We start from the raw sequence: 42,489 nt of genomic DNA, 5'->3' as shown, positions 1-42,489 counted from the left end.
GCGGCCCGGAACGGCTCGGACCCGTACGCCCGGACCAGCCGCTCGTGCACCCGCCCCGTCCAGCGCAGGATCCCGGGCCGGTAGATCCGGGTCTCCCGCTGCTGGTACGGGTTCGCGTGGTGCGCGTCGTCGACGGTGACGGTCAGCGCCTCCGCGGTGGCCGTGGCCAGGAACCGCCGCAGCGCCGGAGGATCGGCCGTCACCCGGTGATCCGCGTCCGCGGCGAGGACCCATTGCGCCCGTACGCCCGCCGCGGCCGCGTTCCGGGCGGCGGAGAAGTCGTCCGACCACTCGCCCCGCGTCACGTGGACGCCGTAGCGCGCGGCGATCGCGGGTGTGCCGTCGGCCGACCCCGTGTCGTGCACGTGGATCTCGTCGGCGATCCCCTTCAGGAACTCCAGGCACGCGGGCAGCATCCGGGCCTCGTCCCGGACGATCACCACGGCGGCCAGCAGCGGTCGTTCCACGTCTAGATCTTCGGCGCGGCCCCGGAAAGCCTGAGGCGGGTCACGCCTCCCGCAGCCGGATCCACGCAGCGGCATCCGGCGGCAGCCAGCCGTCGCTGGTCAGCGGGTCGCTCGCCAGCAGCACCTCGCCGGCCGGCAGCGGCACCGCCCGCGTCCCCATGGCGATCACCAGCGCGAACCAGCCCGCGCGCACGGCCAGCAGCGCCTCGTCGGCTCCGACGGTCCAGGCGACGTCGTCATCGGGGGAGAAGGGCAACGCCGCCCGCAGCGCCAGCGCCCGCCGAGTCAGGACCAGCGCGGGCGGATCCGACTCCACGGCATGCTCGCCCCATCCGGGCGGAAAGGGGAGCCACGGCGGCGCGAGCGAGAACCCGTACGGCGGATCGGGGGTCCAGGGCAACGGCACCCGGCATCCGTCCCGGCTCATCCCGGATCGCACCCAGGCGGGATCCTGGCGGGCGCCGGGCGGGACGTCCACCTCCGGCAGGCCGAGCTCCTGGCCCTGATACAGGTACGCCGCCCCGGGCAGCCCGAGGATCGCGAGGATCGCCGCCCGGGCGCGCGCCGGGGAGCCGTACCGGGTGGGGGTCCGCACGACGTCGTGGTTCTCCACCACCCACGTCACGCCGCCCGGCGTCCCGGCGAGCAGCTCGGTCCCCGTCGCCGCCCACGCCCGCGCGTCCCAGGGCGCCACGACCAGCCCGAAGGCGAACACCTGGTGCAGCAGCTCCGGCCCGGTGTACCCGGCCGCGCGCGCCGGCGGCAGGTTGACCTCGCCGACGAGGACGCGCGGCGGATCGTACGAGTCCGCGATCCGCCGCCAGCGCCGGTGGATGTCATGCACCTCGGGCCGGTCCGAGGCGAGCGTGTTGGCGCGCAGGCGCATCGGCTCCATCGCGTCCGGGTCCGGCAGGTCGGGCAGCCCCGGCGCCTTCACCATCCCGTACGCCACGTCGATGCGCAGCCCGTCGACGCCCCGGTCGAACCAGAACCGCAGCACGTCGTCGAAGAGCTCGTGCGTGCGCGGGTCGTCCCAGTTCCAGTCCGGCTGCGCGGAGTCGTACAGGTGCAGGTACCACTGGCCGTCCGGCACCCGGGTCCAGGCCGGCCCGCCGAAGACGCTGGGCCAGTTGTTCGGCGGCTGCGCACCGCCGGGGCCGCGGCCGTCGGCGAAGTGGAACCGCTCCCGGCCGGCACCGGCCAGGGCGGCCCGGAACAGCGGGTGCGCCACCGAGCAGTGGTTCGGCACCACGTCGATGAGCACCCGCAGGCCCAGCCCGTGCGCCCGGGTCAGCAGCGCGTCGAAGGCGTCCAGGTCCCCGAAGAGCGGATCCACGCCGGTGTAGTCGGCGACGTCGTACCCGTGATCGGCCTGCGGCGAGGGCTGGAACGGCGTCAGCCAGATCGCGTCCGCGCCCAGCCCGGCGACGTGATCGAGGCGGGCGGTGATCCCGGCCAGGTCGCCGACCCCGTCAGCGTCGGAGTCGGCGAACGACCGCGGATAGATCTGGTAGACGACGGCATCCCGCCACCACGCGTCGCGCATGGTGGCAGGAGACCACAATCGTCAGGACTTCGCAGGAGTCGCCGCGGCCGAAGCGGCGGCAGCAGCGGCGGCGTTGGACGCAGCGGCAGCGGCGTTGGATGCGGCGGCGGTCACGGTGGACGCGGCGGCGGTCACCGCGGCGGCCACCGGCTCGGCGCGCTTCCAGCGCTGGGCCTTCGGGGCGGCCGGGTCGATCTTCTTGCGCGCCGGGCGCTCGGTCGCCGGGCCGCGGTCGGGCAGCGCCAGGCGGAAGACCTTGGCCCACGCGGAGCCGACCTGCTTGGGCAGCGGGCCGGTCACATACTTGAGGTCGTACTTCTCGAAGAGCGCGCGGATCTTCGGGGCGATCTCGGCGTACCGGTTGCTCGGCAGGTCCGGGAAGAGGTGGTGCTCGATCTGGTGGGACAGGTTGCCGGTCATGATGTGCATGGCCTTGCTGCCGCTGATGTTGGCCGAGCCGAGCATCTGGCGCAGGTACCACTCGCCGCGGGTCTCGCCCTCGATGGACGTACGCTCGAAGGTCTCGACGCCCTGCGGGAAGTGGCCGCACATGATGACCGAGTGGGTCCACAGGTTGCGGATCAGGTTGGCCGTCGCGTTGGCCGCGATCGTGTGCAGGAAGGACGGCCCGGACAACGCGGGGTGGATGACGTAGTCCTTGAGCATCTGCTTGCCGATCTTGTTCCGGGTCTTCCGGAGGGCGGCGCGGAACTTCGGGTCCTGACGGCGCTTCTTGGTCTTGAGGTTGCGGCCCAGCTCGAGGTCGTAGGCCGCGATGCCGTACTCGAAGAAGCAGGCGTTGATGAAGTTGTAGAGCGGCTGGCCGAGCAGGGCCGGGCTCCACGGCTGGTTCTCGTCGACGCGCATGATGCCGTAGCCGAGGTCGTTGTCCTTGCCGACCACGTTCGTGTACGTGTGGTGCAGCTCGTTGTGCGAGTGCTTCCATTGCTCGGCGGGCGACGCGTTGTCCCACTCCCACTTCGTCGAGTGGATCTTCGGGTCGCGCATCCAGTCCCACTGGCCGTGCATGACGTTGTGGCCGATCTCCATGTTCTCGAGGATCTTGGCGATCGACAGGCCGGCCGTGCCCAGGATCCACGCCGGCGGGAAGAGCGAGAAGAGCAGCACCGCGCGGCTGCCCAGCTCCAGCCCGCGCTGCGTGCGGATGACCTTCCGGATGTACGCGGCGTCGCGCTCCCCGCGGCTCTCGATCACCTCGTCGCGGATGGCGTCGAGCTCGCGGCCGATCTGCTCGATGTCCTCGGGCGTGAGGTGGGCGATCGGGTTGGTTTCCTTGCGCTGCATGGTGGTCATAAGCAGTCCTAGAGCTCGATGCGGCAGGGGCCGGCGGCGGCGTTGATGCAGGTCTGGATGGGGATGTCGTCCCCGGGCTCGGCGACGGTCACGGTCCCGTCGCGCAGGTCGCGTACGGCACCCTCGCGCAGGGGCAGCACGCACTTGAAGCAGATGCCCATCCGGCAGCCGGAGGGCATGAGCACCCCGGCGGCCTCCCCGGCGTCGAGGATGGGCTCGGCGCCGGAGGCGGGGACCGTCTTCCCCGTACGGGCGAAGGTGACCTCGCCCCCGGCGGACGCGTCACCGACCACCACGGGCCGGAACCGCTCGGTACGCAGGCGGGCGGCGGCACCGGCCTGCGCCCAGTGGGCCTCGAGGTCGTCGAGGAGCTCGTTGGGGCCGCACGCCCACGCCTGGCGCTCCAGCAGGTCGGGGACGAGGTCGTCGAGGTCGGCGGGCTTGATCCGGCCCTGCTCGGCGGTGTGCCGCTCGATCAGCCGGATCCGGCCCTCGGCGGCCAGCTTGCGCAGGTCGTTGCCGAAGACCACATCCCCGGGGGTACGCGCGGAGTGCACCACGACCACGTCGCGCAGCCGGTCCAGGTGGCCGCGCAGCATGCCCATGACCGGCGTGACCCCGCTGCCGGCCGTCACGAACAAGGCCTTGTCCGGGGTTTGTTCGCCGAGGGTGAAGTCGCCGGCCGGCAGGTCGAGGTGCACGATCGTGCCCGGCTTCGTGTAGCGCACCAGGTGCGTGCTGACCGCGCCGCCGGGCACCTCGTTGACGGTCACGGAGAACCGGCCGTCGCGCAGCCCGGGGACGCTCGTCACGGAGTAGGAGCGCCACAGCCGGACACCGTTGACGTCCACGCCCAGCCGCACGTACTGGCCGGGGGTGTGCGGCCGCCAGCCCACGCCGGGGCGCAGCAGCAGCGAGGCGCTCCGGGCCGTCTCCGGCCGGACCGATTCGATCTTGGCGCGCAGGACCGTGCGGTTGCGCAGCGGAGCGACTGCGTCGAGATAGTCGGTGGGAACCACCGGCGTCGTGATGAGTTCCACGACCCGCCAGGCCCCGTTGCGAAGCGCGTGCGTGACTGCCATCACTCAAGGGTGCTGTGTGCGGGGAGCAAAGTCCTGACCGACAGAAGGGAATTGTCGGCCGGGTTATTGTTCGCAGGTGACAAGTTTGAGCTTCCGATTGTCGGACAAGGTGGTCGCCCCGCTCGCGCACGCGCTGCCCGACGTCGCCCAGCTGGCCATCGAGGCGATCACCTCGGAGGTGCCGGCCTACCGCGAGGCGTTCGCCGGGGAGATGGGCGGCAAGATCGAGAAGGCGGTCCGGGCGGCGCTCGGCACGTTCCTCAAGCTGGTCGCCCGGGCGGAGGGCCCCGACCCGGGCTCGCCGCTCGCGCCGGCGCTCGAGGCCGCGTACGCGCTGGGCAGGGGAGAGGCACGCCAGGGCCGCAGCCTCGACGCGCTGCTGGCGGCGTACCGGGTCGGGGCCCGGGTCGCCTGGCGCGAGCTCGCCGCGATCAGCGTGCGCAGCGGCCAGCCCGCGTCCACCATCGCCCACTTCGCCGAGCTGGTCTTCGCCTACATCGACGAGCTCTCCGCCGCCAGCGTCACCGGCCACGCCGACGAGCTGGCCCTCTCCGGCCGCGAGCGCCGGCGCCGCCTCGAGCGCCTCGCCCAGGTCCTGCTGGCCGGCGAGCCCCCGCAGGTCGTCGCGGCCGCCGCCGAGCAGGCCGACTGGCAGCCCCCGCAGACGCTGACGGCCGTCCTGCTGCCCGCCAGCGCCAGCCGCTCGATCGTCGACCTCCTCGACGCCCGGACCCTCCACGTCCCCGGCGACGACCGGACGACGGTCCTGCTCGTGCCGGACGCCTCCCGCGCCCCGCTCCTGGGCCTGCTCGCCGCCGAACGCGCCGTCGTCGGCCCGGCCCGCCCGTGGCTGCAGGTCCGCGACTCGCTCGACCGGGCCACCCGGGTCGCCCGCATCGCCGGCTCGTCCGCGTCGGGCTCGTCCGCGTCGGGCTCCTCCGCCGCCGGCTCCTCCGCCGCCGGCTCGTCCGCCGCCGGCTCGTCCGCCGCCGGCTCGCCCGCCTCCGGTCACTCCGCCGGCGTCCTCGACGCCGAGGACCACCTGGTCGAGCTGGTCGTCGGCGCCGACGCCCGCGGCCTCGCCGACCTGCGCGAGAAGGCCCTGGCCCCGCTGTCCGGCGAGACGGACGCCGCCGCGGCCAAGCTGATCGAGACGCTGCGCAGCTGGCTCCTGCACCAGGGCCGCCGCGAGGACGTCGCCGCCGACCTCTTCGTCCACCCCCAGACGGTCCGCTACCGCATGACCCGCCTCCGCGACATCTACGGCGACCGGCTCAGGGATCCGGCCTGGATCCTGCTGCTCACGGTCGCCCTGGCCGTCCCCGACCCCCAGGGATGACGTCTCAGCCGGCCTCCTGCGCCCGCTTCCACCCCTCGGGGTCGGCGTCGTGCCGCTCGGCCTCGGCGAGCCACTGCTCGTACCCCGTGCCGTCGCCGTGGTAGAGCACCTGCAGGCCGAGCCACGTGATCGGGTCGCGCACCGCGCCGGGCGTCTCCTCGATCCACGGCTGCACCCGCTCGAACGTCTCGTCGAAACCGGCCCGCCCGTCCCGCAGCGCCCGCCACCACGCGTCGACCTTGGCCCGCTCCGGCCCTGGGATCATCCGCTGCGCGGTCCCGTCCATGGGGTAGAACATCGTCAGCCCGTGCTCCACGGCCAGCTCGGCAACCCGATCCAGCGCCGCCTCGACATTCGGCGCCGAGCCGACGCTCATCCAGACATGATCGATCCCGGCGCCGAGCGGAGCCTTCCACGGCTGGTCACCGGCCGCCGAGTCGTCCGGGAAGTCCGCCTGGAGCCCCTCGTAGAAGCCGGCGATCCGCGGGTCGATCTCGCCCTCCACGTGCACGAGGGCGTTGCACCGCTCGACCATCGCCGCGACCTCGGCCGGGTCGGCCCAGTCGTCGATCGCCAGCACATAGACGTCGAATCCCATCGCCACTCTCCTCTGTGCACGGTGCGCCCATCCCACCACGGGGGTACGACAACGGCCGGTGACCCGGCCCGGCGGGAGGGGCAAGATCGACGGGCGTAGCCTTCCGGCATGGATCATCGTCCGCTGGGGCGCACCGGCGTCCGGGTCAGTCCGCTGTGCCTCGGCACCATGATGTTCGGCGCGTGGGGCAACCCCGATCACGACGAGTCGATCCGGATCATGCACGCGGCGCTCGACGCGGGGATCAACTTCGTGGACACCGCGGATCTCTACTCGCACGGGGAGTCCGAGGAGATCGTCGGCAAGGCGCTCGCCGGGCGGCGGGACGACGTCGTGCTGGCCACCAAGTTCCATCACCCGGCGGGCGACGACGTCAACATGCGGGGCAACTCGCGGCGGTGGATCATGCGGGCGGTCGAGGACAGCCTGCGGCGGCTCGGGACCGACCATCTCGATCTCTACCAGGTGCACCGGCCCGACCCGGAGACCGACATCGACGAGACGCTGGGCGCGCTGACCGATCTCGTACGCCAGGGAAAGATCCGCTACTTCGGCACCTCGACCTTCCCGGCGCACCAGATCGTCCAGGCGCAGTGGACGGCCGAGCGGCGCCGGCGGGAGCGGTTCGTCACCGAGCAGCCGCCGTACTCCATCCTGGCGCGCGGCATCGAGGCCGACGTGCTGCCGGTCGCCCAGGAGTACGGGCTGGGCGTCATGACGTGGAGCCCGCTCAACGGCGGCTGGCTGAGCGGCAAGTTCCGCAAGGGCGCCGACCCCGGCAGCAACCGGGCGAAGGGCAGCTGGCTGCCGGAGAAGTACGACATCGGCGACCCCCGGAACGCCGCCAAGCTCGAGGCCGCCGACGCACTCGGCAAGCTGGCCGACGAGGCGGGGCTGTCGCTCGTCCACCTGGCGATCGGGTTCGTCCTCGCCCACCCGGGCGTGACCGCGCCGATCATCGGGCCGCGCACGATGGCCCAGCTGGAGAGCCAGCTCGGCGCGGCGGACGTGCGCCTGAGCGGCGACGTGCTCGACCGGATCGACGAGATCGTGCCGCCGGGCAGGAACCTGTCCGGCGACGACGCCGACTACGTCCCGCCGGCCCTCGCCGACGCGCGGCTGCGGCGGCGCTAAGCCAGGCCCGCGCGGTGGGCCACCACCGCGAGCTGCGTCCGGTCGCGCGCCTGCAATTTCACGAGCAGGCGCCCGACGTACGTGCGGGCGGTGGCCGGGCTCAGGAACAGCGGCAGCTCCGCCTCGAGCACGAAACCCCGCGGCCCCCGGCGCGTGCGCACCCGGCCGCCGAGCTCCGCGGCCCGCTCGGCGAGTCCCGCCAGGCCGTGTCCGGATGCGCCCGCCGCCGTACGGGATCCGTCGTCGGCCACGGTGATCCGCAGCCGCCCACCCTCCTCGGTCACCGACACCTCCACGCGGCTCGCCTCTGCGTGCCGGACGACGTTGGTGACCCCCTCCTGCACGACCCGGTACGCGACCTCGTCGACCGCAGCGGGCAGCTCGGGAAGGACAACCGTGACATCCACGTCGAAGCCGGCCGCCCGCGCGGTGTCCAGCACGGTGTCCAGGTCCGCCAGGGAAACCGGACGCTCCCTCCGCAGCAGGCCCACCGTCGACCGCAACTCCCGAAGCGCCTCCGAAGCCGCCCGTTGCACCTCCCGCAAGGCCGGCCCGGCGTCGTCCGCCTCCCGCGCCACCTCGGCGTGCAGGGAGATCACGGCGAGCGCGTGGCCCAGGGAGTCGTGCAGGTCACGGGCCACGGCAAGGCGTTCCTCGCGTACCCGGGACTCGGTCTCCCGCCGGGCCAGCTCCCGCTGCTGGTCCCGCTGCACCCGGCGGGACCGCACCGCGTCGCCCAGCGCGATCGCGACCACCATGAGGATCAGGTTGGTGGTCAGGTCATATCCCAGGACGAAGCCCGGATCGTCGCCCTCCCGCAGCCGGAACACCAGCGACACCGCGAGCACCCCGGCACTCGTCACGGCGGCGGTCCCGGCCCGGCCCGCGTCGGCGGCCGACCAGAGCGCGGCGGCGAGTGGCACGGCGATACCCACGGCGGGCTGCTCCGCGGCGTAGTACCCGAACAGGCTCAGCGCGGACACCACGAGCACGGCCCGGGGATACGACCGGCGGGCGAGCAGCAGGGCACCCAGTGCGACAGCCCAGGCGTACGCGATCGGGGTGCCGCCCTGGGTGGCGATGACCGTGCCGAGGACTCCCGTCACGACGACGGCGAGCAGGGCATCCATACCCGTGAGCGTACGGCCGGGGAATGTCGTCACGGGTCGACAGCCGGTGTCGTTCGTGGGCGGACGTCCCGCCCCGCAGACGTTCCTATGGTCGGGACATGCGCATCTGGCGGCAGCTGACCGTGTGGCTGCACATTCTCACGTCCGTCGGCTGGATGGCCCAGGCCCTGGCGCTATGCGTCATGCTGGCGACCGGCCTGGCCTCCGGCGACCCGGTCACCCGGCAGGCGTCGACGACCATGGCCCTGGCCACGGACGGGCGGCTGCTCGGGCCGATGGCGGACGCGTCGGCGTACACGGGAATCATGCTGGCGGCAGGGACGGCCTGGGGCTTCTTCCGCTTCTGGTGGGTGGCCGCGAAGCTGGGCATCACCGTGGTGCAGCTCTTCGCCGGCATCTTCCTGCTCTCGCCGCAGCTCCAGGCCTCCGCCGTCGCTGGCCCGCGCCCGCTGCAGGTGGTCGCCACCGCCCTGATGGCCTCGGCGATCGCCTTCCAGGCCTGGCTGTCGGTGGCCAAGCCGTGGGGGCCGCTGCGCCGCGGTCCGCGCCTGCCCACCGCGCCGGCCTGGGTGTTCATGAGCGCGGTGCTCGGTGGCCTGGCCGACCTCGTGCTCGCCCTGATCCTGGGCCACCCGATGCCGCTGCTCTCGATCGTCCTGCTGATCGTCGTGCTAAGCAAACCCCGCCGCGCTGAGAAGCCCATAACCCACGGCCCCCACGGGTACGAGGCACAGCGCGGCCGCCGCCCGTAGCCGCCACGTGGGAGCGACCGCCAGCGTCAGCAGGACGGCGAGCACGAGCCTGACCACGACCACGCCGGCGTCGTCCCGGTCCCGCAGGGCGAGCAGCACCGCCTCGGCCACCAGCACGCCGCCCGGCAGGCTGAGCGCCACGAGCCGGATCCACCCGTCCCGCCGGGCCAGCGCGCCCGCGATCCCGAACACGGCCCCGCCCACGAGGCCGAAACCCATCCACAGCAGCGCGTATCCGGACCACATGTTCGACCAGTCGTCGTGCTGGATGAGCGCCGCCGCCAGGTAGTAGCTCGGCACCGCGACGATCAGCAGCACCATGGCGGCGGCAGCGGAGGTCGGCAGGCCCCACCGGGCGAGGTAGGCCAGCAGGAAGGCGGCCACCGCCCAGATCGCCATGCTGTTGCCGAGGTCCCCGAGCGGCCACGGCACGTACTTGATCCAGACGAAGTCCAGGAACCCGAGCAGAAACCCGGCGCCGGCCGCCCGCACGATCTTCATGCCGACGATCGTAGGGACGCCGGTCCGCGGGCAAATCGGACCGGCGGCGGAACCCGGTCGCGTGGCCTGCGACTTTCGGCCTATTGTCGCGAGCGTGGAGATCAGCGGGGACTTCGAGGCGCATCTGACCGTGCACTCGCACAAGGCCGGGCAGCTGGCCGCGTTCGCGGAGGAGCACGGGCTCGCGTGGGTGCACATCCGCCTCGACCGGGGCAGCTGGTCGTCGCAGCCGATGCTCACCCTCACCGGCAGCGGCACCCTCGACGAGATGCGCGCCCTGGTGGCCGGCTGGGCCGGACGCCTGAACGCGGCGGGCCTGGAAACGCTCCGGACGAAGATCGAGGCCACGCCCTGGGCGACCGGCGTCCCCGCCACCGACGAGCAGGCCGCCGCCGCGCCGGACCGCTACTTCGAGCACCACGTGAAGCTCCTCCTGCCGGAGGGCGCGACGAGCCTCGCGGCCGTCGGCGAGGTGGCCGACCGCCACCACGCCCGGATGTCCCGCAACGCCCGGTCCCGCCCGCGGCCGGGCACGCAGACCCGCTTCGTCAACCAGCGCTGCTACGACGCGGGCCGCGCCACCGCCACCGAGCACCTGGACCGCCTCGTCGCCGACCTGCGCGCCGGCGGCCACGAGATCCTGTCGGTCGAGCAGGAGTACGTCGTCGAGGACAGCCGGATCATCCTCGACGCGTCCTGGCTGTCCCGCGACACCTTCGCGAGCGACCGGCCCGTCGAGGAGTGGGACACGCGGCGCACCGAGGTGCCGACGCTCCGCCGGGGCTTCCCGCCCACCTACCGGCCGTTGCCCAGGACCGCGCAGGTCAGCCAGCGCGGCGTCTTCGACCCGGCGCTGCGCAACTACGCGGCCGGATACACCACGGCCGAGCCGGTCTTCGCCGACCCGGCCGCCGCCCGGCGCTGGACTGCCGCCCGTACCGAGGCGCTGCACCACGCCCTCGCGGCGATCGCGCGCAGCCCCTGGGCCGACCACCTCGTGCTGCGCGGCAGCCTCACCCTCGCGGCCTGGCTGGGCGAGGCCGCCCGCGCCCCGAAGGACCTCGACTTCGTGGTCGTGGCCCCGTCGCCGCCGAGCGACCTGCTCGACGGGGTCGTCGCGGCGCTCACCGACCTGCCCGGGGCGGGTCTGCGGCCGGACGAGGCGGTGCGGACGGCGATCTGGACCTACGAGCGCGCGGACGGGCAACGCCTGGTCATTCCGGTCGCCGTCGAGGGCGGCTCGGACACGGCCGTGCAGATCGATTTCGTCTTCGGCGAGAAGCTGCCCGCCCCGCCGCGTCCCCTGATCCTGCCGGGCGCCGACCGCCCGGTGCCGGCCGCGACCGCCCCGCAGTCCCTGGCCTGGAAGCTGCGCTGGCTGGCCGACGACCAGTTCCCCCAGGGCAAGGACCTCTACGACGCGGTCCTGCTCGCCGAGCACGTCCTCACGGACCCGGAGCTGACTGCCGAGTTCCGCAGCCCCGAGCTGGCGGCGGACGCCCGCGCCCTCGACCCGGTGGCCCTGCTCGACGACCTCACCGAACTGGACATCGACTGGCCCAACTTCCAGGAGGACTACCACACAGTCGAGGGCACCTGCGACCAATGGACCCGCCGCCTCGCCGTCGCCCTGGAAACCCTGCACCGCGGCTGACCCGCCCGCTCACCCCATCATGATCAGGTGCGGCTCCAGCCCACTGCGGGCCGGCATGCCCGGTGGCAGCGCCGGGCGGACCCGCCGCCGGACCGCTTCGGCCGCGCTCTCGTCGTACGTCTCGTAGCTCGGCGTGGCCTGCAGCCAGTGCCGGCCCGACGCCAGCCGCTCGCCGATCTCGGGCACGCCCACGGTGACCCAGCCGTAGCCGCGCAGGGTGGCGGGCTGGGCGACCCCGGCGACCGGGTCGCGGTAGAGCAGCCGCTCGAACAGCGTCTCCCAGCCCAGCCGGTGCGCCGGTGTGATCTCGGCATATCCCACCGGGAACCGCTCGGCGAAGTCCCGCAGCAGGTCCCGGGCGCGCGCGGCGCCGAGCCGGGGGCCGCCGAGCCGCAAGGACCAGCCGCCGTTCCGGTGCCGGACGGCGTGGGCCAGCAGCTCCGCGGTGTATCCCATGTCGGAGACGACGCTGTACTCGTTGACGCGGCCCAGCCACAGGCGCGGCTCCGGCGTGTCCTCGGCCAGCCTTGCGAGGAACCGCGGCCACACCTCGGCGGTGAGCCGGACGCCGACGCGCTCGTCAGGCGAGAGGCGCAGCGTGCCGACCGGGTCGCCCGGCTTCTCGCCGCCGCCGAACTCGCCCAGCGGCAGAGCCGCGGTGAACCAGTGGCGCAAGGCCGCATCGATGTCGGTCGTGCCCGGCGGGAACGAGGCCAGCACCCGCACCGCGTCGTCACCGGCCGGCCGGCCGTTCGGCTCTCCGTCCGCCTGCCGGTGCATCTCGCACGCGTCCTCGCCGCGCTGGTTCCACCGGTCGGCCTCCGGGTACACCCAGCTGTCCGCGAGCCAGCAGGTCCGGCAGGCGAGCACCTCCAGCAGCTCGACGCCCCGATGCTCCGGGGCCGAGCGCACCCGGACGAGCCCGTCGCGCCCGAGCGGGTAGGACCGCACCGGCACCTCGTCGAACGGCGGCCCGGCCTCGGCGCGTACCCCGTTCGCCCGCAGCCGGCCGAGCAGGTGCGCCAGGTTGGCCCGCGCCTGGGCCACGTCCGCCGTCCGTGCGAACTCCCACACCCACACGGTCTCGCCGTCCGGCGCCACGCACCGCAGATCGACCCCGTGCGGATGACGCTCGGCGGCGGCGTTCACGTCGTACCCGTGCCGGCGGATGAGCTCGCCCAGCCGTGCCCGGTACGCCATCAGCTTGAGCCCGGATCCCCGCGGGCACCGCCCGTCCGCGCACTGCTCGCAGGGCTCGTCCGCCAGCCCGGCGCGCGTCTTGTCCTCGGTGGAGAACCCGGGCCACGCCGCCGCCCGGTCCCCGTGCTCATGATCGCCCGTCACAAGCCCGGCAGCCTACGGCGCGGCCGCGTCGGGCCGGCGTGCAGCCCGGAAAGGCCCGCCCGGGCGTGCCGTTGTCGCGAGCGGCGAACTCGGCAACGCCCGGGCCGGCCTGAAGAAGCCGGGGTGGTGGCGCACCACCACCCCGGGGATCACGCCTTCGTGAGCCAGAAGGTCAGGCCGATGGACTCCTCCGTGAACGGGGTGCCCCAGTCGGGCTCGCCGGCCGCGTAGTCGGTGGCGAGCACCTCGTCGGAGACCAGGTCGCGGTGCTCCTCCAGGGCGGCGGCCGTTTCCTCGGAGGTGGCCGCGTAGCGCAGGACGATGCGGTCGGAGACCTCCAGGCCGCTGGTCTTGCGGGCCTCCTGGATGAGGCGGATGGCGTCGCGGGCCAGGCCGGCTCGCTTGAGCTCCGCGGTCAGGTGGAGGTCCAGGGCCAGGGTGGCGCCCTGCTCGGAGGCCACCGCCCAGCCCTCGCGCGGGGTCTCGGTGATGATGACCTCGTCCGGGGACAGGGACACCGGCGCGCCGTCGAGTTCGACCGTGGCCGTGCCGGCGGCCAGGGCCTCCTTCAGGGCGGCGGCGTCGGCGGCGGCGATGGCCTTGGCGACGTCCTGGACCTGCTTGCCGAAGCGCTTGCCGAGCGGGCGGAAGTTGGCCTTGGCCGTGGTGTCCACGAGCGAGCCGCCCGCCGAGGCCACGTTGAGGACCAGGCCGACGTTGAGCTCGGACGCGATCTCGGCCAGCAGGTCGGGGTGCAGCGCGTCGAAGCCGGGGCCGGACGCCAGGGCGCGCGACAGCGGCTGGCGGGTCTTGACGCCCGACTCGGCGCGGGCCGTGCGGCCCAGCTCGACCAGGCGCCGGACGAGCACCATCTGCTCGCTCAGGGCCGGATCGATCAGCGCCGGGTCGGCGGCCGGGTAGGCGGCCAGGTGCACCGACACCGCGGCGGCGCCGTCGACCGGGGTGACCATGTCCTGCCACACCCGCTCGGTGATGAACGGGGTGATCGGCGCGAGGAGCAGCGTGACCGTGCGGAGCGCCTCGTGCAGGGTGGCGAGGGCGGCCGGGTCGCCTCGCCAGAAGCGGCGGCGGCTGCGGCGCACGTACCAGTTGGACAGGTCGTCGACGAAGGCCGCCAGCAGCTTGCCGGCCTCCTGGGTGTCGAAGCCGGCCATGGCCTCGTCGACCCTGCGGACCAGCAGGTTGAGCTCGGACAGCACCCAGCGGTCGAGCACCGGGCGGTCGCCCGGCGCCGGGTCCGCGTCCGACGGCGACCATGCCGCGGTACGCCCGTAGAGCGCCTGGAAGGCCGCCGTGTTCCAGTAGGTGAGCAGCGTCTTGCGTACCACCTCCTGCAGGGTGTTGTGCCCCACCCGGCGCTGCGCCCAGGGTGACCCGGACGCGGCCATGAACCAGCGCACCGCGTCGGCGCCGTGCCGCTCCAGCAGCGGGATCGGCTCGAGGATGTTGCCCAGGTGCTTGGACATCTTGCGGCCGTCCTCGGCCATGATGTGCCCCAGGCAGACCACGTTCTCGTACGGCGACTTGTCGAACACCAGCGTGCCGATCGCCATCAGCGTGTAGAACCAGCCGCGCGTCTGGTCGATCGCCTCGGAGATGAACTGGGCCGGGAAGCTGCGCTCGAACAGCTCCTTGTTCTTGTACGGGTAGCCGAACTGCGCGAACGGCATGGACCCGCTGTCGTACCAGGCGTCGATGACGTCCGGCACCCGCGTGGCGGTCGCGCCGCACTCGCCGCACGGGAACGTCACGGCGTCGATGAAGGGCCGGTGCGGGTCGAGGCCCGACAGGTCGCTGCCCGTCTTCTCCGACAGCTCCGCCAGCGATCCGACGCACGTCAGGTGGCCCTCGGCGCAGCGCCAGATCGGCAGCGGCGTGCCCCAGTAGCGCGAGCGGGACAGCGCCCAGTCGACGTTGTTCTTGAGCCAGTCGCCGTAGCGGCCGTGCTTGATGGTCTCGGGCTGCCAGTGGGTGGCCTCGTTCTCCCGGATCATCTGCTCGCGGACAGCCGTGGTGCGCACGTACCACGACGGCTGCGCGTAGTAGATGAGGTGCGTGTGGCAGCGCCAGCAGTGCGGGTAGCTGTGCTCGTACTGCAGCTCCCGGAAGAGCAGCCCGCGCGCCTGCAGGTCGGTGACCAGCGCCGGGTCCGCGGCCTTGAAGAACTGGCCGCCGACCAGCGGCAGCTGCGGCTCGAAGGTGCCGTCCGGGCGCACCGGGTTGACCATCGGCAGCCCGTACGCGCGGCAACTCGCGAGGTCGTCCGCGCCGAACGCGGGCGACTGGTGCACGAGACCCGTACCACTGTCGGCGGTGACGTAGGAGGCGAGGATCACGTAGTGCGCGTCCGGGATCTCGACAAGATCGAAGGGCCGGCGGTACGCCCACCGCTCCATCTCCTTGCCCGAGAAGCTCTCCCCGGTCCGCGTCCAGCCCTCGCCGAGCGCCTGCTCGACCAGCTCGTCCGCGACGACCAGCCGCTCGGTCCCGTCGGTCGCGACGACGTAGGTGAACTCGGGGTTCACGGCGACGGCGGTGTTCGACACCAGCGTCCACGGCGTCGTCGTCCACACCACGAGGGCCGCCTCGCCCGCGAGCGGCCCGCTGGTCAGCGGGAAGCGGACGTAGACGGACGGGTCGACATCGGTCTCGTACCCCTGGGCCAGCTCGTGGTCCGACAGCGCCGTCTGGTCCCGCGGGCACCAGGGCGCGACGCGGAAGTCCTCGACGAGCAGCCCCTTGTCGAAGATCTGCTTGAGCGACCACCACACCGACTCCACGTACTCCGGATCCATCGTCCGGTACGCGTCGTCCATGTCGACCCAGTAGCCCATGCGCTCGGTCAGCGCGGCGAACGCGTCGGTGTGCCGGGTCACCGACTCGCGGCACTTCGCGTTGAACTCCGCGATGCCGTACGCCTCGATGTCCTGCTTTCCGGTGAAGCCCAGCTCCTTCTCCACCGCCAGCTCGACGGGCAGCCCGTGGCAGTCCCAGCCGGCCTTGCGGGCGACGTGGAAGCCCTTCATCGTCTTGTAGCGCGGGAACACGTCCTTGAAGACGCGGCTCTCGATGTGGTGCGTGCCGGGCATGCCGTTCGCGGTGGGCGGACCCTCGTAGAAGATCCAGTCCGGGCGCCCCTCGGTCTGCTCCATGCTCCGGTGGAACACGCTGTTCGCGTGCCAGAAGTGCAGCACCTCGTGATCGACCGCGGGCAGGTCGACCTGGGCGGGTACGGGCTTGTACATGAGTCCCTTCCTCCGTCGGGATCGGTCACCAACGGAGGGACGAGGCCTGCGCAGCCCCGCGGTACCACCCTCCTTGACCGCGGACAGTCATCCGCGGCCCCCTCATTTCAGGGGCGCGCTCGGCTCGGAGGGTGATCTTCGCGGCATGCACACCACCGGGCTCCCACCGCCCCCGGCTCGCTCTCGGCTGCGTCCACCGTTACTCGTCCTCGTCAACGCCTCACGCGGACAAAATGGTAGCGCACGCTCGCGCCGCCCCGCGATTCACTTCCGGACCGTCCCCCGGCCGGGCTCAGCGCGCGGCGTCGTCGATGTCGGCGCCGTAGACGAGGCGCAGGATCGCGTCGGTGAGCGTGTCGAGGAGCTTGTCGTCGTCGAAGGCGTCCGGCTCGGCATAGGCGTCGGCGAACGCGATGGTGCGCAGGCGCAGCGCCATCCGGGCGATCAGCTCGGGCGGGCCGCTGACCGTGCGCCCGGCGCGGGCGTCCCGCTCGATGCGCCTGCTGAACATGCTGCAGCCCTCGTCGACCAGTCGGTTGCGGATGTGGGCGACCTCGGGGCCGGGGTCGGGCGTGATGAACGCCTCGCGCAGCCAGCGTCCGTCGACCTTCCATTTCGCCAGGCCCGCGGCCAGGCCCCGGCGCAGGGCGCCCCGGTCGGGGCCGTCGGAGGCGAGCCACTCGGCCGTCTCCTGGTCGCTCTCGGCCAGCCGCTGGTCGACCAGCGCGGCGAGCAGCGCCTGTTTGGACTCGAAATAGAAGTAGAAGCCGGAGCGGGCGATCCCGGCGGCCGCCGCCAGCTCGTCGATCGTGACCTGGCTGATCGATTTCTCCCGGAAGACCGCCCGGGCGGCGTCGATGAGGGCCTGCTCGCGCTGATCACCCTTCGTGGGGGCGCGGCGACTCCGGATGGCTGGCACGCTCCCACCATACCGTCGGCTGCAACCGACGTCACATCGTCAATTTTCGACATGGTGTTGAGAATAGTCGGCTGGGCGTCTACGTTCGGCCGCATGACCTTCAGAACGCGCCTCGCGCTCCCCGTCGCCTGTTACGTGGTGCTGCTCGTGTCGGCGCTGCAGACCCTGGTCGTGCCGGTGGTGGCCGACATCCGGACCGACCTCGGCGTCTCCGTCAGCGCGGCCGGCTGGGTCGTGACCGCCAACCTGCTGGCGGCGGCGGTGCTCACCCCGGTGCTCGGCCGGCTCGGCGACCTGCACGGCCGCCGCCCGGTGATGCTCGGCGTGCTGACCGTGGTGCTGCTCGGCTCGGTGCTCGCCGCCACGACGGCCAGCCTGCCGCTGCTGCTCGTCGCCCGGGTCGCCCAGGCGGCCGCCTTCGGGCTCTTCCCGCTGTCCATCGGCATGCTGCGCGAGGAGCTGCCGGCCACGCGGCTGACCGGCGCGATGGCCCTGGTCAGCGGCATGCTCTCGGTCGGCGCCGGGTTCGGGCTGGTGGTCACCGGCCTGCTGATGCGCGACGGCGGCGACTATCACGACCTGTTCTGGCTGGCCACCGCGATGACCGCGATCGGCCTGGCCGGGGTGTGGTCGCTGCCTCGCCGTGCGGGTGCGGCCACGGGTCGCCTCGACTGGGCGGGCGCCGCGCTGCTCGGTCTCGGCCTGGTGCTGCTGCTCCTGCCCCTGGAGGAGGGCAACGGCTGGGGCTGGGCGTCGGCGCGGGTGCTCGGCTCGCTGGCCGCCGCGGCCGTCGTCCTGACCGCCTTCGTCCTGTTCGAGCGGCGGGTCACGCACCCGCTGGTCAGCCCCCGGATGCTCGGGCACCGCCCGCTCGTGGTGGCCAACCTGACGGGGCTGTTCCTCGGCTTCGCGATGTTCGCGGTCTTCCTGGCCGTCTCCGCGCTGGTGCAGACGCCGCCCGCGATCGCCGGCTACGGCTTCGCCGCCACGGTGCTCGCCGCGAGCCTGGTCTACCTGCTGCCGGGCACGGCGGGCGGGGTGTTCACCGCGCCGCTCGGCGGCCACCTCGTCGCCCGCTTCGGCGCGAAGGCGACGCTGGTGACCGCGGCCGTCCTGGCCGGTGCCGGCTTCGCGATGCTGGCGGTGCTGCACACGGCCACCTGGCAGGTCATCGTGGGCGCGCTGGCGGTCAACACCGCGGTCACACTGGGCTACGCGGCCCTGCCCGCCCTGCTCGTCGCCCACGTCACGCCCGCCGAGACCGGCATCGCGAACAGCGTCAACTCGATCGCCCGCTCGGTCGGCATGTCGCTGGGCACCGCCTTCGTGGTCACCATGACCAGCCGCAACACGATCCCGGGCCCGGTACCGTTGCCGCGCGAGGCCCAGTTCGTGACGGTCTTCGTGGCCGGCGCCGTCCTCGCCGTCCTCGCCGCGGTCATGGTGGCGTGGGCGCTGCCCCGGGTCCGCGAGGCCGCCCTCACCCCGCGCGAGGTCGAGGCGGACGAGGTCCTGGGCGCCGCGGGTCTCGAGGTCCCGGCGCCGCGCTGAGGGTCAGGCGCCCTGCTCGGCCTCGATCTGCTGGTTCCATTCGCGCTTGCTGGACTGCCAGCCGTCCTCGTTCATGCCGCGGCGCCAGTAGCCCGAGACCGACAGCTGCGCCATGGGGATCTGCTTCTCGACGCGGAGCAGGCGGCGGAACTCCTTGACGAAGTTGGCCTCGCCGTGCACGAACGCCTGCACGTCGCCTTCCGGCCATGTCAGCTCGCGGACGGCGCCCACGAGCAGCTCGCCGACCGGGGTGGTGCCGCGGTGCAGCCAGGTGATTTCCGCGTCGGCGGGCGTCTCGAGCTTCTGCTCCTCGGACGCGTCCTCGACCTCGATGAAGGCGTGCACCTTGGCGCCGGCGGGCATCCGCTCGAGCGTCGCGGCGATGGCGGGCAGGGCGCTCTCGTCCCCGGCGATCAGGTGCCACGCCGCGGCGGCATCCGGGGCGTAGGCGCCGCCCGGGCCCATGAACCGCACCACATCGCCGGGCTTGGCGCCGCGCGCCCACGGCCCGGCGATGCCCTCGTCGCCGTGCACCACGAAGTCGAGCCACATCTCCGGCACCTCGGGCAGCCACTTGCGCACGGTGTAGGTCCGCGTGATCGGCCACGCCTCGCGCGGCATGCTCTCCCGGATCGCGCCCATGTCGAACGGCTCGGCATACGCGACGCCCGGCGGCGGGAACAGCACCTTCACGTAGTGGTCGCTGAACTCACCGCACTCCACCGCCGCGAGCCCCGGCCCGCCCACGACGACCCGCACCATGTGCGGTGTGAGCTGCTCGACCCGCGTGACGACGCCTTCCTTGGCGGCGCGGACTGGCCTGTTCGGCATGGGATCACTTCTTCCTGCTCGGGTGGTCGGGGTAAGGCTACCCTTATCGGCCCGGCCGCCCCACGGCCCCGGATAAGAGCGCGCTGGTAAAACCCTGAAAATCAAGAACTGGATGTCGTAGCCGGGTGGGGCGTACGGGCCGTCGCTCACGCCGAGGGCCGCACGCCCCGGGCCAGGGGCGTGGGGCGCCCCTGAGCGGCCCGGGACGCACGGCGACGTGCGTGAGCGGTTGCGCTCAAACCAAAACCCTCGGGCCCGAGCACGCACGGAAGCCGGAGCGGTCGGGCCGGCCGCATTCGCTGGCCCACTGTTCGAGGGTGCGGCCCGGCGGGGCGGTGAGAGCCCCGCCGGACCGGCGCGCGCGAGGGCTACGGGCGGCCGTAGGTCTCGAGGAGGCGGAGCCAGATCTCGTTGATCGTCGGGTAGGCCGGGACCGCGTGCCACAGGCGGTCGAGCGGCACCTCGCCCACCACGGCGATGGTCGCCGCCTGGAGGAGGCCGTCGACGTCGGGGCCGACGAAGGTCATGCCGAGCAGGACCTTGCGCTGCTCGTCGACGATCATGCGGGCCTTGCCCTGGTAGTTGTCGCGGTAGACGCTCGCGCCCGCCACGTTGCCGATCTCGTAGTCGACGACGCGGATGTCGTAGCCGGCCTCGCGGGCCGCGGCCTCGGTCAGGCCGACCGAGGCGATCTCGGGGTCGGTGAAGACGACCTGCGGGACGGCCCGGTGGTCGGCCGTCGCCACGTGCGTGCCCCACGGCTGGTCGGAGACGGGCTTGCCGGTGGCGCGGGCGGTGATGACGTCGCCGGCCGCGCGGGCCTGGTACTTGCCCTGGTGGGTGAGCAGGGCGCGGTGGTTGATGTCGCCGGCCGCGTAGAGCCAGTCGAAGCCCTCGACCAGCAGGGTGTCGTCCGTCGGGAGCCATTCGCCCGGCTTCAGCCCGACCGTCTCGAGGCCGATGTCGGTGCTGCGCGGGGTGCGCCCGGTCGCGACCAGCACCTCCTCGGCCGTCACGGTGCTGCCGTCGCCCAGGGTCAGCGTGACGCCGTCCTCGCCGCGCTCGGCCGACGACGTCGACGTGTTGAGGAGCACCTTGACGCCCTGCTCGGCCAGGGCCGCGGCCAGCATCTCCCCGGCGAAGGGCTCGGAGCCCGCCAGCAGCCCGGTACGCGCGATCAGCGTCACCTCGCAGCCGAAGCTCGCGTACGCGGTGGCCATCTCGACCCCCACCACGCCGCCGCCGATGACCGCGAGGCTGGCCGGGATGTCCTTGGCGCTGGTCGCCTCGCGGCTGGTCCACGGGTCGGCGTCGGCCAGGCCCGGGATGCCCGGGATCAGCGCGTCGGATCCCGTGGCGACGACCACGGCGTGCCGGGCCGTCAGTACGCGCTCGGCACCGTCCTTGGCCGTGACCGTGACCTGCTTGACGCCGCTGAGCCGGCCGTGCCCGCGGGCCAGGGCGATGCCGGCGCTGTCGAGCCAGGAGACCTGGCCGTCGTCCTGCCAGTTGCTGGTGAAGGAGTCGCGGCGCGCGAGGATCGCCTCGACGTCGACCGACCCGGTGATCGCCTCGGCGGCGCCGGCCACGCTGCGGGCCGCGCGCAGCGCCTCGGCCGGGCGCAGCAGCGCCTTGGAGGGCATGCACGCCCAGTACGAGCACTCGCCGCCGACCAGCTCGTGCTCGATCACGATCGTGCTCAGGCCGCCCTTGACGGTCCGGTCGGCCACGTTCTCGCCGACCGGGCCGGCGCCCAGCACGATGACGTCGTACTCATTGGTCTCATCCACGGATCCAGGCTAGGGACGAGGGCAACCCCGTGTGGCCCGGGGCGGTCAAAGTCACCACGAGAGGGCGCATGTTGCGCGGACGTTTCCGGGCCAATGCGCTGCAAAGTCACGTCAGGTCTTGCAAGCTCTTGCATGGACGTTCGTCGACGCGTTAGCGTGCGGCGCGACCGTCGAACGAGAGGCCTCGATGTGAAACGGCTCCTGCTCGCGCTCCTCCTGGTCCTGAGCACAGGCGTGCCCGCGGCGGCCGCCGAGAAAAGGCCCGCCGAGAAAAAGGCGGCGACGACCAACGAGCAGTTCTACTTCGTCCTCCCGGACCGCTTCGCCGACGGCGACAGGAGCAACAACACCGGCACGCTGACCGGCGACCGGCTCACGACCGGCTACGACCCGGCGGACAAGGGCTTCTACCACGGCGGCGACCTCCAGGGCGTCCTCGACCGGCTCGACTACATCCAGGGGCTGGGCACCACGGCCATCTGGCTCGCGCCCGTCTTCAAGAACAAGCCCGTGCAGGGCAGCGGCGCCGACGTGTCGGCCGGCTACCACGGCTACTGGATCCAGGACTTCACCCAGGTGGATCCGCACTTCGGCAGCAACGCGGACCTGCAGCGCCTCGTGGACGCGGCGCACCGGCGCGGCATGAAGATCTACCTGGACATCATCGTCAACCACACCGCCGACGTCATCAAGTACGCCGAGAACCAGTACTCGTACATCGACAAGGCGGCCGAGCCCTACCGCGACGCGCAGGGCCGCGCCTTCGAGGACCGCAACTACGCCGACGGCACGCGCGCCTTCCCGCAGGTGAACACGCAATCGTTCCCGTACACGCCGGTGCTGGACCCCGCGGAGAAGAAGGTGCCCGCGTGGCTCAACGACCCCACGATGTACCACAACCGGGGCGACTCCACGTTCACCGGGGAGAACAGCGAGTACGGCGACTTCTTCGGCCTCGACGACCTGTGGACCGAGCGCCCCGAGGTGGTCCGGGGCATGACGAAGATCTACGGCGACTGGGTCAGGAACACCGGCATCGACGGCTACCGGCTCGACACGGTCAAGCACACCGGCCTCGACTTCTGGCCGCAGTTCTCCGCGGGGATCGCCGAGGCGGCGCGGCAGGCGGGCAAGCCGGGCTTCTTCATGTTCGGCGAGGTCTACAGCGCCGATCAGGACATCGAGTCCACGTACGTGCGCCGCGGCAAGCTGCCCGCCACGCTCGACTTCTCGTTCCAGGACGCGGCGAAGGCGTACACGTCGACCGCGACCGGATCCGCGCAGGCCCTGGCCGACATGTACGCCAAGGACGGCCTCTACACGACGCCGACGACGGACGCCGGCCGGCTGCCCACCTTCCTGGGCAACCACGACATGGGCCGCATCGGCTCGTTCGTGGCCGGCGGCGGCACCGACCCGGCCACCCACCTGCGCCGCGACGAGCTGGCCCACGAGCTGATGTTCCTGACCCGCGGCCAGCCGGTGATCTACTCCGGCGACGAGCAGGGCTTCACCGGCCCGGGCGGCGACAAGGACGCCCGGCAGGACATGTTCGCCAGCAGGTCGGCGGACTATCTCGACGACGACCTGCTCGGCACCGACCGCACCCACGCGGTGGCCAACTACGAGACCGGCCACCCGCTCTACCGCACGATCGCCACGCTCGGCGCGCTGCGCAAGGCGCACCCGGCGCTGCGGGACGGCATCCAGGTCACCCGGTACGCCGCGGACGGCCCCGGGGTCTTCGCCGCCTCCCGCGTGGATCCCGCCGCCCGCCGCGAGTACGTGGTCGCCGTGAACAACGCGACCACCGCCCGGACCGTCACCCTCGACACGTGGACGCCGGGCACCGCGTTCCAGGGCATCTACGGCGGCGCCGGAGCGGCCCGCACCACCGCGGACGGCAAGCTGACGATCACCGTGCCCCCGCTGGCGGCCGTCGCCTACCGCGCCCTGAAGACCGTGCCCAGGCCCACGGCCGCGCCGGCCGTGTCACTTACGGCGCCCGAGGCCCCGGCCACCCGTGCCGACCTGACCGCCACCGTCACCGGCGATCCGCTGGCGACGGTGTTGTTCGAGGCACGCGTCGGCGACCGGTGGCAGCAGCTCGGCACGACCACCGCCACCCATCGGATCAGCCACGACCTGACCGGGCTGGCCGGCGGCACCCCGATCACCTACCGCGCCACCGTGCAGGGCAGCCGGAGCCGCGCGACCACGAGCATCAAGGTGGGCACACCGGCCGTCGCCTCGGCACCCGGTTACGCGGTCGTGCACTACCAACGGCCGGCCGGGGACTACGACGGCTGGAGCCTGTATGCCTTCGGCGACGTCGCGGATCCGATGACCTGGCCGCAGGGCGCGGCGTTCGACGGCGAGGACGCGTACGGCAGATTCGCCTGGGTGAAGTTGAAGCCCGGCGCCACGAACGTCGGCTTCCTCGTGGTCGACGAGAACGGCACCAAGGACGTGAGCGCCGACCGCTTCCTCGACCCCACGAAGACCCCGGAAGTCTGGCTGCGGCAGGGCGATCCGGCCGTGGGCATCGAGCGGCCACCCGGCGGCGAGCAGACCGACGCGGTCCTCCACTACCACCGCGACGACGGCGACTACGACGGCTGGGGCCTGCACGTGTGGGACGGCGCCGCGGCCCCGACCGAGTGGAGCGCGCCGCTGCGGCCCGCCGCGACCGACGACTTCGGCGTGACCTTCCGGGTGCCGCTCGCGCCCGGCGCCACCGGCGTGAGCTACATCCTGCACCAGGGCGACACCAAGGACCTGCCCACCGACCAGCGCCTCGACGTGGCGGCCGCCGGGCACGAGATCTGGGTGCTGGCCGGCGTACCCGAAAGGCTGGTGCCCTTGGCCCGCCCGGCCGGCGGCGGGGGCAGCACCGACCTGAGCAAGGCGTCGGCGGTGTGGCTGGACCGGTCGACGATCGCGTGGCGGGCGCCGAACGGCACCGACGGCCGGGTCTACGACCTGATCTGGGACGACGACGGCGGCCTCGACCCGGCGGCGCCGCAGCACAGCCTGCGCCTGAGCGCCCAGCGCAACGGCCTCACCGAGGCGCAGCGCCAGAAGTACCCGCACCTGTGGCAGTACCAGGCCTTCCGGCTGTCTACGAAGGACATCCGAGCCACCCTGCGCGCCCAGGTCGCCGTCACCGAACGGGATGCGGCCGGGAAGCTGCTGTCCGCCACCGGCGTGCAATTGGCCGGCGCCCTCGACGACGTGTACGCGAAGGCGACCCAGGAGCGGCTCGGGCCCGTCTTCTCCACGACCGGGCCGACCCTGTCCGTGTGGGCGCCCACCGCGCGCACCGTCCAGCTCGAACTCGACGGGCAGGCCCGGGACATGCGCCGCGACGACGCCACGGGCGTGTGGTCCATCACCGGGCCCGCGTCGTGGAAGGGCAAGGACTACCGATACCGCGTCACCGCCTGGCAGCCCGCGGCGCAGCGGTTCGTCACGGCGAGCGTCACGGACCCGTACTCGGTCGCGCTGTCCGTGGATTCGACCCACAGCCGCATCGCCGACCTGAGCGATGCCGACCAGAAGCCCGCGGGCTGGGCGGCCCTGCGCAAGCCCGCGCCGGGCAGGACCCAGATCACCGAGCTGTCCGTACGCGACTTCTCCGCCGCCGGCACGTATGAGGCCTTCACCGAGGACTCCCCGGGCACCCGCCACCTGGCGTCGCTCGCGAAGGCCGGCACCACGCACGTCCACCTGCTCCCGGTCTTCGACTTCGCCACCATCCCGGAGCGCCGCGCCGACCAGCAGCAGCCCCCGTGCGACCTGGCGTCCCTCCCACCGGACTCCGCCGAGCAGCAGAAGTGCATCGCCCAGGTGGCCGCATCCGACGGCTACAACTGGGGATACGACCCGCTGCACTACACGGTCCCGGAGGGCGGCTACGCGCAATCGCCCGACGCCCGGACCAAGGAGTTCCGCGGGATGGTCGCCGCGCTCAACAGGACCGGGCTGCGCGTGGTGATGGACGTCGTCTACAACCACACCTCCGCCGCCGGCACGGATCCGCACTCGGTGCTCGACCAGATCGTGCCCGGCTACTACCAGCGGCTGCTCGAGGACGGCACGGTCGCCACCTCCACCTGCTGCGCCAACACGGCTCCCGAGAACGCCATGATGGGCAAGCTGGTCGTCGACTCGGTCGTCACGTGGGCCCGCGAGTACAAGGTCGACGGCTTCCGCTTCGACCTCATGGGACACCACCCCAAGGCCAACATCCTCGCCGTACGCGCGGCGCTGGACAGGCTGACGGTCGCGCGCGACGGCGTGGACGGCAAGCGGATCCTGCTCTACGGCGAGGGCTGGGACTTCGGGGAGGTCGCCGGCGACGCCCGCTTCGTGCAGGCGACCCAGGCCAACATGGCCGGGACCGGCATCGCGACCTTCAACGACCGCCTGCGCGACGCGGTCCGGGGCGGCGGCCCGTTCGACGAGAACCCGCGCGTCCAGGGCTTCGCCTCCGGGCTGCTGACCGACCCCAACGGCGATCCCGTCAACGGCACCCCGGCCGAGCAGCGCGCCCGGCTCCTGCACTATCAGGACCTCATCAAGGTGGGGCTGACCGGCAACCTGGCCGGCTACCGCTTCACCGCCACCGACGGCGCCGTGCACACCGGCTCGTCGATCGGCTACAACGGCGCCCCGGCGGGATACACGGCCGCCCCGGGCGAATCCGTCACCTACGTCGACGCGCACGACAACGAGATCCTGTACGACGCCCTCGCCTACAAGCTGCCGCAGGCCACCTCGCCCCTGGACCGGGCGCGCATGCAGGCGGTCGCGCTGGCCACGACGGCCCTCGGGCAGGGGCCCGGCTTCGTCACCACGGGCAGCGAACGGCTGCGCTCCAAGTCGCTGGACCGCAACTCCTTCAACAGCGGCGACTGGTTCAACCGCATCGAGTGGGACTGCGCCGCGGGCAACGGCTTCGGCAAGGGGCTGCCGCCGGCCGCGGACAACGAGAGCAAATGGCCGTACGCCCGCCCGCTCCTGAAGGATCCGAAGCTGGTCCCGACGTGTGCGGCGGTGGACCTGGCGCAGCGCGGCTACGAGGAGCTGCTGCGCATCCGCGGCTCGTCACCGCTCTTCGCCCTGCCCACGGCGGCCGAGGTGCAGAAGCGCCTGACCTTCCCGCTCTCCGGCACGGCCGAGACCCCGGGCGTCCTCACCATGCACCTCGACGGCCGCGGCCTGGACCCCCGCTGGAAGTCCATCACCGTGGTCTTCAACGCCACCCCGGCGACCGCCACGCAGACGCTCCCCGCCCTGCGCGGCGCCTCGGTCGCCCTGCACCCGGAACAGAAAAACGCGGCCGCCTTCGACCGGGCGCACGGCACCTTCACCGTCCCGGCCCGCACGGTGGCGGTGTTCGTGCAGAAGTGAGCGGGATCAGCCGGCGAGACGGGTCCAGGTCTTGCAGCCGCTGGTGCGGAAGACGAAGTCCGTGGCGTCGACGGTGACGACGAGCTGGCCCTGGGAGAGGCCGTTGGCGATGATGCCGCTCGAGGTGCCGTCGGCGTTGCGGGCGCGTTCCCAGTAGCAGTGGCCCGTGTTGCCGGTCGAGCGGTAGGTGCCCGGCCGGAAGTCGGAGCCGGCGAAGTAGGCGCCGTCGCCCGGGATCGTGGTCTTGCGGGACTTGACGCGCAGTGCCGGGCTCAGGACGCGGACCCAGGTGCGGCAGTTGCGCGTCCGGAAGATCTTGTCGGTGGCCCGGATCTGGGCGAGGCGCTGCCCGGCGCCGATGTCGTTGCTGATGATGCTCGCGGTCGTCCCGGAGGCGTTGCGGGCGCGTTCCCAGTAGCAGGACGTGTTGCCCGTCGACCGGTAGATGCCGGCCGGGACGTCTTTGCCGACGACATAGGCGCCGGTGCCCGGGATGGTGTTCACGGCGAAGGCGGCGGACAGGACGGCGACGACAGGGACCAGCATGACGGCCGACGTTACGGCGGCGGGGGAGCGTCCGGGGCGGCGCCACGCTGCCTCAAACGGAGGATGACGCGCGCTCGACCAGCTCCCACGCGGCGTGCTCGGTGCGCAGCGTGCCCGTCACGAGCTGGCGCGCACAGGCCGCGCCCTGATCGCGCAGGGACTGCCGGACCGTGGTGAGCCCGGCCTCCGCGGCTCCGGCCGCGTCGTCCCATCCCGCGAGCCGGAAGGGCCCGCGCGGCAGGGCCAGCGCGACCTGGTCGCCCATCGCCGCGACGGCGTCCACGTCGCCCAGCTCGGCGAAACGGGAGAGAGCCTCGGCGGGATCGTTGCGTGCCAGCACCAGCACCGGCACGTCCGCCCAGTCCACGCCGAGCGCGACAAGAGCGTCCCGATAGCCCGCCAGCCGGTGCCGCGTCACCGGGAAGGACGCCGACGCCGGGTCCGGGCCGTGGCGCAGGCCGGGCGTGCGCGCACGGCTCAGCGGGAAGGACACCACGGCCGGGCGGCGCGCGCCGCGGAAGACGGCCAGCCCCACGGCCTCGGCGGCGGCGCGGTCGTCGATGGTCACCAGCCCGGCGCCGGGCACGGCCGGGCCGCCGAAGACCACCGCCGGGCGGCGCGTGACGACCTCGAGGACCGGGTCGTCGTCGCCGGTGGTCCAGACGACATAGCCGTCGACGGCGGCCGCGCGGACCCGGGCGGGATCCTCCGGGCCGCCGGTCACCGGGATCAGGGTCAGGCCCAGGCCCGCGGAGACGCACACGGAGGCCACCCCGGCGAGGAAGCGGGTCGCCTGCGGGTCCTCGAACGCGTAGGTCAGGTGCTCGCCCAGCACCACCCCGATCGTGCCGGTGCGGCGGGTGCGCAGGGCCCGGGCGCCCGGGTCGGGGCCCGCGTAGCCGAGCCGGCGGGCCACCTCGCGCACGTGCTCGCGAGTCGTGGCAGAGACCCGCTCCGGCCTGCTGAAAGTGTAGGAGACCGTCATCACGGACACCCCCGCTGCGGCGGCCACCTCCGCCATCGTCACCGGCATTGTGTAACGATACACAGATGCGGACGTACGGGCCATGGGCGGTGTTCGGCGTGTTCTGGGGCGCGTGGGGCGCGGCGATCCCCGCGGTCCGGGACCAGGCCGGGGTCACGGACGGGCAGCTGGGGGTCGCGCTGCTGTTCATCGGGCTCGGGGCGCTGCCCGCGATGGCGTACACGGGAAGGCTCGTCGATCGGTGGGGCACCCGGGTCGCCGGCCCGCTGATCGCCGTGTTCGGCGCGGCCGGCCCCGCCATGATCCTCGGCGCGCGCGGGCCGGTGAGCCTCTCGGCGGGCCTGGCCCTGCTGGGCGCGGCGTCCGGCGCCGCCGACGTGGCGATCAATGCCCTCGCCGCGGAGTCCGAACGGCTGACCGGCCGCCCGGTGATCGCCCGCTCGCACGCCACCTTCTCGGCGTCGGTGGTGGTGGGCAGCATCCTGACCGGGGTGCTGCTCGCCGTGGGCGCCCCGGTGCTCGTCCCGTTCCTGGTGGTGCTGGCCGGCTCGCTCGTGGCCCGGGCGGGGCGGCGTGGATCCGGCCGGACGGAGATCGTGTCCAGCAGCCCCCGGAAGGGGTTGATCGCCATCGGGCTGACAGCCGCGCTCGCCTTCGCCGTGGAGAACGCCCACCAGAGCTGGTCGGCGGTCTTCCTGCACGACGTCCTCGGCGCGGGACCCGGCGGGAGCGCCGCCGCCCCGGCCGTCTTCGCGGCCATCGCCAGCATCACCCGCTTCGCGATCGGCGGACTGGGCGGCCGGCACCCCGGCGCGGTCCTGGTCGCCGGGGGAGCGGCCGCCGTCGCCGGTACGGCCACCGTGGCGGCCGCGGCCTCGCCCGCTCTCGCCCTCACCGGCCTCGCCGTGGCCGCCGCCGGCACCGCGGTCCTCTACCCGACGCTGATCGGTGCCGGGCTGGCCCACGTGCCCGGTGCCGCCCGGGGCCGCGCGACCTCCCGGGTGGCCACGACGGCGTACCTGGGCTTCCTCGCGGGCCCGGTCTACGTCGGCTTCGTGGCGTCGCACGGCGGCCTGCGCGGGGCGTTCCTGGCCGTGGCCGTCCTCGCGGCGCTCTTCACGGTCCTGGCCGCACCCGTGGTGAAAGTGACAGGCGACGCACACATTCCTCTCAAGTCCCCTGGTCACGATCGCGATTAGGAGTGCGATCGACATCAGCGGACGGAGACCCCGGTGAGCCTCAGCCTGGCCAGCCTCAACCTGCACGCCGGGCGCGACCGTGCCTCGGCCCGCTACGACGTCGCGGCCGCGATCGCCGCCCTCGGCACCGACGTGGTCGTCGTGCAGGAGAACTGGCGACCGGCGGGGGAGCGCAGCCTCGCCGAGCGGGCCGCGGTGGCGGGCGGCTATGCGGCGTACGCGGAGATCGACGTCGTGACCGGGCGCACGCTGCGGGAGCTGGGCGTCGCGGAGGACGACTCGGAGACGGGCGCCTGGGGGCTGGCGATCATGAGCCGGGTGCCGTGGCGCAGCCTCGGGGCGCTCGCCCTGAGCGCCGCCCCGGGCGACGTCGTGGGCGTCCGGCGGGCGATCGTGGCCGAGATCCCGGCCGGCGACGGGCTGCTGCGGGTCGCCGGCACGCACCTCACGCACCGGCTGGTGCACGGTCCCGCCCAGCTGGCCCGGCTCCGGAGGGCGCTCGCGGGCTCGGACGTGCCGACGGTCATCGCCGGCGACCTGAACATGTGCCGGCCGACGGTGTGGCTCGGCGGCCCGTACCGGCCGGTGCTGCACGGGCGCAGCTGGCCGGCGCACCGCCCGGTCGCGCAGATCGACCACGTCCTGGCCGGGCCGGGCGTCACCGTCACCGGCGGCGAGGTCGGCCCGGCGGTCGGTTCCGATCACCTCCCGGTCCGCGTGACGCTCGCCGTGGCTCACCAGGCGGTCAGGATCCCGTCCTTCTCGGCGTAGAGCTCGCTGGTCTCGGGACACACCCACAGGCCCTCCGACTTGAGGATCAGGGGACGCCCGGCGCGGCCCACCCAGCCGACCCGCCGGGCCGGTACGCCCACCACGAGCGCGAAGTCCGGCACGTCCTTCGTGACGACGGCCCCGGCCGCCACGAGCGCCCACCGGCCCACGGTCACCGGCGCGACGCACACCGCCCGGGCGCCGATGGCGGCACCCTCGCGCACGGTGACGCCGACGGCGGTCCAGTCGTCGCCGGTCTTCAGCCTGCCGTCCGGCGTGACGGCCCGCGGGTACTCGTCGTTGGTCAGCACCGCGGCCGGCCCCACGAAGACCCCGTCGCCGAGCCGGGCGGGCTCGTAGACCAGGGCGTGGTTCTGCAGCTTGACGTTGTCGCCGGCGGTGACGCCGGGGCCCACGTACGCGCCGCGGCCGACAGTGCAGTTCTCGCCGAGAACGGCGTCCTCGCGGATCTGGGCGAGGTGCCAGACCCTGGTGCCGTCGCCGAGCCGGGCGCGTTCGTCCACATCTGCCGTGGGAGCGATGAAGGGCATGACCGGTCAGGGTAGTCGGCGCGCCGGACGCCACGGTGTCGCGCAATTGACGCTCACGGTCCAATGTGACTGAAGGGCGGCGTGCCCGATGACCGAGCGTCGCACGTGGGTGACCGAAGGTACCGGCGCGCCCTCCCGGCTTCCGCCAGAATATGAAACGGGCTCTGGCGTCGCGAGCGCGCGCATCGATAGCTTGCCGGACGGAAGCGTCCTGTCCGTCGTCGATGAAACGGATGCCCGTGAATCCCACCGCACCCGAACCGGATCCGATCGGTGTCGCCGTGGTCGGGGCCGGCTACTGGGGCCCCAACCTCGTCCGCAACTTCCAGTCCTCGCCCGCCTTCCGCCTGCGCTGGCTCTGCGACCTCGACGCCGCGCGCGCCCGCCGGGTCCTCGGGAACTACTCGACGGTCCAGGTCTCCGCCGAGCTCGACGAGGTCCTCGCCGACCCGCACGTGGACGCCGTCGCCATCGCCACCCCGGCCGGCACCCACCTGCCCGTGGCAATGGCCGCCCTGCGCGCCGGCAAGCACGTCCTCGTCGAGAAGCCGCTCGCCGCGACCTATGCGGAGGGACTCGAGCTCGTCGCCGAGGCCGACCGCCGGGGCCTGACGCTGATGTGCGACCACACCTACTGCTACACCCCGGCCGTGCTGCGCATCCGCGAGTTCCTGCGCTCGGGCGACCTGGGGGAACTGCACTTCCTGGATTCCGTACGCATCAACCTGGGTCTCGTGCAGCGCGACATCGACGTGGTCTGGGACCTCGCCCCGCACGACCTGTCGATCCTGGACTTCGTCCTGCCGCCCGGCGTGCGCCCGGTGGCCGTGGCGGCGCAGGGCGCGGACGGCATCGGCGCGGGCCGGGCCTGCGTGGCCTACCTGACTCTGCGCCTCAGCACCGGCGCCATCGCGCACGTGCACGTCAACTGGCTCTCGCCGGTGAAGGTCCGCACGACCATCGTCGGCGGATCCAAGCGCACGCTCGTGTGGGACGACCTCAACCCCAGCCAGCGCCTCGCCGTGTACGACCGGGGCGTCGACGTGGCCTCGCCCGACGAGCTGGGCGACGAGCAGCGCCGCGACGTGCTGATCTCGTACCGCTCCGGGGACATGGTGGCGCCGGCGCTGGCCGAGCGGGAGGCGCTGCGCACCATGGTGGACGAGTACGCGCGGGCCATCACCACGAAGACTCCCGCCCTGACCGACGGGCGCTCGGGCCTGCGGGTCCTGGCGATCCTGCAGGCCGCCACGCGCAGCCTGGCCGAGGGCGGGACGATGATCGACATCGACGAAGGGCACATGGCGTGACAGGCGTACCGATCGAGGGCGCGCGCGCCCTGGTCACCGGCGGGGCGGGCACCATCGGCTCGCACGTGGTCGACGAGCTGGTCCGGGGCGGGGCGGCGGAGATCGTCGTGCTCGACAATCTCGTGCGCGGCCGCCACGCGAATCTGGCGTGGGCGCTGGCGAACGGTCCCGTCCGGCTGATCGAGGGCGACATCCGCGACCAGGCGCTCGTGCGGGAGGTGACCGCGGGCAAGGACCTGGTGTTCCACCTCGCCGCCATCCGCATCACCCAGTGCGCGGAGGAGCCCCGGCTGGCCAACGAGGTGCTGGTCGACGGCACGTTCAACGTCGTCGAGGCGGCCGCCGCGGAGGGCGTCCGGAAGGTCGTCGCGTCGTCGTCGGCGAGCGTCTACGGCCTCGCCGAGCAGTTCCCGACCACGGAACGGCACCATCCGTACAACAACGACACCTTCTACGGCGCCGCGAAGGCCTTCAACGAGGCGACGCTGCGCAGCTTTCACAGCATGGCCGGGCTGGACTACGTGGCTCTGCGCTACTTCAACGTGTACGGCCCCCGGATGGACATCTACGGCCTCTACACCGAGGTGCTCATCCGCTGGATGGAACGCATCGAGTCGGGCACGCCGCCGCTGATCCTCGGCGACGGGCTGCAGACGATGGACTTCGTGCACGTGGCCGACATCGCCCGCGCGAACATCCTGGCCGCCCGGGCGCCCGTCACCGACGAGGTGTTCAACGTGGCCAGTGGCACCGAGACCAGCCTCAAGGAGCTGGCCCAGGCGCTCAGCGAGGTCATGAAGTCCGACCTGGCCCCCGAGCACGGCCCGGCCCGCGCGGTCAACGGCGTCACGCGGCGCCTGGCCGACACGTCCGCCGCCGCCGAGAGGCTGGGCTTCCGCGCCGAGATCGGGCTCCGCGAGGGCCTCGAGGGCCTCGTGGACTGGTGGAGGTCCTCCCGGTGAAGCGGATCCCCGTCATGATCCCGCGGCTCGGCGAGGAGGAGGCGCAGGCCGCGGCCGAGGCCGTGCGCTCCGGCTGGGTCGCGCAGGGCCCGCGGGTCGCGCAGTTCGAGCGCGAGTTCGCCGGGGTCGCCGGCGCGAGCCACGGCGTCGCGGTCAGCTCCTGCACCACGGCGCTGCACCTGGCGCTGGTGCTCGCGGGCGTCGGCCCGGGCGACGAGGTCGTCGTGCCGTCGTTCTCGTTCATCGCCACGGCCAACGCCGTCCGCTACGTCGGGGCCACGCCGGTCTTCGCGGACGTGGATCTCGCGACGGGCAACCTCACCGCCGAGACGGTCGACGTCGTCCGCACCCCGCGCACCAAGGCCGTCATCGCCGTCCACCAGGGCGGCGTCCCCTTCGACACCGTGGCTCTGCGCAAGGCCGCGGAGGGATGGGGTCTGCGGCTGGTCGAGGACGCGGCGTGCGCGGCGGGATCCACGGCGTACGGGGTGCCGGCCGGTGCCGGTGCCGCCGTCGCCGCGTGGTCCTTCCATCCGCGCAAGCTGCTCACCACCGGCGAGGGCGGCATGCTGACCCTCGACGACGCGGACGACGCCGTGCGCCTGCGCCGCCTGCGCGAGCACGGCATGAACGTCTCCGCCGCCGACCGGCACGCCAGCGCCCAGCCGGTGCTCGAGGCGTACCTGGAGACCGCCTACAACTACCGGATGACCGACATCCAGGCGGCGGTCGGGCTCGTCCAGCTGGGCCGGCTCGCAGGCCTGGTGGAGCAGCGCCGCGCCCTGGCGGCCCGCTACCACGAGCTGCTGGCGGACATCCCCGGCCTGGTGCCCGTCCGGGATCCCGAGTACGGCCGGACGAACTACCAGTCCTTCTGGGTGCTGCTGACCGACGAGTACGCCACCGGCCGCGACGACCTCCTCGCCAAGCTCGCCGAGCACGGCGTCTCCGCCCGCCGCGGCATCATGGCGGCGCACCTGGAACCGGCCTACGCCGACGTCACGCCCGGACCGCTGCCGAACACCGAGCGGCTGACCCGCGACTCGCTGATCCTGCCGTTGCACCACGCGCTCACGGACGAGGACCAGATCTTCATCGCCGGGCTCCTGCGCCCATGAAGGACCTCGTCATCGTCGGCGCCGGCGGTTTCGCCCGCGAGACCGCCGCCGCCGCGCTGGCCGCCGGCTGGCACGTGCTCGGCTTCGTCGACGACGACCCGGCCCTGCCCGGCACCACCCGCTCCGAGCTGCCTGTCCTCGGCGCCGTCGCCGGCGTGGCCGAGATGGACGCCGCCGTCGTGGTGTGCGTGGGCAACCCCCGCAACTACACCGCCCGGCAGCTCATCGTCGAGCGGCTCGGCCTGCCCGCCGGCCGGTACGCCACCGTCGTGCACCCGGCGGCCGAGCTCGGCGCCGGCAGCCTCGTCGGTCCTGGCACCGTCCTGCTCGCCGGGACCGTGCTCACCGCGGACGTCACCGTCGGATCCCATGTCGCCGTCATGCCACACGCCGTGCTGACCCACGACGACCAGGTGGCCGACTACGTGACCATCGCCTCCGGGGTGCGCCTCGGCGGCTCGGCCACCGTGCGGACCGGGGCCTATCTCGGCTCCGGCGCCCTGATCCGCGAGGGCGTGACCGTCGGCGAGCGAGCGCTGGTCGGCATGGGCTCGGTGGTGCTGCACGACATCCCGGCCGGCGAGGTCTGGGCCGGCAATCCCGCGCGCTTTCTCCGGAGGAACTGAATGTCCAGCATCCCGCTCGTCGACCTGGCCGCCGCGCACGCGGAGGTGGCCGAGGAGGTCGAGGCCGGCTTCAAGCGCGTCATCGCCGCGACGGCGTTCGTGGGCGGTGCGGAGGTGACCGCGTTCGAGGAGGAGTACGCCGCGTTCTCCGGCCTGCCGCACTGCGTCGGCGTGGCCAACGGCACGGACGCCCTCGAGCTCGCACTGCGTGCCGTCGGCGTGGGCCCGGGCAGTGAGGTGATCCTGCCCGCGAACACGTTCGTCGCGACCGCCGAGGCCGTGGCCCGCGCCGGGGCGGACGTCGTGCTCGTCGACTGCGACCCGCGCACCTACCTCATCGACACGGACGCCGCGCTGGCCGCCGTCACGCCCGCGACCCGCGCCATCGTGCCGGTGCACCTGTACGGCCAGCTGGCCCCGGTCGAGCGGCTGGCCGGCGCGGGCGTCGCCGTCGTCGAGGACGCCGCCCAGTGCCAGGGCGCCACCCGCCACGGCCGCGGCGCCGGGGCGGACGGGATCGCGTCGACCAGCTTCTACCCGGGCAAGAACCTCGGCGCGTACGGGGACGCCGGGGCGGTCGTGACGGCCGACGAGGAGCTGGCGACCACCGTACGGACCCTCGGCAGCCACGGCGGGCTCACGAAGTACCGGCACGACCTGATCGGGGTGAACAGCCGGCTCGACGGGCTGCAGGCCGTGGTGCTGCGGGCGAAGCTGACCCGGCTGGCCCGCTGGAACGAGCTGCGCCGCGCCGCCGCCGCCCGCTACGACGAGCTGCTCGCCGGCCTCGACGTGGTGCCGCCGGTGACGCTCGGCGGCAACGAGCACGTGTGGCACATCTACGGCATCCGGGTGCCCGGCGGGCGCCGCGACGCGGTGCTGTCCCGGCTGCACACCGCCGGGGTGGGCGCGGCGATCCACTACCCGTTCCCGGTGCACGCGACGGGCGCCTTCGCGTCCCTCGGCGGGTCCTTCCCGCACGCCGAGGCCGCCGCGGCCGAGCTGCTGTCGCTGCCGATCTATCCGCAGATCACGGCGGACCAGCAGGCGCGGGTCGCCGAGGCGCTGGCGGACGCGCTGCGCCTCGCATGAGCCGGTCAGTCCCGGATCGCGGTGACCGACTTGATCAGGCCGCCCGCGCGTTCGTACCAGAGGCGCGACTCCGGGAAGTAGGCGCGCATCTCGGTGAGCGAGAGCAGCTCGACCGAGGCGGCGTTCGCGATCGCCTCGGGCAGGTTGTCCGCCCGCCCGGGGCTCAGCGGCCAGCGCCGGGTCACCTCGGCGCGCATCCGCAACGGCAGGAACTGCATCCCGGGGAACACCCAGTGCGGCTCCACGGGGAAGTAGCGGTACGGGGTCTGCACCCAGTGCCGGTCGGCGGCGCGCTGCACGACCTCGGCGAACCGCTGCCGGGGCCCGTGCCCGCCGACGTGCTCGATGACCGAGTTGGACACCACGAGGTCGAAGGTGCGTCCCGCCAGCGCCGGCGGGGGTGCGCAGGCGTCACCGATGACCGTCTCGAGCCACGGCGGCTCCGGGTCGCACGGCATCAGGTTGAGGATGGTGACCCGCGCGGGGCGGACGGCGACCGTACGCCAGAAGTGCGGTTCGCCGCCGAGGTCGAGCACGCTCATGCCCGCGAGGCCGGGGAAGGACGCCAGGAGCTTCGCCGCCCGGCGGGCCCGGGCGCGGTGTCCCAGCGAGCCCGGCCGGGAGCCGTCCGCCACCCGCGCCCGCAGTCTGTCGCCGATCGCCATCGCGTAAGTATCCACATTGCTGAGAAGGGCGTCCGAAAGGGCGGCGGGCACCGGCATCGGCCGCCGTTAGCGTGAGGGCGGAGAGGGGGACGACGTGTACGTGACGTTGCGGGACCGGCCGGGCGCGGAGACCCGCTCCGGCACGGTCGTCCGGCGGGTGTCCTCGACGGTCGTGCTGCTGGGCGTCGTGAGCCTGCTGACCGACGTGTCGTCGGAGATGGTCGCCTCGGTGCTGCCGCTCTATCTCACCGCCGCGGTCGGGCTCAGCCCGCTGGCGTACGGCTTCCTCGACGGGATCTACCAGGGGGTCAGCGCGTTCGTCCGGATCGCCGGGGGCTATGCCGGCGACCGCGGCGGACACCCCAAGTGGGTGGCGGTGCTGGGCTACGGGGCGTCCGCGCTCAGCCGGCTCGCCATGCTGCCCGCGGCCGGGTTCGCCGCGATCACCGCCGTGGTGACCGGGGACCGGCTGGGCAAGGGCCTGCGCACGGCGCCCCGCGACGCGCTGATCGCCGCGGCGTCCGACCCCGCCTCGCTGGGCCGCTCGTTCGGCGTGCACCGGGCGCTGGACACCACGGGCGCCGCCCTGGGTCCCCTGGTCGCGTTCGCGCTGCTGGCGTCGGTGCCGGGCAGCTACGACTCGATCTTCGTGGTGTCGTCCGGGTTCGCGCTCGTGGGGCTGGCCGTCCTGGTGCTCTTCGTGCCCAACCTGCGCACCGCCACGGGCGCCGCCCGCATCGGTCTGGGCCGGGCCGTGCGCGCGATCGGCGGCCGCCCGTTGCGCCGGCCGCTGCTGGCGGCCGGGGTGCTCGGGCTGCTCACCGTCGGGGACGGGTTCCTCTACCTCGCGCTGCAGGAGCGCGACGACCTCGCCGCCGGCTGGTTCCCGCTGCTCTACGTGGGGACGAACATCGCGTACCTCGCGCTCGCCGTGCCCCTGGGCCGCCTCGCCGACCGGGTGGGCCGGGCCCGGGTGCTGGTCGCCGGGCACGGGGCGCTGCTCGCCTGCTACCTGCTCGCCGCGCTGCCGACCGGCGGGTTCGGGCTGACGCTGGGCGTCCTGCTGCTGCTCGGCACGTTCTACGCCGCCACCGACGGGGTGCTGCCCGCCCTGGTGAGCCGGCTCGTGCCCCAGGAGGCGCGGGGGAGCGGGATCGCGGCCGCGCAGACCGTGGTGGCGCTGGCGCGCTTCGCGTCGTCGCTGCTCTTCGGCCTGCTGTGGAGCCTGCGGGGGCCGGGCGCGTCGCTGCTGCTCTTCGCGGGGCTGCTCGTGGCGGCCGTCCCGGTGGCGGGCCTGCTGCTGCGGGGCGCCGACCATGGCTGACCGGTGGCGGGTGGTGGCCTTCGGCGCCGTCGTGCTGACCGTCCTGGCCGGCACGGGCGGCTATGTGTGGCACGAGCGGACCCGGCAGGCGGACGAGGTACGCGCGGCCCCCGCGGTGCCGACCCGCGACGACCTCGCCGCCGTCCGGGACGCGCCGCACCTGGTCTTCCGGAGCACCGCGCTGGGACAGGGATACGGGACGGTCGCGATGGTGTCCCTGGACGCCCCGGACGGACCCCGCGCGTTCACCCCGGCGCACTGCGAGCGGGTGTACGCCACGGGCGCCGACGCGGTGTGCCTCTCCGCCGAGCGGGGACTGGTGACCAAGTACCGGGCGCAACTGCTCGGCGAGAACTGGGCGCCCGTACGGGATCTGCCGCTCACCGGCATCCCGAGCCGCACCCGGCTGTCGCGCGACGGGGCGTACGCGGCGACGACCACGTTCGTGTTCGGGGACTCGTACGCGAACCCCGGCCAGTTCTCCACGCGCACCGTGGTGACCGGGGCGGACGGGACGGCGTACGGGGATCTGGAGAACTTCGCCCTGACCGTGGACGGGCGCCGCAACACCAGCCCCGACCGCAACCTGTGGGGCGTCACGTTCGCGGGCGGCGACCGGTTCTACGCGACCGCGGCGTCGGGTGGGAAGACGTGGCTCGTCGAGGGCAGCCTCAGCCGGAAAGCGGTGACAGCGCTGCACGCCGACGTCGAATGCCCGTCGCTGTCGCCGGACGGGACGCGGGTCGCGTACAAGAAGCACGGGAAGTTGCCCGCCGGCCAGTGGCGGCTCGCCGTGCTCGACCTGCGCACCGGCGCCGAGACCCTGCTCGCCGAGACCCGCAGCGTGGACGACCAGGCCGAGTGGCTCGACGACGACACCGTGCTCTACGGGCTGGCGCGCGCGGGCGAGGGCACGTCGACCAGCGACATCTGGCGGGTCCCGGCCGACGGCACCGGGGCGCCCGCCGTCTACGTCCACGACGCCTGGTCACCGGCGGTCGTCCGGTGAGACCCCTGGGGAGAACAGTGACCGGCAAGCTCGGCGGGTCGCGCGGCGACCTGCTCGTCTACGTCGCCAGCACGCAGTACGACGGGCCGGCCGGCACCGACCGGCACGTCGCCGACGAGCTGTCCCGGCTGACCCCGGTGCTCTACGTCGACCCGCCGGTGTCCGCGCTGACCCGGCTGCGCAACCCGCAGCTCGCCGAGTCGTGGAAGCTGCCGCCGCTGAGCGTGCTGCGCCCCGGCCTCGCCCGCCTCGCGCCGCGGGTCACCCCCGGCATGTACCGCCCGGGCGCCCACCGCCTGGTGCCGCCCCTGATGCGCCGGGCGATCCGCAACGCCGCCGCCACGCTCTACGGCGAGTCGCGTACGCCGGTCGCTGCGATGGTCACCACCCGCACCGAACCGCTGCTCGGCGCGGTGCCCGCCCGCCGGACCGTCTTCTACGCCACCGACGACCTCGTCGCCGGGGCCGAGCTGTTCGGCATCCCCCGCGAGCGGATCGTCGCCCAGGAGGATGCGGTCCTGCGGCGCGCGGATGCGGTCGCGGCCGTGTCGGGTCCCCTCGGCGCCCGGTACGCGTCCCTGGGAGTCACCGCGACCGTGGTCCCGACCGGGTGCGACCCCGGCGCGTACGCGGGCGTGGACACCGCCCCGGTTCCCGCCGACGCCGCCCTGACCGGCCCGGTCGCCGGGTTCGTCGGCTACGTCAACGACCGCATCGACCTGGCCCTGCTCGAAGCCGTCGCGGACACCGGCTGCTCCCTGCTGGTCGTCGGCCCGGTGGCACCCGGCTACCAGGCCGCGCGCTTCTCGGCCCTCGCCGGGCGGCCCAACGTCGTGCACACCGGCCCCAAGCCGTTCGCCGAGCTGCCCGGCTATCTGCGGGTCATCGACGTGGGGCTGACGCCCTACGCGGACACCGCGTTCAACCGCGCCAGCTTCCCGCTCAAGACGCTGGAATACCTGGCCGCCGGGCGCGACGTGGTGTCCACGCCGCTGCCCGCCAACGAGTGGCTCGGCTCCTCGCTGGTCACCGTGGCCGCCGGTCCCGCCGGTTTCGCGGCCGCCGTGCGGGCGGCGCTGGGCCGGCCGCGTACACCCGATCTGGTCCGGCAGCGGCGCGAGCTCGCCGCCCGGCACACCTGGACCCACCGCGCGGGCGCGCTCGCCCGCCTCGCCGGCCTACGTCAGGAGACGCCGTGAGAATCCTGGTCTTCCCGCACTCCCTGGAGATCGGCGGCAGCCAGATCAACGCGATCGAGCTGGGCGCGACCATCCGCGACCTCGGCCACGAGGTGACCGTGATGGGCGACCCCGGCCCGCTGACCGCCCTCATCGAGAGCCTGGGCCTCGAGTTCGTGCCGCTGGCCGGGTACAGGCGGCGGCCCGCCCCGGCCCTCGTCCGCCAGATCCGCGACCTGGTCCGGACCCGGAGGTTCGACATCGTGCACGGCTACGAGTGGCCGCCGGCGCTGGAGGCGGCCGCTGCCACGTACGGGGATCCGGACGCCGCCGCCGTGTGCACCATCATGTCGATGGCCGTGGCGCCCTTCCTCCCGGCCCGGATGCCGCTCGTCGTGGGCACCGAGGCGCTGCGCGAGCACACCGCCGCCCGCCGCCCCGGCCCGACGTACCTCATCGAGCCCCCGGTCGACGTGCGCACCAACGCGCCCGGGCTGCCCGTCGACGAGTTCCGGCGCTCCTTCTCCCTCGACGGCGACTTCGTGGACATCGCGGTCGTCAGCAGGCTCGTGCCGGAACTCAAGCTGGAGGGCGTCCTCACGGCCGTCGACGTGGTCGGGGAGCTGGCGGCCACCCGGCCCGTGCGGCTGATCGTCGCCGGGGACGGCACCGCCCGCGCCGAGGTCGAGGCGCGCGCCTCCGCGGCCAACGCCCGGGCGGGACGCCGGGCGGTGGTGCTCACCGGCGAGCTGCGGGACCCCCGGCCCGCGTACGCGGCAGCCGACGTCATGCTCGGCATGGGCAGCTCCGCGCTGCGCGCCCTGTCCTTCGGCCGTCCCCTGGTCGTGCAGGGCGAGCGGGGCTTCTGGGAGCTGCTGACGCCGGACACCGTGGACCTCTTCCTGCACCAGGGCTGGTACGGCCTCGGGGACGGCACGGGCGGCGCGGACCGGCTGCGGGCGGCGCTGCTGCGGCTGCTCGACGACCCGATCCTGCGCGCCAAACTCGGCCAGTACGGCCGGGATCTGGCCGTGGAGCGCTTCAGCCTCCAGCACGCCGCCGACGTCCAGCTCGACATCTACCGCGCGGCGGTGTCCGGGCGGCGCTCCGGGCCGGCCACCATGGCGCGATCGGCGGCGGGGCTGCTCGCCTACAAGGTCAATCGCAAGTACGAGGCCCTTCGCGGCACCCAGCGCCGCGACGACTTCAACGCCGCGACCCTCGCCCAGTCGGCCCTCAGACGCTAGCGTGAAACGGTGCTGGAGACGCCGCCGGAAGTCGTCGCCCTGCAGAAGCTGCTCGACGAGTCGCGCGCGGGAGCGACCGCCCACCTGCGCGAGATCGTCAGCGACGACCGCGCCGTGACCGCCGCCGACCTGGTCAGGTTGCTGACCGGCATGAAGGTGCTCAGCGTCGCCACGGTGACCGCCGCCGGCGAGCCCCGGATCAGCGCGCTCGACGGCCATTTCCTGCACGGCACGTGGACCTTCGGCACGTCCGGCACCGCCGCGAAGGCCAAGCACCTGCGCAAGCGCCCGGCCGTCAGCGTCGCCCACGTGGACGGCGAGCGGCTGGCCGTCTTCAGCCACGGGCGCGCGGAGGAGCTCTCCGCGGACGATCCGGGCTTCGCGGAGATCATCGAGCACTGGACGGCCCACTACGGCACGTCGCCGCTGACCTGGGGGCCGGACATCCGCATGTACCGCCTCCGCCCGGCCTGGATGGTCGGTTACCGGGCGCCGGAATGACCGATGTGGAGGACACCGCGTCCGGCGCCGGCATGATGCGGGCGCTGGAACGGTACGCCTCCCCGCCGCTCTTCGACGACCCGCTCGCCGAGCGCTTCCTGACCGGCTGGCCCGCGGTCGTCACCCGGCACCGCCTGCTGCGGCAGGGCTTCCTGCGCACGCTGGACCGGGCGGGCCCCGGCTTCTACGGCGCGGTCGTCTGCCGCACGCGCGCCATCGACGACGCCTGCCGGGAGGCGCTCGCCGACGGGCTCTCGCAGGTGGTCGTCCTCGGCGCGGGCATGGACACGCGGCCCTACCGGATGCCGATGCCCGACGTGTGGGAACTGGACCTGCCCCGCGTGCAGGACACCAAGAAGGCAGCGGTGGTACGGGCGCTGGGCGCGCTGCCGGAGCACGTTCGCTACGCCCCGATCGACCTCGCCCGGGAGCCCGTGCCCGTGGTGCCCGGCCAGCCGGCGCTGGTGCTGTGCGAGGCGGTCAGCATGTACCTGTCGTCGTTGGAGCATGTGCTCGCGTACGCCGCCGCGCTGCCGCCCGGGAGCCGTTTCATCTTCACCTACCTGCCGCACAGCGTGTTCGACGATCCGCGGTACGCCGGGTGGCGGCGCCGGCTGCGCTGGCGGACCGCCTTCGAGCCGTCTTCCCTGACCCGGCTCGGCTTCTCGATCCTCGACGACCTGGGCGGCTCGGACTATCAGTCGCGCTATCTGCGTCCGGCCGGCCGGGTGCTCGACGTCTTCCCCGGCGAGCGCGTCGTGATCGCCGCCCG

General features: G+C 73.4%; 35 protein-coding genes and 1 pseudogene (2 of these 36 cut by a window edge). 19 read left to right on the top strand and 17 right to left on the bottom strand.

Going from position 1 to position 42,489, the window contains the following annotated elements; genetic code table 11:
* The 4 genes and pseudogenes from RBH18_RS02505 to RBH18_RS02490 all read right to left on the bottom strand — a co-directional run.
* Nucleotides 1-467: glycosyltransferase (locus RBH18_RS02505; protein ID WP_306204184.1), on the bottom strand; the 467-nt coding region annotated here is incomplete at its 3' end.
* A 40-nt stretch (nt 468-507) separates the two neighbouring features.
* A complete protein-coding gene (locus RBH18_RS02500; protein ID WP_306204183.1) occupies nt 508-2,013 on the bottom strand; it encodes an alpha-amylase family glycosyl hydrolase in 1,506 nt (501 codons plus the stop codon).
* A gap of 204 nt (nt 2,014-2,217) precedes the next feature.
* Nucleotides 2,218-3,327, bottom strand: a pseudogene (locus RBH18_RS02495) (fatty acid desaturase family protein); the annotation flags it as partial.
* Between the two features lie 8 nt (nt 3,328-3,335).
* A complete protein-coding gene (locus tag RBH18_RS02490) occupies nt 3,336-4,409 on the bottom strand; it encodes a ferredoxin reductase (RefSeq protein ID WP_306204182.1) in 1,074 nt (357 codons plus the stop codon).
* Nucleotides 4,410-4,485: 76 nt separating this feature from the next.
* Here RBH18_RS02490 and RBH18_RS02485 point away from each other — a divergent pair, with 76 nt between their 5' ends.
* Nucleotides 4,486-5,748 (top strand): helix-turn-helix domain-containing protein, encoded by a 1,263-nt coding sequence (locus tag RBH18_RS02485; protein WP_372338840.1) that lies wholly within the window; start codon nt 4,486-4,488, stop codon nt 5,746-5,748.
* Nucleotides 5,749-5,752: 4 nt separating this feature from the next.
* On the opposite strand, the gene RBH18_RS02480 is transcribed toward RBH18_RS02485, so the two are convergent.
* A complete protein-coding gene (locus RBH18_RS02480) occupies nt 5,753-6,346 on the bottom strand; it encodes a hypothetical protein (RefSeq protein ID WP_306204181.1) in 594 nt (197 codons plus the stop codon).
* A 108-nt stretch (nt 6,347-6,454) separates the two neighbouring features.
* On the opposite strand from RBH18_RS02480, the gene RBH18_RS02475 reads away from it, so the two are divergent.
* Nucleotides 6,455-7,480 carry an aldo/keto reductase gene (locus tag RBH18_RS02475; RefSeq protein WP_306204180.1) on the top strand — a complete coding sequence of 342 codons (1,026 nt, stop codon included), beginning with the start codon at nt 6,455-6,457 and terminating at the stop codon, nt 7,478-7,480.
* On the opposite strand, the gene RBH18_RS02470 is transcribed toward RBH18_RS02475, so the two are convergent.
* Nucleotides 7,477-8,643: a histidine kinase gene (locus tag RBH18_RS02470; RefSeq protein ID WP_456237623.1), complete on the bottom strand. Its 1,167-nt coding sequence runs from the start codon at nt 8,641-8,643 to the stop codon at nt 7,477-7,479. The genes RBH18_RS02475 and RBH18_RS02470 overlap by 4 nt on opposite strands.
* Before the next feature lie 65 nt (nt 8,644-8,708).
* Here RBH18_RS02470 and RBH18_RS02465 point away from each other — a divergent pair, with 65 nt between their 5' ends.
* Nucleotides 8,709-9,362, top strand: a complete 654-nt coding sequence (locus RBH18_RS02465) for a hypothetical protein (RefSeq protein ID WP_306204178.1) — start codon at nt 8,709-8,711, stop codon at nt 9,360-9,362.
* Here RBH18_RS02465 and RBH18_RS02460 read toward each other — a convergent pair.
* Nucleotides 9,282-9,863: a DUF6518 family protein gene (locus RBH18_RS02460; RefSeq protein ID WP_306204177.1), complete on the bottom strand. Its 582-nt coding sequence runs from the start codon at nt 9,861-9,863 to the stop codon at nt 9,282-9,284. The two genes, RBH18_RS02465 and RBH18_RS02460, sit on opposite strands and share 81 nt — an antisense overlap.
* Nucleotides 9,864-9,957: 94 nt before the next feature.
* Between RBH18_RS02460 and RBH18_RS02455 the strand changes: the two genes are divergently transcribed.
* The gene (locus RBH18_RS02455) at nt 9,958-11,517 is read left to right on the top strand and encodes a nucleotidyl transferase AbiEii/AbiGii toxin family protein (protein ID WP_306204176.1); all 1,560 of its coding nucleotides are present in this window, start codon (nt 9,958-9,960) and stop codon (nt 11,515-11,517) included.
* Nucleotides 11,518-11,526: 9 nt separating this feature from the next.
* On the opposite strand, the gene RBH18_RS02450 is transcribed toward RBH18_RS02455, so the two are convergent.
* The 3 genes from RBH18_RS02450 to RBH18_RS02440 all read right to left on the bottom strand — a co-directional run bounded on the left by RBH18_RS02450 (nt 11,527) and on the right by RBH18_RS02440 (nt 17,046).
* Nucleotides 11,527-12,861, bottom strand: a complete 1,335-nt coding sequence (locus RBH18_RS02450; RefSeq protein WP_306204175.1) for a hypothetical protein — start codon at nt 12,859-12,861, stop codon at nt 11,527-11,529.
* Nucleotides 12,862-13,010: 149 nt separating this feature from the next.
* Nucleotides 13,011-16,127 (bottom strand): isoleucine--tRNA ligase, encoded by a 3,117-nt coding sequence (ileS, locus tag RBH18_RS02445; RefSeq protein ID WP_306204174.1) that lies wholly within the window; start codon nt 16,125-16,127, stop codon nt 13,011-13,013.
* 292 nt (nt 16,128-16,419) lie between these two features.
* Nucleotides 16,420-17,046, bottom strand: coding sequence for a TetR/AcrR family transcriptional regulator (locus RBH18_RS02440; RefSeq protein ID WP_306204173.1), 627 nt, complete (start codon nt 17,044-17,046; stop codon nt 16,420-16,422).
* A gap of 93 nt (nt 17,047-17,139) precedes the next feature.
* On the opposite strand from RBH18_RS02440, the gene RBH18_RS02435 reads away from it, so the two are divergent.
* On the top strand, nt 17,140-18,597 hold the full coding sequence (locus tag RBH18_RS02435; RefSeq protein ID WP_306204172.1) for an MFS transporter: 1,458 nt from the start codon (nt 17,140-17,142) through the stop codon (nt 18,595-18,597).
* 3 nt (nt 18,598-18,600) lie between these two features.
* On the opposite strand, the gene RBH18_RS02430 is transcribed toward RBH18_RS02435, so the two are convergent.
* Both RBH18_RS02430 and RBH18_RS02425 read right to left on the bottom strand, forming a co-directional pair.
* A complete protein-coding gene (locus RBH18_RS02430; RefSeq protein ID WP_306204171.1) occupies nt 18,601-19,428 on the bottom strand; it encodes a siderophore-interacting protein in 828 nt (275 codons plus the stop codon).
* Nucleotides 19,429-19,796: 368 nt separating this feature from the next.
* A complete protein-coding gene (locus RBH18_RS02425; protein WP_306204170.1) occupies nt 19,797-21,218 on the bottom strand; it encodes a dihydrolipoyl dehydrogenase family protein in 1,422 nt (473 codons plus the stop codon).
* A gap of 132 nt (nt 21,219-21,350) precedes the next feature.
* Here RBH18_RS02425 and pulA point away from each other — a divergent pair, with 132 nt between their 5' ends.
* On the top strand, nt 21,351-26,633 hold the full coding sequence (pulA, locus tag RBH18_RS02420; protein ID WP_372338838.1) for a pullulanase-type alpha-1,6-glucosidase: 5,283 nt from the start codon (nt 21,351-21,353) through the stop codon (nt 26,631-26,633).
* A 6-nt stretch (nt 26,634-26,639) separates the two neighbouring features.
* Here the strand turns inward: pulA and RBH18_RS02415 are convergent, their stop codons facing one another.
* Entirely contained in the window at nt 26,640-27,179 is a 540-nt protein-coding gene (locus tag RBH18_RS02415) for a hypothetical protein (RefSeq protein ID WP_306204169.1), read from the bottom strand.
* A 52-nt stretch (nt 27,180-27,231) separates the two neighbouring features.
* On the bottom strand, nt 27,232-28,212 hold the full coding sequence (locus RBH18_RS02410; protein WP_306204168.1) for a LacI family DNA-binding transcriptional regulator: 981 nt from the start codon (nt 28,210-28,212) through the stop codon (nt 27,232-27,234).
* 17 nt (nt 28,213-28,229) lie between these two features.
* Between RBH18_RS02410 and RBH18_RS02405 the strand changes: the two genes are divergently transcribed.
* Both RBH18_RS02405 and RBH18_RS02400 read left to right on the top strand, forming a co-directional pair.
* Nucleotides 28,230-29,363 carry an MFS transporter gene (locus RBH18_RS02405; RefSeq protein ID WP_306204167.1) on the top strand — a complete coding sequence of 378 codons (1,134 nt, stop codon included), beginning with the start codon at nt 28,230-28,232 and terminating at the stop codon, nt 29,361-29,363.
* Nucleotides 29,364-29,396: 33 nt separating this feature from the next.
* Complete coding sequence (locus RBH18_RS02400; RefSeq protein WP_306204166.1) at nt 29,397-30,134, top strand: endonuclease/exonuclease/phosphatase family protein; 738 nt, start codon at nt 29,397-29,399, stop codon at nt 30,132-30,134.
* Here RBH18_RS02400 and RBH18_RS02395 read toward each other — a convergent pair.
* Nucleotides 30,098-30,685 carry an acyltransferase gene (locus RBH18_RS02395; protein ID WP_306204165.1) on the bottom strand — a complete coding sequence of 196 codons (588 nt, stop codon included), beginning with the start codon at nt 30,683-30,685 and terminating at the stop codon, nt 30,098-30,100. The genes RBH18_RS02400 and RBH18_RS02395 overlap by 37 nt on opposite strands.
* A gap of 239 nt (nt 30,686-30,924) precedes the next feature.
* Here RBH18_RS02395 and RBH18_RS02390 point away from each other — a divergent pair, with 239 nt between their 5' ends.
* The 5 genes from RBH18_RS02390 to RBH18_RS02370 are packed head-to-tail and all read left to right on the top strand — an operon-like array spanning nt 30,925 to nt 35,793.
* Nucleotides 30,925-31,995 (top strand): Gfo/Idh/MocA family protein, encoded by a 1,071-nt coding sequence (locus RBH18_RS02390; protein WP_306204164.1) that lies wholly within the window; start codon nt 30,925-30,927, stop codon nt 31,993-31,995.
* Complete coding sequence (locus RBH18_RS02385) at nt 31,992-32,957, top strand: NAD-dependent epimerase/dehydratase family protein (RefSeq protein WP_306204163.1); 966 nt, start codon at nt 31,992-31,994, stop codon at nt 32,955-32,957. Before RBH18_RS02390 ends, RBH18_RS02385 begins: the two co-directional genes overlap by 4 nt.
* Complete coding sequence (locus tag RBH18_RS02380; protein WP_306204162.1) at nt 32,954-34,075, top strand: DegT/DnrJ/EryC1/StrS family aminotransferase; 1,122 nt, start codon at nt 32,954-32,956, stop codon at nt 34,073-34,075. The genes RBH18_RS02385 and RBH18_RS02380 overlap by 4 nt, the downstream gene beginning before the upstream one ends.
* Nucleotides 34,072-34,701: an acetyltransferase gene (locus RBH18_RS02375; protein ID WP_306204161.1), complete on the top strand. Its 630-nt coding sequence runs from the start codon at nt 34,072-34,074 to the stop codon at nt 34,699-34,701. Before RBH18_RS02380 ends, RBH18_RS02375 begins: the two co-directional genes overlap by 4 nt.
* The gene (locus tag RBH18_RS02370; RefSeq protein ID WP_306204160.1) at nt 34,702-35,793 is read left to right on the top strand and encodes a DegT/DnrJ/EryC1/StrS family aminotransferase; all 1,092 of its coding nucleotides are present in this window, start codon (nt 34,702-34,704) and stop codon (nt 35,791-35,793) included.
* A 5-nt stretch (nt 35,794-35,798) separates the two neighbouring features.
* Here the strand turns inward: RBH18_RS02370 and RBH18_RS02365 are convergent, their stop codons facing one another.
* Complete coding sequence (locus tag RBH18_RS02365; protein WP_306204158.1) at nt 35,799-36,458, bottom strand: class I SAM-dependent methyltransferase; 660 nt, start codon at nt 36,456-36,458, stop codon at nt 35,799-35,801.
* A gap of 94 nt (nt 36,459-36,552) precedes the next feature.
* Between RBH18_RS02365 and RBH18_RS02360 the strand changes: the two genes are divergently transcribed.
* The 6 genes in view from RBH18_RS02360 to RBH18_RS02335 are tightly spaced (at most 17 nt apart) and all read left to right on the top strand, a layout consistent with a single transcriptional unit that may run on beyond the window.
* Entirely contained in the window at nt 36,553-37,782 is a 1,230-nt protein-coding gene (locus RBH18_RS02360; protein WP_306204157.1) for an MFS transporter, read from the top strand.
* Nucleotides 37,775-38,791 carry a TolB-like translocation protein gene (locus RBH18_RS02355; protein ID WP_306204156.1) on the top strand — a complete coding sequence of 339 codons (1,017 nt, stop codon included), beginning with the start codon at nt 37,775-37,777 and terminating at the stop codon, nt 38,789-38,791. Before RBH18_RS02360 ends, RBH18_RS02355 begins: the two co-directional genes overlap by 8 nt.
* Nucleotides 38,792-38,808: 17 nt before the next feature.
* Nucleotides 38,809-39,990, top strand: coding sequence for a glycosyltransferase (locus RBH18_RS02350; protein ID WP_306204155.1), 1,182 nt, complete (start codon nt 38,809-38,811; stop codon nt 39,988-39,990).
* Nucleotides 39,987-41,216, top strand: coding sequence for a glycosyltransferase family 4 protein (locus RBH18_RS02345; protein WP_306204153.1), 1,230 nt, complete (start codon nt 39,987-39,989; stop codon nt 41,214-41,216). The genes RBH18_RS02350 and RBH18_RS02345 overlap by 4 nt, the downstream gene beginning before the upstream one ends.
* Before the next feature lie 9 nt (nt 41,217-41,225).
* Nucleotides 41,226-41,717 (top strand): pyridoxamine 5'-phosphate oxidase family protein, encoded by a 492-nt coding sequence (locus RBH18_RS02340; protein ID WP_306204151.1) that lies wholly within the window; start codon nt 41,226-41,228, stop codon nt 41,715-41,717.
* On the top strand, nt 41,714-42,489 hold the 5' portion of the coding sequence (locus tag RBH18_RS02335) for a class I SAM-dependent methyltransferase (RefSeq protein WP_306204150.1). It continues 16 nt past the right edge of the window; the window shows 776 of its 792 coding nt (coding positions 1-776); the start codon lies at nt 41,714-41,716; the stop codon falls past the right edge of the window. The genes RBH18_RS02340 and RBH18_RS02335 overlap by 4 nt, the downstream gene beginning before the upstream one ends.
* Nucleotides 42,424-42,489: the end of a DNA-3-methyladenine glycosylase family protein gene (locus RBH18_RS02330; RefSeq protein WP_306204149.1), read on the bottom strand. It continues 606 nt past the right edge of the window; only the last 66 of its 672 coding nucleotides appear in the window; its start codon lies beyond the right edge, outside the window — the gene reads right to left on this strand; its stop codon occupies nt 42,424-42,426. The genes RBH18_RS02335 and RBH18_RS02330 overlap by 82 nt on opposite strands.

The organism is Actinoplanes oryzae, assembly GCF_030757795.1.
Taxonomy (GTDB): Bacteria; Actinomycetota; Actinomycetes; order Mycobacteriales; family Micromonosporaceae; genus Actinoplanes.
Note: the sequence above shows the minus strand (reverse complement) of the source record. Positions and strands in the feature narration are given on the sequence as shown.

Coding starts and splice junctions, on each gene's coding strand:
- RBH18_RS02500 (WP_306204183.1), bottom strand. CDS start 2,013: ATGCGCGACGCGTGGTGGCGGGATGCCGTCGTCTACCAGATCTATCCG.
- RBH18_RS02490 (WP_306204182.1), bottom strand. CDS start 4,409: ATGGCAGTCACGCACGCGCTTCGCAACGGGGCCTGGCGGGTCGTGGAA.
- RBH18_RS02480 (WP_306204181.1), bottom strand. CDS start 6,346: ATGGGATTCGACGTCTATGTGCTGGCGATCGACGACTGGGCCGACCCG.
- RBH18_RS02475 (WP_306204180.1), top strand. CDS start 6,455: ATGGATCATCGTCCGCTGGGGCGCACCGGCGTCCGGGTCAGTCCGCTG.
- RBH18_RS02465 (WP_306204178.1), top strand. CDS start 8,709: ATGCGCATCTGGCGGCAGCTGACCGTGTGGCTGCACATTCTCACGTCC.
- RBH18_RS02460 (WP_306204177.1), bottom strand. CDS start 9,863: ATGAAGATCGTGCGGGCGGCCGGCGCCGGGTTTCTGCTCGGGTTCCTG.
- ileS (WP_306204174.1), bottom strand. CDS start 16,127: ATGTACAAGCCCGTACCCGCCCAGGTCGACCTGCCCGCGGTCGATCAC.
- RBH18_RS02435 (WP_306204172.1), top strand. CDS start 17,140: ATGACCTTCAGAACGCGCCTCGCGCTCCCCGTCGCCTGTTACGTGGTG.
- RBH18_RS02430 (WP_306204171.1), bottom strand. CDS start 19,428: ATGCCGAACAGGCCAGTCCGCGCCGCCAAGGAAGGCGTCGTCACGCGG.
- pulA (WP_372338838.1), top strand. CDS start 21,351: ATGGACGTTCGTCGACGCGTTAGCGTGCGGCGCGACCGTCGAACGAGA.
- RBH18_RS02415 (WP_306204169.1), bottom strand. CDS start 27,179: ATGCTGGTCCCTGTCGTCGCCGTCCTGTCCGCCGCCTTCGCCGTGAAC.
- RBH18_RS02410 (WP_306204168.1), bottom strand. CDS start 28,212: ATGCCGGTGACGATGGCGGAGGTGGCCGCCGCAGCGGGGGTGTCCGTG.
- RBH18_RS02405 (WP_306204167.1), top strand. CDS start 28,230: ATGCGGACGTACGGGCCATGGGCGGTGTTCGGCGTGTTCTGGGGCGCG.
- RBH18_RS02395 (WP_306204165.1), bottom strand. CDS start 30,685: ATGCCCTTCATCGCTCCCACGGCAGATGTGGACGAACGCGCCCGGCTC.
- RBH18_RS02375 (WP_306204161.1), top strand. CDS start 34,072: ATGAAGGACCTCGTCATCGTCGGCGCCGGCGGTTTCGCCCGCGAGACC.
- RBH18_RS02370 (WP_306204160.1), top strand. CDS start 34,702: ATGTCCAGCATCCCGCTCGTCGACCTGGCCGCCGCGCACGCGGAGGTG.
- RBH18_RS02365 (WP_306204158.1), bottom strand. CDS start 36,458: ATGGCGATCGGCGACAGACTGCGGGCGCGGGTGGCGGACGGCTCCCGG.
- RBH18_RS02355 (WP_306204156.1), top strand. CDS start 37,775: ATGGCTGACCGGTGGCGGGTGGTGGCCTTCGGCGCCGTCGTGCTGACC.